Annotated in this window: 55 protein-coding genes (1 of these 55 only partly in view); 30 read left to right on the top strand and 25 right to left on the bottom strand. The window is 51.1% G+C overall.

Annotated features, from left to right (window positions below; translation table 11 throughout):
• Window positions 1-216 precede the first annotated feature (216 nt).
• The 3 genes from Q4E40_RS17705 to Q4E40_RS17695 are packed head-to-tail and all read left to right on the top strand — an operon-like array spanning window position 217 to window position 2,806.
• A complete protein-coding gene (locus tag Q4E40_RS17705) occupies window positions 217-690 on the top strand; it encodes a hypothetical protein (RefSeq protein WP_303414028.1) in 474 nt (157 codons plus the stop codon).
• Window positions 691-747: 57 nt separating this feature from the next.
• Window positions 748-1,419, top strand: a complete 672-nt coding sequence (locus tag Q4E40_RS17700) for an HD domain-containing protein (protein ID WP_303414027.1) — start codon at window positions 748-750, stop codon at window positions 1,417-1,419.
• A gap of 55 nt (window positions 1,420-1,474) precedes the next feature.
• Window positions 1,475-2,806 carry a DNA recombination protein RmuC gene (locus Q4E40_RS17695; RefSeq protein ID WP_303414025.1) on the top strand — a complete coding sequence of 444 codons (1,332 nt, stop codon included), beginning with the start codon at window positions 1,475-1,477 and terminating at the stop codon, window positions 2,804-2,806.
• 65 nt (window positions 2,807-2,871) lie between these two features.
• Here the strand turns inward: Q4E40_RS17695 and Q4E40_RS17690 are convergent, their stop codons facing one another.
• Both Q4E40_RS17690 and Q4E40_RS17685 read right to left on the bottom strand, forming a co-directional pair.
• Complete coding sequence (locus Q4E40_RS17690; RefSeq protein ID WP_303414023.1) at window positions 2,872-3,591, bottom strand: pirin family protein; 720 nt, start codon at window positions 3,589-3,591, stop codon at window positions 2,872-2,874.
• 130 nt (window positions 3,592-3,721) lie between these two features.
• Window positions 3,722-4,498, bottom strand: a complete 777-nt coding sequence (locus Q4E40_RS17685) for an XRE family transcriptional regulator (protein WP_303414021.1) — start codon at window positions 4,496-4,498, stop codon at window positions 3,722-3,724.
• Window positions 4,499-5,025: 527 nt separating this feature from the next.
• Here Q4E40_RS17685 and Q4E40_RS17680 point away from each other — a divergent pair.
• Window positions 5,026-6,522, top strand: coding sequence for a S8 family serine peptidase (locus tag Q4E40_RS17680; protein ID WP_303414019.1), 1,497 nt, complete (start codon window positions 5,026-5,028; stop codon window positions 6,520-6,522).
• Between the two features lie 78 nt (window positions 6,523-6,600).
• On the opposite strand, the gene recQ is transcribed toward Q4E40_RS17680, so the two are convergent.
• Window positions 6,601-8,736 carry a DNA helicase RecQ gene (recQ, locus tag Q4E40_RS17675; RefSeq protein ID WP_303414017.1) on the bottom strand — a complete coding sequence of 712 codons (2,136 nt, stop codon included), beginning with the start codon at window positions 8,734-8,736 and terminating at the stop codon, window positions 6,601-6,603.
• A 168-nt stretch (window positions 8,737-8,904) separates the two neighbouring features.
• Between recQ and Q4E40_RS17670 the strand changes: the two genes are divergently transcribed.
• Entirely contained in the window at window positions 8,905-9,237 is a 333-nt protein-coding gene (locus Q4E40_RS17670; protein WP_303414016.1) for a four-helix bundle copper-binding protein, read from the top strand.
• Window positions 9,238-9,309: 72 nt separating this feature from the next.
• Here Q4E40_RS17670 and Q4E40_RS17665 read toward each other — a convergent pair whose 3' ends face one another.
• The 11 genes from Q4E40_RS17665 to Q4E40_RS17615 all read right to left on the bottom strand — a co-directional run bounded on the left by Q4E40_RS17665 (window position 9,310) and on the right by Q4E40_RS17615 (window position 22,837).
• Entirely contained in the window at window positions 9,310-9,642 is a 333-nt protein-coding gene (locus tag Q4E40_RS17665; protein ID WP_303414015.1) for a phage holin family protein, read from the bottom strand.
• Window positions 9,643-9,713: 71 nt separating this feature from the next.
• Window positions 9,714-10,805, bottom strand: a complete 1,092-nt coding sequence (locus tag Q4E40_RS17660) for an agmatinase family protein (RefSeq protein WP_303414014.1) — start codon at window positions 10,803-10,805, stop codon at window positions 9,714-9,716.
• Entirely contained in the window at window positions 10,774-12,105 is a 1,332-nt protein-coding gene (speE, locus tag Q4E40_RS17655) for a polyamine aminopropyltransferase (RefSeq protein ID WP_303414013.1), read from the bottom strand. The genes Q4E40_RS17660 and speE overlap by 32 nt, the downstream gene beginning before the upstream one ends.
• A 220-nt stretch (window positions 12,106-12,325) precedes the next feature.
• Window positions 12,326-12,943 (bottom strand): chemotaxis protein CheC, encoded by a 618-nt coding sequence (locus tag Q4E40_RS17650; RefSeq protein ID WP_303414011.1) that lies wholly within the window; start codon window positions 12,941-12,943, stop codon window positions 12,326-12,328.
• 42 nt (window positions 12,944-12,985) lie between these two features.
• Entirely contained in the window at window positions 12,986-14,620 is a 1,635-nt protein-coding gene (locus Q4E40_RS17645; RefSeq protein WP_303414010.1) for a chemotaxis protein CheA, read from the bottom strand.
• Window positions 14,617-15,738 (bottom strand): chemotaxis protein CheB, encoded by a 1,122-nt coding sequence (locus Q4E40_RS17640; protein ID WP_303414009.1) that lies wholly within the window; start codon window positions 15,736-15,738, stop codon window positions 14,617-14,619. Before Q4E40_RS17640 ends, Q4E40_RS17645 begins: the two co-directional genes overlap by 4 nt.
• Window positions 15,739-15,792: 54 nt before the next feature.
• Entirely contained in the window at window positions 15,793-16,155 is a 363-nt protein-coding gene (locus tag Q4E40_RS17635) for a response regulator (protein WP_220624493.1), read from the bottom strand.
• Between the two features lie 35 nt (window positions 16,156-16,190).
• Window positions 16,191-16,790, bottom strand: a complete 600-nt coding sequence (locus Q4E40_RS17630; RefSeq protein WP_303414007.1) for a chemotaxis protein CheW — start codon at window positions 16,788-16,790, stop codon at window positions 16,191-16,193.
• A gap of 14 nt (window positions 16,791-16,804) precedes the next feature.
• Window positions 16,805-21,370 (bottom strand): HAMP domain-containing protein, encoded by a 4,566-nt coding sequence (locus tag Q4E40_RS17625; RefSeq protein WP_303414006.1) that lies wholly within the window; start codon window positions 21,368-21,370, stop codon window positions 16,805-16,807.
• Window positions 21,371-21,503: 133 nt separating this feature from the next.
• On the bottom strand, window positions 21,504-22,250 hold the full coding sequence (locus Q4E40_RS17620) for a ParA family protein (protein WP_303414004.1): 747 nt from the start codon (window positions 22,248-22,250) through the stop codon (window positions 21,504-21,506).
• A 98-nt stretch (window positions 22,251-22,348) separates the two neighbouring features.
• Window positions 22,349-22,837 (bottom strand): SixA phosphatase family protein, encoded by a 489-nt coding sequence (locus Q4E40_RS17615; RefSeq protein WP_303414003.1) that lies wholly within the window; start codon window positions 22,835-22,837, stop codon window positions 22,349-22,351.
• Window positions 22,838-23,005: 168 nt separating this feature from the next.
• Here Q4E40_RS17615 and topA point away from each other — a divergent pair, with 168 nt between their 5' ends.
• From topA to Q4E40_RS17600, 3 genes are all read left to right on the top strand, one after another.
• A complete protein-coding gene (gene topA / locus Q4E40_RS17610) occupies window positions 23,006-25,450 on the top strand; it encodes a type I DNA topoisomerase (protein ID WP_303414002.1) in 2,445 nt (814 codons plus the stop codon).
• 213 nt (window positions 25,451-25,663) lie between these two features.
• Window positions 25,664-26,362, top strand: a complete 699-nt coding sequence (locus tag Q4E40_RS17605) for an SIR2 family NAD-dependent protein deacylase (protein WP_303414000.1) — start codon at window positions 25,664-25,666, stop codon at window positions 26,360-26,362.
• Between the two features lie 311 nt (window positions 26,363-26,673).
• Window positions 26,674-29,466 (top strand): outer membrane beta-barrel protein, encoded by a 2,793-nt coding sequence (locus tag Q4E40_RS17600; RefSeq protein WP_303413998.1) that lies wholly within the window; start codon window positions 26,674-26,676, stop codon window positions 29,464-29,466.
• Window positions 29,467-29,564: 98 nt separating this feature from the next.
• Here the strand turns inward: Q4E40_RS17600 and Q4E40_RS17595 are convergent, their stop codons facing one another.
• On the bottom strand, window positions 29,565-30,644 hold the full coding sequence (locus Q4E40_RS17595; RefSeq protein ID WP_303413997.1) for an o-succinylbenzoate synthase: 1,080 nt from the start codon (window positions 30,642-30,644) through the stop codon (window positions 29,565-29,567).
• Between the two features lie 140 nt (window positions 30,645-30,784).
• Between Q4E40_RS17595 and egtB the strand changes: the two genes are divergently transcribed.
• The 4 genes from egtB to Q4E40_RS17575 all read left to right on the top strand — a co-directional run bounded on the left by egtB (window position 30,785) and on the right by Q4E40_RS17575 (window position 35,280).
• The gene (gene egtB / locus Q4E40_RS17590; RefSeq protein ID WP_303413996.1) at window positions 30,785-32,050 is read left to right on the top strand and encodes an ergothioneine biosynthesis protein EgtB; all 1,266 of its coding nucleotides are present in this window, start codon (window positions 30,785-30,787) and stop codon (window positions 32,048-32,050) included.
• Between the two features lie 4 nt (window positions 32,051-32,054).
• On the top strand, window positions 32,055-33,062 hold the full coding sequence (gene egtD, locus Q4E40_RS17585; protein ID WP_303413995.1) for an L-histidine N(alpha)-methyltransferase: 1,008 nt from the start codon (window positions 32,055-32,057) through the stop codon (window positions 33,060-33,062).
• A gap of 217 nt (window positions 33,063-33,279) precedes the next feature.
• A complete protein-coding gene (locus Q4E40_RS17580) occupies window positions 33,280-34,620 on the top strand; it encodes an MATE family efflux transporter (RefSeq protein ID WP_303413994.1) in 1,341 nt (446 codons plus the stop codon).
• Window positions 34,621-34,737: 117 nt separating this feature from the next.
• Window positions 34,738-35,280, top strand: coding sequence for a DUF922 domain-containing protein (locus Q4E40_RS17575; protein WP_303413992.1), 543 nt, complete (start codon window positions 34,738-34,740; stop codon window positions 35,278-35,280).
• A gap of 67 nt (window positions 35,281-35,347) precedes the next feature.
• On the opposite strand, the gene Q4E40_RS17570 is transcribed toward Q4E40_RS17575, so the two are convergent.
• Window positions 35,348-36,892, bottom strand: a complete 1,545-nt coding sequence (locus Q4E40_RS17570) for an FAD-dependent oxidoreductase (RefSeq protein WP_303413991.1) — start codon at window positions 36,890-36,892, stop codon at window positions 35,348-35,350.
• Between the two features lie 182 nt (window positions 36,893-37,074).
• Here Q4E40_RS17570 and Q4E40_RS17565 point away from each other — a divergent pair, with 182 nt between their 5' ends.
• A complete protein-coding gene (locus Q4E40_RS17565; RefSeq protein ID WP_303413990.1) occupies window positions 37,075-37,431 on the top strand; it encodes a tRNA-binding protein in 357 nt (118 codons plus the stop codon).
• A gap of 1 nt (window position 37,432) precedes the next feature.
• On the opposite strand, the gene Q4E40_RS17560 is transcribed toward Q4E40_RS17565, so the two are convergent.
• Window positions 37,433-37,843 carry a DUF4296 domain-containing protein gene (locus Q4E40_RS17560; protein WP_303413988.1) on the bottom strand — a complete coding sequence of 137 codons (411 nt, stop codon included), beginning with the start codon at window positions 37,841-37,843 and terminating at the stop codon, window positions 37,433-37,435.
• Between the two features lie 59 nt (window positions 37,844-37,902).
• Between Q4E40_RS17560 and Q4E40_RS17555 the strand changes: the two genes are divergently transcribed.
• The 7 genes from Q4E40_RS17555 to Q4E40_RS17525 all read left to right on the top strand — a co-directional run bounded on the left by Q4E40_RS17555 (window position 37,903) and on the right by Q4E40_RS17525 (window position 43,513).
• Window positions 37,903-38,784: a DUF58 domain-containing protein gene (locus Q4E40_RS17555; RefSeq protein ID WP_303413986.1), complete on the top strand. Its 882-nt coding sequence runs from the start codon at window positions 37,903-37,905 to the stop codon at window positions 38,782-38,784.
• A complete protein-coding gene (locus Q4E40_RS17550; RefSeq protein WP_303413985.1) occupies window positions 38,777-39,688 on the top strand; it encodes a hypothetical protein in 912 nt (303 codons plus the stop codon). Before Q4E40_RS17555 ends, Q4E40_RS17550 begins: the two co-directional genes overlap by 8 nt.
• The gene (locus Q4E40_RS17545; RefSeq protein ID WP_303413983.1) at window positions 39,669-40,721 is read left to right on the top strand and encodes a vWA domain-containing protein; all 1,053 of its coding nucleotides are present in this window, start codon (window positions 39,669-39,671) and stop codon (window positions 40,719-40,721) included. Before Q4E40_RS17550 ends, Q4E40_RS17545 begins: the two co-directional genes overlap by 20 nt.
• A gap of 145 nt (window positions 40,722-40,866) precedes the next feature.
• Window positions 40,867-41,553, top strand: a complete 687-nt coding sequence (locus Q4E40_RS17540; RefSeq protein ID WP_303413982.1) for a YggS family pyridoxal phosphate-dependent enzyme — start codon at window positions 40,867-40,869, stop codon at window positions 41,551-41,553.
• Window positions 41,554-41,595: 42 nt separating this feature from the next.
• Window positions 41,596-42,051 (top strand): DUF2750 domain-containing protein, encoded by a 456-nt coding sequence (locus Q4E40_RS17535; protein WP_303413981.1) that lies wholly within the window; start codon window positions 41,596-41,598, stop codon window positions 42,049-42,051.
• A gap of 110 nt (window positions 42,052-42,161) precedes the next feature.
• Window positions 42,162-43,079, top strand: a complete 918-nt coding sequence (locus tag Q4E40_RS17530) for a glycerophosphodiester phosphodiesterase (protein WP_303413980.1) — start codon at window positions 42,162-42,164, stop codon at window positions 43,077-43,079.
• A 110-nt stretch (window positions 43,080-43,189) separates the two neighbouring features.
• A complete protein-coding gene (locus tag Q4E40_RS17525) occupies window positions 43,190-43,513 on the top strand; it encodes a DUF423 domain-containing protein (RefSeq protein ID WP_303414042.1) in 324 nt (107 codons plus the stop codon).
• Window positions 43,514-43,591: 78 nt separating this feature from the next.
• On the opposite strand, the gene Q4E40_RS17520 is transcribed toward Q4E40_RS17525, so the two are convergent.
• The 3 genes from Q4E40_RS17520 to Q4E40_RS17510 all read right to left on the bottom strand — a co-directional run bounded on the left by Q4E40_RS17520 (window position 43,592) and on the right by Q4E40_RS17510 (window position 46,148).
• Window positions 43,592-44,038: a DUF1573 domain-containing protein gene (locus Q4E40_RS17520; protein ID WP_303413978.1), complete on the bottom strand. Its 447-nt coding sequence runs from the start codon at window positions 44,036-44,038 to the stop codon at window positions 43,592-43,594.
• 79 nt (window positions 44,039-44,117) lie between these two features.
• Window positions 44,118-45,524 carry an ATP-dependent DNA helicase gene (locus Q4E40_RS17515; protein WP_303413977.1) on the bottom strand — a complete coding sequence of 469 codons (1,407 nt, stop codon included), beginning with the start codon at window positions 45,522-45,524 and terminating at the stop codon, window positions 44,118-44,120.
• A 174-nt stretch (window positions 45,525-45,698) separates the two neighbouring features.
• Complete coding sequence (locus tag Q4E40_RS17510; RefSeq protein WP_303413976.1) at window positions 45,699-46,148, bottom strand: PaaI family thioesterase; 450 nt, start codon at window positions 46,146-46,148, stop codon at window positions 45,699-45,701.
• Between the two features lie 37 nt (window positions 46,149-46,185).
• Between Q4E40_RS17510 and Q4E40_RS17505 the strand changes: the two genes are divergently transcribed.
• From Q4E40_RS17505 to coaD, 3 genes are all read left to right on the top strand, one after another.
• Complete coding sequence (locus Q4E40_RS17505) at window positions 46,186-46,674, top strand: NUDIX domain-containing protein (protein WP_303413975.1); 489 nt, start codon at window positions 46,186-46,188, stop codon at window positions 46,672-46,674.
• Between the two features lie 65 nt (window positions 46,675-46,739).
• Window positions 46,740-47,627, top strand: a complete 888-nt coding sequence (locus tag Q4E40_RS17500) for a DUF3822 family protein (protein ID WP_303413974.1) — start codon at window positions 46,740-46,742, stop codon at window positions 47,625-47,627.
• A gap of 213 nt (window positions 47,628-47,840) precedes the next feature.
• Window positions 47,841-48,320: a pantetheine-phosphate adenylyltransferase gene (gene coaD, locus Q4E40_RS17495; protein WP_303413972.1), complete on the top strand. Its 480-nt coding sequence runs from the start codon at window positions 47,841-47,843 to the stop codon at window positions 48,318-48,320.
• On the opposite strand, the gene Q4E40_RS17490 is transcribed toward coaD, so the two are convergent.
• Window positions 48,274-48,954 (bottom strand): NUDIX hydrolase, encoded by a 681-nt coding sequence (locus Q4E40_RS17490; protein ID WP_303413971.1) that lies wholly within the window; start codon window positions 48,952-48,954, stop codon window positions 48,274-48,276. The genes coaD and Q4E40_RS17490 overlap by 47 nt on opposite strands.
• Window positions 48,955-49,063: 109 nt before the next feature.
• On the opposite strand from Q4E40_RS17490, the gene pyrE reads away from it, so the two are divergent.
• Window positions 49,064-49,702 (top strand): orotate phosphoribosyltransferase, encoded by a 639-nt coding sequence (gene pyrE / locus Q4E40_RS17485; protein WP_303413970.1) that lies wholly within the window; start codon window positions 49,064-49,066, stop codon window positions 49,700-49,702.
• Window positions 49,703-49,763: 61 nt separating this feature from the next.
• Window positions 49,764-50,261, top strand: coding sequence for a metallophosphoesterase family protein (locus tag Q4E40_RS17480; RefSeq protein ID WP_303413968.1), 498 nt, complete (start codon window positions 49,764-49,766; stop codon window positions 50,259-50,261).
• 108 nt (window positions 50,262-50,369) lie between these two features.
• On the opposite strand, the gene Q4E40_RS17475 is transcribed toward Q4E40_RS17480, so the two are convergent.
• Entirely contained in the window at window positions 50,370-50,552 is a 183-nt protein-coding gene (locus Q4E40_RS17475; protein ID WP_040574265.1) for a hypothetical protein, read from the bottom strand.
• 79 nt (window positions 50,553-50,631) lie between these two features.
• Between Q4E40_RS17475 and Q4E40_RS17470 the strand changes: the two genes are divergently transcribed.
• The 3 genes from Q4E40_RS17470 (at window position 50,632) to Q4E40_RS17460 (ending at window position 52,945) form a co-directional block, all read left to right on the top strand.
• Entirely contained in the window at window positions 50,632-51,672 is a 1,041-nt protein-coding gene (locus Q4E40_RS17470; protein WP_303413967.1) for a threonine aldolase family protein, read from the top strand.
• A gap of 47 nt (window positions 51,673-51,719) precedes the next feature.
• Window positions 51,720-52,355: a DNA-3-methyladenine glycosylase family protein gene (locus Q4E40_RS17465; protein WP_303413965.1), complete on the top strand. Its 636-nt coding sequence runs from the start codon at window positions 51,720-51,722 to the stop codon at window positions 52,353-52,355.
• A gap of 206 nt (window positions 52,356-52,561) precedes the next feature.
• Complete coding sequence (locus tag Q4E40_RS17460) at window positions 52,562-52,945, top strand: rhodanese-like domain-containing protein (protein WP_303413964.1); 384 nt, start codon at window positions 52,562-52,564, stop codon at window positions 52,943-52,945.
• Between the two features lie 122 nt (window positions 52,946-53,067).
• Here the strand turns inward: Q4E40_RS17460 and Q4E40_RS17455 are convergent, their stop codons facing one another.
• Complete coding sequence (locus tag Q4E40_RS17455) at window positions 53,068-53,979, bottom strand: DUF58 domain-containing protein (protein ID WP_303413962.1); 912 nt, start codon at window positions 53,977-53,979, stop codon at window positions 53,068-53,070.
• A gap of 13 nt (window positions 53,980-53,992) precedes the next feature.
• On the bottom strand, window positions 53,993-54,403 hold the full coding sequence (locus Q4E40_RS17450) for a septal ring lytic transglycosylase RlpA family protein (protein WP_303413960.1): 411 nt from the start codon (window positions 54,401-54,403) through the stop codon (window positions 53,993-53,995).
• A gap of 148 nt (window positions 54,404-54,551) precedes the next feature.
• Between Q4E40_RS17450 and Q4E40_RS17445 the strand changes: the two genes are divergently transcribed.
• Together Q4E40_RS17445 and ychF are read left to right on the top strand one after the other, a co-directional pair.
• The gene (locus Q4E40_RS17445) at window positions 54,552-54,908 is read left to right on the top strand and encodes a DUF3276 family protein (protein WP_303413958.1); all 357 of its coding nucleotides are present in this window, start codon (window positions 54,552-54,554) and stop codon (window positions 54,906-54,908) included.
• Window positions 54,909-55,040: 132 nt separating this feature from the next.
• Entirely contained in the window at window positions 55,041-56,138 is a 1,098-nt protein-coding gene (gene ychF / locus Q4E40_RS17440; RefSeq protein WP_303413957.1) for a redox-regulated ATPase YchF, read from the top strand.
• Window positions 56,139-56,337: 199 nt separating this feature from the next.
• On the opposite strand, the gene Q4E40_RS17435 is transcribed toward ychF, so the two are convergent.
• Window positions 56,338-56,748 carry the end of a type IX secretion system plug protein gene (locus tag Q4E40_RS17435; protein WP_303413956.1) on the bottom strand. The gene runs 912 nt beyond the window's last position, so the window shows 411 of its 1,323 coding nt (coding positions 913-1,323); the start codon falls outside the window, past its right edge; its stop codon occupies window positions 56,338-56,340.

Genomic DNA, 56,748 nt, shown 5'->3' with positions numbered 1-56,748 from the left:
GAACTGCACAGATGACAGAGATCAAAAGCAAAAAAATGAAGACAGGTATAGTACGCATGATCTGGAGTTTAGCTTGGAACAGGTATAGGACAAAGGTATAAAGCCCGGGGGAGCTATGAAAATCAGGCTGATCTTCATAACATTTAGCCCGCTTGCCGTTTTATAGTTAGGGAGATCTATACCTCGCTTTAACATTCACCTAAAAGGATCAGGCTTATGGCAAGGACTTCAGCACAGCTGGTGGCGGCAATTCGCCAGACAGCAGACAGACTGGCAAAGGGCGCCAATTACCAGTGGGGACACATGGGCAGCTGCAACTGCGGCCACCTGGCCCAAACCATTACCCAACTCGACAAAGGTCACATCCACGGGGCGGCGATGTGGCGGCACGGCGACTGGAGTGAACAATTGCGAGATTACTGTCCTCAAAGCGGATTGCCTTTGGACGAGATCATCGATCAGATGATCTCCTGGGGATTGACTACAGATGACCTGGCTCATCTGGAACGACTCTCGGATGCAAAAGTGATCGAAGCGTTGCCACCCGGCAGGCGCTTCCTGCAACACAACCTGCGCGATGATGTGGTGCTATACCTGAGCACCTGGGCCGACCTGCTCGAACTGGAATTAGTGCAGCTCCCATCACTGCAAGGTATAGGTGTAGCGGAAATGATAGGTATAAAGGTATAGCACTCACTTTGCGGCTTTGCGGGATATTTTGCAGTTTTGAGGCTTATACCTGACCTCATGCAGCAACAAGCCATCATTGACAAAACCGCAGCTTACGTAAAGTCACAACTGGAGGGCGAAGGCTCCGGCCACGACTGGTGGCATATTTTCCGGGTATGGAAAAGCGCCCTCTACATTGCCTCACAAGAAAGGGGTGCCGACATATTTATTGTGGAACTGGCAGCCCTTCTGCACGACATCGGTGATCACAAATTCCACAATGGGGATGAAACCGTGGGCCCGCGCCTGGTACGGGAATGGCTGGAAAAACAACTATTAGAGGAAGAACTGATCGCTGCTGTGTGTGCCATTGTAAGCGGTTTATCCTACAAAGGAGCCAGCACTTCTTCTGCCATGCCCACCCTGGAAGGTCGAATTGTGCAAGACGCAGACCGCCTCGATGCCATTGGCGCCATCGGCATTGCCCGTACCTTTGCTTACGGTGGTCATAAAGGAAGAGAGCTTTATAATCCAGCTATAGAGCCTGTGCTGCACGACAATTTCGAATCTTACAAATCGAATACGGCGCCTACTATCAACCATTTTTACGAGAAACTGCTGCTCCTGAAAGACCGCATGCATACCCCAACTGCCCGCGCTTTGGCCGAAAAACGCCACCAATACATGGAGAATTTTCTTAGCCAGTTCTACGCCGAGTGGAATGCAACCGATCATTCAGGAAATTCCTAAAAACTAAAAAGGTTAGCATCTGGTTTGAAATGCTAAAAAAACATACCTTTACTGTATGGAGATAATGGTAGGTATAGCGGCATTTCTGGCGGGCCTTGTGGTAGCCTATCTGGCTATGAAAGGGAAAATAATCGCACTGCAGGATAAATTCAATCAGGCAGTGGTCGCACAGGGCGTTGTGGAGGGCCAGGCACGGCACCAGGCGCAGGAAGCCGAAGCGTTGAAAAACCAACTGCGCGATGCCCAGACAGAAACCATAGAGCTAACCAATGCCCTGACCAAGACCGAATCCGACTACGAACACCTACGCGAGCGGATGCACGAACAAGCCAAAGAACTGGAGCAGCTGCGCGAAAAATTCCTGCAGCAGTTTCAGCACATCTCCAACCAGGTGCTGATGACGAATGCTGAGCACTTCAACAAAGCATCTTCTGAAAATCTGGAGCGTATCCTGTCACCGCTCAAAGAGCGCATCCGGGAGTTTGAGGCCAAAGTTGACCAGACCTACGAGAAAACACTCAAAGACAGCATTTCACTAAAAGAGCAAATCACACAACTGTCGGCCCTGAACCAGCAAATGAGTCAGGACGCGCTTAACCTGACAAAAGCCCTGAAAGGGGAAAGCAAAACACAGGGTAACTGGGGGGAATACCTGCTGGAGAGCCTGCTCGAAAAATCAGGTTTACGAAAAGGAGTGCATTACGAGCGCGAAGAGGTAAGACAGAACGACGAGCAAAAGGTATACCGCCCCGATGTGATCGTACGCCTGCCTGACACCAAGCACCTGGTCATCGACTCTAAACTTTCGCTCGTCGCCTACGAAGCCTATTGCAGTTGCGAAGACGAGTCGCAGTCGGAGACCTACCTGCGCAGCCACATTACTTCTATCCGAACACACTATACCGATCTGGGTCGAAAGAATTACCACCGTCTGAGCGGTATCAATTCCCCTGATTTTGTACTGATGTACATTCCCATTGAGCCGGCCTTCAACCTGGCACTACAGCATGACCAGAACATCTTTACCGATGCCTTTGATAAGAACATTGTACTCGTCACCACCTCTACCCTACTGGCTACTTTGCGCACCGTTGCTGGTGTGTGGCGCCAGGAAGACCAGAAAAGAAACGTATTAAAGATAGCAGAGGAAAGCGGGAAACTATACGATAAGTTCGTAGGCTTTGTGGAGGACCTCAAAACGGTTGGCCGCCACCTGGAGCAGAGCCAGACGGCATACAACGGCGCCATGAACAAACTGACGGACGGGAAGGGCAATCTGATACGCAAAGTGGAGATACTGCGTGAACTAGGTGCTAAAACAACCAAGCAGTTAGATGAGCACCTCCTGCAGGAAGCCATTGTTGCGCCAGGGGATGACGTTGACTAATAAAAGAAAGCGGTGTGCAGTTTGATAAAGGGACTGCACACCGCTTTGAAGGTATAAATGACCACTTAGTAGTTAGCCTCCACTGCCGGAACATCTACCAGGATAAAAGTAGCATCAGCAGTCGCTTTTATAGCAATGACCTCCTGCTCATCCAGCCTGATCTGGTCGTGTCTATCGGCTTCCACATTGTTGACCAGCACACTACCTGTCAGCACGTAGATCAAGGTTCTACGGAGCTTAAAGGTTCGGAAAATCACCTCTTCGCCTTGCGTGGCGCTTCCATAGTATACCGTGGAGTTTGAATTTATATAAGCAACATCTTCCAGCACCTTCTGACCGGTCACTAAAGGTATAAGCTCATTCTTTGCTTTCAGAAATCCAACATCCATCACTTCATAAGAAGGTGCCAGTCCGCGCTTGTTAGGCAAAAACCAAAGCTGCAGTAGGTGGATCTCCTCGTCCGTATCGTTTGTCTCAGAGTGCGTGATTCCCGTGCCTGCTGTCATGCGCTGCACCTGGCCCGGCGTTGCCGTTGTCTCATTCCCGATGTTGTCCTTGTGGGATAGCTCACCAGACAGTACAATGGTCACAATCTCTAATTCGGAGTGCGGGTGCGTAGGAAAACCGGAACGTGGACTGATATAGTCATCATTGAAGACACGCAATGGCCCGAATTCCATGTTTTCCGGATCGTAATAATCTGCAAATGAGAAAAGGTAATGGGAACGGAGCCCTCCCCCCACCTGGGCCTCATATCGTTGGGAATCGGTAATTAATCGTATCATATCGCGCTTTTGTTTTATGCTATGCCTTTACGGATAATGCCGTTTGTAGTTAGCAGACAGCGCTAAAACAGCGCATCCTGCCCTATCAGGAGCAGGATGCGTTGCAATTTATATACCTTATGGTCAGAAGCTATTCCGCTTTCTTCAGCTTAAGCATCTCTTTCTGGAGATCTAACACAATAGAAGAAAGCTTGTCGAGGGAGATGTCCGCAATCGGGAAAGTAGAGCTGATGTAAGACTTCGCCTCCCAGATCTCCACCACATCATCCACTGAAAGTTCGTAAGGAACGTAAAGCGGATTGTCGGAATGAAGGCGCAGCGTGGCAGCCTCTTTAACTTTATTGAAAACACGTTTGAAGACTACGCCCTCCTTGCCACTCACAATGATGCAGGGGGTTCCGTCTTTTAGCGCACTCCAGTCCTCCACATACCTCCCGACAATGACAGTGCCGGAGGCTAATGGTAGCATCGAATCCCCACTGATCTCAAACGCCCGGTAAGTACCACCGCTTCCCAAGGTAGGCAGGCGGAAGCGCGGGAGCTCTTCAATGAACTCCGGATCAGCATACCCGTTGAGGTAGCCGGCACTCGCTTTGTGCGGTACCAACTCTATATTTTCGCGATCATCCTGGTCAACCGTAATGGCCAGTACTCGCAGTTTTCCCCCACCCGTCTGGCCAGCGTCTGGTTTGTAAGTCGGATCAGAGAGGTCTGCCGTAATAAGCTCATCCAATGATACTTCGAAGAGACGGGCAACATTCACCAAGGTGCTTAGTTTTGGCTCTGCCCTTCCTTCTTCATACGCCCCCACCAACGAACGCTTTATTTCCAACTTTTCAGCAAGCTGTGCCTGGGTATACCCGGCATGCTTGCGAAGGTGCCTTATATTCGATGTTACCTTTTCCACTATTATTCTTTCTTCGAGTCCTGAAAATTAACAGAGCACGCTAGGTGCCGGCATGTAAACTTACTAAATCTATACGTATTATACTAATTTTATTAGCAAATAATTGTTGAAATTTTTAGTTATATTTATAAAAACCTATACATAGCAATATAGTGCAATTTAACTAACACATAATGATCTTAGTTGATTATATAAGACACTTAAATAGTACAATTAAAATTTAGTTGCATAAAAATTTGCATTCTTACTTTTTATCCAATTATCTTTCGTGAAAAGTTACTCATAACGTGTATTATATGATAAAAATCTACTAAAACCTCATCTCCTGCCTCTCTCTATTACGAGAACTATATCTTCGAGAATCCACATTTTATAATGTAGACAGAAATCCCTTATCCTTTAATTTCTGTCACCCGCATAAAATTTTTACAATTTTGTTGTTGCTGTAAACTTTTTAAAATCCCGTGTTGTTACGAGGCATTGTGAAAAATTCATACAATTAATTTACCCATTCCAACCAAACTTATATGATGAACAATTCTACATTATTCAAAGCGTTGTCGGGCTTAGCGCTCGCTTCCGTTTTCACCCTATCAAGCTGTCAGAAAGAGGACTTTTTGGAGGAGCAGTTCCAATCCGATACAGTTCAAATCAATGCACAGCATGGACAGGCTATACCTGACCAGTACATCGTAGTATTCAAAAACGGATCGAGCAATTTAAGCGCCACCGGTGTAAACGCTATGACTATGTCCGGACGTGCCGCCACAGTGGCGCTGCGCGAGCGAATGCTGCTTGCCTCAGGTATAGAGCGTGAAGCTATCAAACAAACTTTTGAAGGAAATGTAAACGGTTTTGCAGCCCGACTTACTAAAAACCAGTTGGAGCAGCTGCGCAATAATCCGGAAGTTGCCTATGTTGAGCAAGACCGTATTATAATGCTCGCAAAGCCTGGCACCGACAATACTACTGCAAAGGGAAACAGTGGCAAAACCAAAGACGGCAGCACTGATACCACTACAAAAGGCAAAGGTAAGAAGAATACAACCGAGCCTGCCCCGTCTGAGCCAACTCCTACCGAGCCAACGCCAACTGAACCCGCACCTACGGAACCAACGCCGACGGAGCCCGCTCCTACGGAACCAGCACCTAGCGAGCCTACTCCTACGGAGCCAGCACCAACGGAGCCTACACCGACAGAGCCAAGCCCGGAGCCTGAACAGCCTACCAGCAGCCCCTATGCTAAAATAACACCGCTTGCGGGCGAAACACTGCCTTGGCATATAGCGATGAATGGCTTTGGTGATGGCACCGGCAAAACTGTATGGATAATTGACTCAGGTATCGACACAGATCATCCGGACCTGAACGTGGACTTTCAACGCAGTACGTCCCTTATTTATGGTGATGCTTCCATTGAAGACGGATTCGGTCACGGCACGAATGTGGCCGGTATCATCGCAGCCAAAAACAATGGCAGCGGCATGGTAGGTGTAGCGGCCAATGCAAGCATCGTGGCCCTTCGCGTATTTGATAACACAGGCTATGGAACAGTATCGCGCGCCATCAGCGCTGTTAACTATGTGATCAACATGGCAAAACCTGGTGATGTGGTAAACATGAGTCTGGGAGCAAGCATCTCCAGTACACTGGACAATGCCGTGACAACTGCAGCTAACAGAGGCATTCTGTTTGCAATCGCAGCAGGCAACAGCGCTACGGACTGCTCTGTAAACTCTCCTGCCCGTGTGAATGCAACAGGTGTGTACACCGTTTCCGCCATGGACCGCTATCAGAATTTCTGGTCAAGCTCTAGCTACGGTGCACCGGTTGACTACGCCGCACCAGGCGTGAGTGTAACTTCTACACGTATAGGCGGTGGTATCGGCAGCGCCGGAAGCGGCACTTCGCTCGCATCACCTCACGTAGCAGGTATTTTGCTTCTTCGTGGTGAGGTGTTCTCACAAGGCATTGTGAACGGAGACAAAGACAGCTGGCCAGATCCAATTGCTTCCGTGGAGTAATTCGTATACCTCTCACTAAAAAATAAGGCCGCTCTGTGTAGAGCGGCCTTATTTTTTTAACTGGCACTAGCCATTAAATTACGAGGCGTACTGCATTTTATACATTGACACTGACAGTCTGATCTTAAAGTACTCGTAGCGTTCTTCCAGGTGCTCAAACAGATCCTTGAGTTTTGCATCCTTGCCGAGGCTTTCTATTGCTTCTGTTATGGCCTCGTACTCACGCTTCGATACAAAATTGTGCACCGGCACATCGTAGCCCTGCTCCAGCAGAGTAGCAAGGTGCGAATAGATCGTAACGGGGTTCAGATTGCGGCGCCTTGCTATTTCCTCGGGACTGAGGCCCTGCTGGTACGCCTCCCAGGTAACAAGATGCGTGGCTCCTTTGATTGCGCTGCCTTTCGCCTGCTCTTCAGTCAGAAAAGCGATGATCTCATTTATAAAATCATGCCCGTAACGCTCGAACTTTTGAGCGCCCACCCCGCTGATGGCCAGCATGGCAATCCGGTTGGCCGGCTTCTCTGCTGCCATCTCCTGCAGGGTGCTATCGGTGAACACGACATAAGGCGGAACGTTCTGGGCATCGGCCAGGCGCTTGCGTAACGCCCGGAGACGTTCGAACAGGGCATCTTTGATAATTTCGCGTTTTGGTTTTTCTCTTTGCAGTGTTTCAGTTTGCTGCTTGGCATCCTCAAACTTCACGAGCTCGATCTGACGGCCTTCGAAGAGTACCTGCTTGCTTTGCTCGGTCAGCTTTAAGGTATAATTCTGGTCATAGGCCAGTTCAACCAGCCCAGCGTTCAGCATCTGGTGCAGATACCGGTGCCAGTCCAGAGTGCCGATATCGCGGCCGGCGCCGTAGGTTTTGATGCGATCGTATCCGCCTGCCATTACCTGGCTGTTGCGGGATCCTCGCAGTACATCCACCAAGAGGCTCATGTTTAGTTTTTCCTGTGAGCGGGCTATGGCTGACAGGGCTTTCTGGGCAATGAGGGTGCCGTCAAAACGGCTGGGAGGGTTTCGGCAAATGTCGCAGTTACCACAGTCTTTGCTCATACGCTCCCCGAAGTACTGCAGCAGAATGCGTCTTCTGCAGAAGGTGGCCTCGGCGAACTGCTGCATACGCTCCAGTTTCACCAATTGCAATTCATTCTGCGCCTTGTCATTATCCGAGAGCATCGAGCGCAAATTCATGACGTCGGCAAAGCTGTAGAACAGGAGCGCATCCGATTTGGCGCCGTCGCGGCCAGCCCGGCCGATCTCCTGGTAGTAGCCTTCTACATTTTTTGGCAGATTGTAGTGGATCACCCAACGCACATTCGACTTGTCGATGCCCATACCGAAGGCAATGGTCGCGCAGACAATCTGCACATCGTCACGAAGAAAGGCCTCCTGTGCTTTTGAGCGCTGCTGCGCATTCATGCCGGCATGATAGAAGGTGGCATTATACCCGTTCTCGCGCAGTTTACCTGAAAGGCTTTCAGTGGCTTTGCGGCTCAGGCAGTAGATAATGCCAGGCTGTCCATGATGGCGTGACAGGAAATCGGTGATCTTGTTAAAACGGTTCTGCCCGGGAAGCACCGTGAGGTTAATGTTCGGCCGGTCAAAAGAAGCCACAAACACTTCGGGTTGTCGCAGTTGCAGTTGCTCCTGGATATCCTTTTTTGTAAGCTTGTCGGCAGTGGCAGTAAGGGCAACCACAGGTATAGCCGGGAATTGCTGCTTGAGGGCGCGCAGTTGGGTGTACTCCGGGCGGAAATCGTGACCCCACGAGGAGATACAGTGCGCCTCGTCTACTGCAAAAAGGGAGACCTGCAATCTTTTCAGGAAAGAGAAAAAACCAGCGGAAAGCAGTTTTTCAGGAGAAACGTACAGCAATTTGATCTGCCCTGCCAGGCTTTTCTCCTCTATCTTGTACTGCTCATCTGCTGTCTGCGAGCTGTTCAGGAAGGCAGCAGGTATACCATTTGCCAGAAGGGCTTCGACCTGGTCCTTCATCAGGGCTATCAATGGCGACACGACCACGCACAGCCCGGGCATGACCACGGCAGGCACCTGGAAGCAGACAGATTTACCGCCGCCTGTCGGCATGAGCACCACCACATCTTTCTGCTGCAGAATATTCGTGATGATCTCCTCCTGCATTGGCCTGAATTGCTCGTAGCCAAAATACAGTTTTAATGCCTCACGTGCTTCTCTTATACCTAAACTCATGTGCTGTAGAAAGTGTAACGGTGCGAAATAGATTTGCTGTCCTGAACCCAAAGTTAACCATTATCAGCGTGAAATAGGTTCCTGTTTTAGGTATAGGTTTTAGATATACCAACTATGGACCCAAGCAACCGTACCTTAAGGAAGTATGAACCTTAAAACCTAGAAGCTATGAAATCTGAAAGAACCAATGAACTAGAGCATGTGCTGATCAAATGTATCACTGCCTGCGAGGCCTGCGCCACTGCCTGTCTGCAGGAAGACGATGTCAAGATGATGGTACGCTGCATTATGCTCGACAGGGATTGCGCGGATATTTGCGCCCTTACCGCACGCTTTGTTGCCCGCGACTCGGCCCACGCCAAACATGTGATGAAGGAGTGTATCGAAATTTGTCGCCTGTGCGCGGAAGAGTGTGGCAAACATGACCATGAACACTGCCAGAAATGCGCCGAAGCCTGCCGCGAGTGTGCAGACGCCTGCGAAGCCTGGATGGCCCGTTAATTGGCAGGTATAGCAAAACAAAAAAGCCCCCGGTCTGAACCGAGGGCTTTTTTGTTTTGCGGTGTTCGTATTCTAAAAGATCATATCCAGTACCGCCTCTATGAGCGACAGCACTAAACTGAAAATCAGCGCCCAAAGAAAACCATCTACATGGAAACCGCCTATCAGGTAGTCGGCCAGCAGGATGATCAGCGCATTGATCACGAGCAGGAACAATCCGAGTGTCAGCACCGTAACCGGTATTGTCAGGATGACCAGTATGGGGCGAACAACGGCATTGAGCAAGGCCAGTACTACGGCCAGAATCAAAGCTGCTCCAAACCCATCGATCTGCACGCCGGGCAATATATAAGCTGCCAAAAGTGCGGCCACACCGGCCAGTAAAATCTTAATGATAATTCCCATTTCGTTTCGATATATAGTGATAGTATATTATTCCTACCACGCTATACGGCAAACCGGGAATAAAGGTAAGATTACTGCACCTCCAGGCGCTTTTGCGAAACAGCCATCCAGTTGCACAACCTATAGAGCAGACGGGCACCTACGTTGCCATTCCACTCACTTTCGCCTGGTGCTACCTCACACAAATCGAAGCCAATGATCTCACGTCCTGACTTGACAAGCGCCTTGATCAGGTATACGGCCTCCTCAAACTCCAGTCCGCCAGGCACCGGCGTGCCGGTTGCAGGACAAAGTTTCGGGTCCAGACCGTCGATGTCGAAGCTGATGTATACCTTCTGGGGAAGCTGGGCGATGATCTTCTTACACTCTTTTTTCCAGCTGTCTCCTGCATACATGTTCTCCTTGAGCACACTGTCATAGAAAATAGCCACCCGTCCGTTCGACTGATTGGCCAGTTCGGCTTCCGCCTGACAGATGTCGCGTATACCTACCTGCACCAGTTTTTTTACCTGTGGCAGCTGCAGCGCATTGAACATGATGGAGGCATGGGAATACTTAAAGCCTTCGTAGGCATCGCGTAAATCGGCGTGCGCATCCACCTGCAGGATACCGTATTCCTCGTGACGCTCTGCCAGGGCATGCATCAATCCAAGCGGGGTGCTGTGGTCGCCGCCCACCACGCCAACCAGTTTTCCCTGTTCCAGGTAGTGGTGTGCCTTTGCCTTCAGCCACTGCAGCAGCTCCTCTCCTTTTTCAGTCACTTCGGCTGGCAGGTTCTCAAATTCGGCTCTATCCGCTTCCGGACTTCCATCCTCGAGCCAATTGATGTAATTCTCGGCCCGCTGGCGCAGGTTATCACTGACTACGGCCCATTCTTCCGAGATCTCCTCCATCCCGATACCCAGTTTCCAGGCGTCCTTGATGGCGGGCTCAAACAGGTCCAGTTGGGGCGATGCGTCTTTGATGGCCTGTGGTCCTGCCGCTGTGCCGGCACTGTACGAAACGGTTACTTCCCAGGGCACAGGTATAAGCACCACTTCTGATTCTTCTAATGTAAAAGGAAGACCGAAAAGTCCGCCATTCACGTCGCCCACCCCGTTCGGGTCGAACGAAGCGATCTTTTGTTGTTTGCTATTTGCTGGTTGGTTCTGCTGAGTACTCATCAGTTACATGTTCAGGTTTTGTGTTTAAAAGCTCCTTCACAAAATTGGGGAGCGCGAAGGCAGCCGTATGCACTGCTTCATTGTAATATTTGAGGCCCTCTTTTTTGGAGAACGCCGCAGCCGCTTCCGCATCAAATTGCAAAGGCTTGGCGTCGCCTTTTGCTGAATACGAGAAACTCCAGGTGCCGGTCGGGTAAGTGGGTATAGCCGCCAGATAACAGTATACCTTATCTTGTCCGAATATCTTCTTGTAAGTGTCGTAAATTTCAACAAAAACAGCCGAGTTGAAGCGAGGCGACTCACTTTGCGTGATCATCACGCCATCCTTGGTCAGGCAGCGGTATACTTCCTGGTAGAACGCTGCCGTAAACAGGCCTTCGCCCGGGCCAACCGGATCAGCAGAGTCTACAATGATCAGGTCGTAATGTTCATTGGCGCACTCTTTAATATACTTGATGCCATCCTCGATCAGCAGGTTCAGACGCGGGTTGTCAAATGCCACGGCCGTCTCAGGCAGGTGCAGCTTGCAGGCCTCAATTACCAGCTCGTCGATCTCCACCAGTGTGACTTCCTCCAGTTGCTCGTGGCGCAGCAGTTCACGCACGGTGCCACCGTCGCCACCACCAATCACCAGCGCGCGCTTCGCAGAGCGGTTGCTGAGCATCGGTACATGGGTGATCATTTCGTGGTATACGTACTCATCTTTCTGGGTGCACATGACCATGCCATCCAGCGTTAGCATGTTGCCGTATGCCAGTGTTTCGTATACCTCTACCCGCTGATAGTCGGAATCTTTCTTATATAGCTGGTTGCCAGTATGTTTCAGGGACAAAGCAATGTTTTCGTCACGCTCGGTGAACCACACATCCCGCGTGATGGATCCGTCCGATTCGATAGTTTTAGCAGAAGCGTCACGCAGGGACTCCAGGTTGAAGTCATTGCGCTTCAGGAGACTTAACTGCCCGCGGCGCAATTCCATAGAAGAACCGTGGCCGGATTGGAAGGCCTCTTTCAGGTAAGAATAAGAAACCCAAGGGTCAACTGAGTCGCCGCAGGTAAACAGGTCTACGGCTGCGTAACCATACTCGGGCCAGGTATGGATGGCCAGATGGCTTTCCTGAATCACCACCACGCCGGATACACCGTAAGGCGAAAAATGATGGAAGGTACTGTTGATGACAGTGGCACCGGCTGTTTCGGCGGCAGCCACCATGCTGTTCTCGATGTGGATCACATCGTTCATCAGTTCAGGGGAGCAATCGTAAAATTCAACTAAAATGTGTCTTCCTAAAGCGTTCATTAATTGACTTTGTGGTTTCTTGTAAATAAAAATGCAAAAAAACGAAAACTGACGCTATAATCAAACTACACCTTTTTGTAAGACCAATGTGGGGCGATTCATTTACGATCCTAAAACGCCGTAAAAGCGGACGAGCTATACCTGTGGGGATAAACCAGACAGGTATAGCTCGTCAGTTATTTTATGAGAATAAGTTATAAGCAGGAAGTTAATCAGCTGTTTATACCTTAAAAGTTCGGATGATCTCAAGCATTTTGATAAGGGTGCTCGTGTCGAAGAACAGCAGCAAGGGGAGTTCTATGTCTTTGGAATTATGCTGGAACTTTGTGATAACTGTGAACACGAGTGGCTGGAAAAGCGGATGTTGCACCAGAATATCCTTCAGTGAGTTCGCAATGTGGCTTTTAGGCGCTTTAGGGGGCGAGCCGTAAATGTTGCTCTTCAGGATGTTGGCCAGCTGGGTGACGAGAGCGCCCGTTATGATATTGCTGATCTCGAGTAGCAGGGACTCCTGCATCACATTCAGTTCTCCCTTCTGCACGTTCAGCATGCTGAGGCACACGTTGGAGAGCAGGGTGATGTGCTCATCCGAAAAGAGCATGAGCGTAGCGCCGTTAAAGTCACCTTTTATGTCGGACTGTATAATAAAGTGTGAACTTTCGTATTTGGCGATAAGCGAAATAAGGTCTTTCACTTCAATCAGCTGCACATCAGGCACCTTAAGCATCACTTTATCTTTGGCGATCGTAGCAAAAGAATCGGCGGCGCGTGCCAGTCCTATATTCAGGATCTCTTTGATAATATCCTTTTCCAACTCGGTTACATGCGTATCCATCATGTTCGTCGTGTTATAAGTTCCGTAATCCATCGCCTCAGTTCCTCATCTTTTGTTCACAAAGTATTTGGTAATAGCGGGCACGTCCAACACCAGGCACACCTTGCCTGTGCCAAGCAACGTAACACCGCCATATAAATCAATGCTATCCAGCGGCTTGCTAAGTGGCTTTACCACGATGTCCTGCTGCCGGTAAAGCTTGTCCACAATCAGGCCGAGCTTGCGGTTGTTGTACGTCACAATGATAATGTTCTGTACCTGTCCCTTTAACCGGGTTTTATCTCCCAGGCGCATCTGGCTTTCCTCCATGTTCAGGAGCTCGTCCAGGTATACGACCGTCACGGTTTCTCCTTTAATGTCGGCGACGAGCACCTCTCCTACTTCGTGGAGCTCGTCTTTATCCAGCGCCACCACCGAATCGGTGTGGATTAGTGGGATGGCATAAAAAATACTGTCTATTTCAAATAAAAGGGCTCCTTTAACAGCAATGGAGGTTGGTAACTGCAGAATAAAAGAGGTGCCTTTTCCCTTCTCAGACTCTATACGTATGCGGCCACCAATTGAGTCGATCGCATTTTTCACGACATCCAAACCGACGCCCCGGCCAGAGAACTCTGTTACCTCCTTGGCCAGCGAAAAACCAGGCTCAAAGAGGAAAGAATACGCATCTGAATCCGGCAGGTCTTCTGCCACATCCGCAGGCACCAGTTGCCGTGCGACAGCAGCTTTCTTAACTTTACCGACGTCTATACCTCTGCCATCGTCTGTGAGGGTGATGATCACACTTTCCCGGTCGCTGCGGGCTGAGAGCTGCAGCGAACCGACTTTTGGTTTGCCCACCTTCGAACGCTGTTCAGGTTTCTCAATGCCGTGCGTGATCGCATTGCGCACCAGGTGCAGCAACGAGTCTGTTATGATCTGCAGAATATTACGGTCTATCTGTATATCCTGCCCACTTAAATCCAGATTGATATCCTTTTTCTCGGCAGTGGAGATATCGCGTACTACTCTCGGAAACTTGTTGAATAAGGTTCCGATACTTACCAGACGCGCATCCATCACACTGTACTGCAGGTCCTCTGTAATGCGGTACAAGTGCGAGCTCACCATCTTTAGCTCGTCATTGTCTAACTCACGGCTGAGCGAGAGAATACGGTCCCGGTCAATGATCAGCTCCCCTACCAGGTTCATAAGGTGGTCCAGCTTCTTTACCTGAATGTAAATCAGATCGGAGAGCGTCAGGTTACGGGAGGTGCTGAATTTCTGCACCTTGGCCAGTTCTACCGTGCTATCCGAAAGACTGTCGACTATGATATCCAGATTGCGGATGAGGACCGGATCTATTTCGATCTGCCGTTCGCTGTCGATGTTCTTGATCAGTTCACCGAGCAGGTCGATTCCGTCAAAAAGAACGCCTACCACTTCATCACTAAAACTCAGCTCTTTGTTGCGGATCAGGCCAAATGCTGTTTCGAGTTTATGCGATACATCTGAGATCTGCAGATAACCGATCGCTTTCGCGTTCGCCTTCAGGTTGTGGAGCATACGGAATATCTCCGCCAGCACCTGATCGTCCTGCGGCTTTTTTTCCAGTTCGCTGATGAGCCTGTTGAGGGCGTCGTAATACTCCAGCGCTTCTGCTATAAATATCTCTTTATACTCCTGCTCTCTCGATTTCATGAATTAACGTCAGCTGTACTGACTTGCTGCTGTTCTGCTGCCACATACCAGTTCAGGTATTGGCCTATTTCTGACAAAGGCAGCACTTTGTCGGTATTGCCGCTTTCTATGGCTGATTTGGCCATCCCAAAAATGGCCGACGAAGCTTCGTCCTGTGCTATCACGTGTCCCCCTTCCCGCTGTGCTATGGCCATGACCCCGGCTGTGCCGTCTTTGCCCATACCCGTCAGAATCACACCAATCACGCGGCGTGCGCCACTTTGCGCTACCGCTATCATCAGCTGATCGACTGAGGGCAAATCATGCTCGGCGGCGTCCTCACTAAAGCCGACCTTCAGGTTGGAGGCATTTCCCATCACAGTATGTACAATCATATTTCTACCTCCGGGGGCTATAATCACGTGACCGGGTTTAGGTATCAAACCTGTGCGACCCTCCGTCACTACCAGGTCCGTCATCCCCTTGAGTCTGCGTGCGTAACTGTGCGTGAACTTTGGCGGCAGATGTATGGCAACTAAAACGGAAGCCTTTAGTTCAGGGTCTAATTGCCGGATAATCTGCTCCACTGCCTGGGTTCCGCCTGTTGACGCGCCGATCACGATGATGGTGTCTGCTGTGACATTCCGGTGCTTCTTTTGCTCCGGCTGGGGCAGAATCTGTGCTTCTTCACCCAGCATGCTCAGGCGCTTCTTAGGATCCCAGTACTCGGAATCCCGCACTGCGGCTACTTTTCTGCAGATCTCCTCCGCTCTTGTCCTGTAGGCTGGTCTTGCCGTTGGGCCTGGCTTCAGGATCACTCCATAAACACCCAGATCAATTACCTCTTTGAGAAGCTCCAGACTCAGTTGCTCCTTCTCCACCAGCATCACGATCGGCGTAGGGCATTCGCTGAAGATCTGCTTGAAGACCAACAATTGCTCATTTTTCCGAAGTTCTACCGATGCAAGAATTACGTCCGCTTTACAATGACGCAACGCCTCCAACACCTGTGCTCCATTAGCAGCAAGGCCTATCACTTCCAGATCGGGCGAGCTGCTGAGAATGCTTTCGAGCACCAGTCGGGCATGACTAGATCCGTCAGCAACCAGGACCTTAAGCCTGCTATCCTGTCCTTTCAAAGTACGACTCCTTTTCTTCTGCCAACAATAAGTACTCCTACAGTCAGAAAATTGCTATTCTTCCAGCGCTTTCTTAACAACCTCCAGCACCCGCTCTTCTGAGAAAGGCTTTACTATATAAGACAGGGCGCCGTATTCAAGCGCTTCGTTCACGATTACTTCTTGCCCTACGGCGCTCACAATCACGACTTTCATGTCAGGCTGATCGGCTTTGATGCCCTTGAGCACATCAAGTCCGGTATTGTCTGGCAGGATCACATCGAGCGTTATCAGATCAGGATTGGTTTCTTTGGCCAGTTCCAGCGCTGTTTGCCCGTTTGGAGCCTCCCCAACTATCTCATAACCTGCATCTGTGAGCATGTTTTTGAGCATTGTGCGCATGTAGAAGGAGTCATCTACAATCAGAATTCTTTTCATACCTTAAAGTATAGCTTCAATTTGAATGAATTGCTTTAATTATTTCTCAACTCCCTTATCTCGTCCTGAGTCAGGATCTTGTACATATCCAGTACAATGATCAGGCGGTTATTCACCTTGGCAATACCCTCAATGTAGTTTTCGTGGATATTGATATCCTGTAAAAACGAAGGGGTCTTGTCAATCTTGGTCATCGAAAGATTCAGGGACTGTGGCACTTCGCGCACGATCACACCTATGCTGTATTCCCTTGCTTCTATTACCAGGGTATAAGTAATGTGTGGATTCACGTCATCGGCCAGTGGAACAGAGCGTATACCAAAACGCTCCTCCAGGTTCATAATGGCGATAATGTCACCCCGGATATTGGCCACACCTTTGATAAAGTCAGGCGTTCGCGGCATACGCGTCACATTCGGAGTAACCGTCACCTCTTTTACCTGGTCTATCTTAATTCCGTATTCTTCCGCGCCAAGCTTAAAGACGATCAGGTGAATCATCTCCTCCTTCACTGCTTCGGGCTTGGCCGGACTTTCTTTAGCGGGAGCTACCGCAGTCTCAGCTGCGCCACCCTGTCCGGATGCCGTGGCCCCGGCTGCTGATTGCTCCTCTCTCTTGTTCGTCTTTTCTTTCATCAGTCCGGAACGGTTTATTTGTTGTCCTCGCTGGTTTTATTTCTGGAGCTAACCGAGCTTAGGCGTGAGTTACCAGCCAATTGCTTTTGCTTCGGCTTGGCAGGCATGGAAGCCAGTCGGCGATTGTTCGGGCTGTGGTTAAACACCAGGTTACCATCCACCAGTTTGAAGGCGGAGATACTGATCTGCAGGTCAGCGGCAATATCGTTCAGGTTCTGAGAAGACGAAGTAAGTTCCTGCATCGAAGCCGACAGCTGCTTGGCTGTACTCGCCACCTGCTGTGTACCGGAGGCCGTTTGCTCTGCGATCGCTACCACTTCTTCCACATACTTCACTACGTCCCCGATCGAAGATTTCTGTACTTCAGTCGCTGTCAGGATGTCCTGTGCCGAACGAAGCGTTTCACCAGAGGAAGCGGCAATGTTCTTGAAGGCGCCGGAGGCTTCGAATGTCGCATTCTTTCCTTTCAATACACGGCCTTCCATGGTCGAGATCGCCATCGCGGCAGAGGCGGTATCTTTTTTCACGTCTTCTACCAGCGTATTGATCTCGTTCGCAGATTTGCGTGACCCCTCGGCCAGTTTGCGAATCTCTTCGGCTACTACCGCGAAACCGCGTCCTGCCTCACCGGCACGGGCTGCCTCAATGGCTGCGTTCAGGGCAAGCAGGTTCGTCTGAGCGGCAATGTCGGTGATCACACCAAGTGATTTGGAAATCTCCTGCGAACGGGCGCTTAGTACTTCAATCGTTTTAGAGGTAAGCGATGCTGAACTGGAGATCTCTTCCATGTTCTTCACCACTTCTGCCACTGTTTTCAGACCCAACTGAGAAGTTTCCTCACCCAGCGTCGCTGATTTGTTCACAACTTCCGCACGAGCTGCCGTGTCCTTCGTGGTTTTCATGATCTCTTCGATCAGTTTGAAGGCCTGGTCCGTCTTGAGTGCCTGATTCTGGGCACCTTCCGCCATTTGCTGCATGGCAAGTGCCACATCGAGCGTTACGCGGTTCATTTCGAGGCCTTTGTCAGCCATTTCTTCGGAAGAGCTTCCTACTACCAGCGATGAGTCGTTGATCTCGCCTAACAGGGCGTTCAGGTTATCTACCGCCAGATTCAGGGCATTGGCCATATCCAGGATGTCACCGGCAGTGTGGGCCTCTACTTTCTGGGTCAGATCACCTTCAGAGATAGCACGCACTACGCGGGATACTTCGAGTACCGGCGTCACGATCGATTCCAGCAGGTCGTTGAGCGTATCCACCAGTTCTTTCCAGCTGCCGCCTACACCTTGCAGCGTGGCGCGCTCGGTCAGTTTTCCTTCCACACCCGCTACTCTCGCCACGCGGCTAACCTCACCCGCCAGGCGGTTCAGGTCAACCACCATGGTGTTGATTGTGTCGGCCAGCTCAGCCACCTCTCCTCTTGCTTCAAGGGTCAGTTTCTGGGTCAGGTCACCTTTTGATACGGCCGTTACTACGCGTACTATACCTCGTACCTGCGTTGTCAGGTTAGAGGCCATGGTATTTACATTATCAGTCAGGTCTTTCCAGGTACCACCTACGTTCGGCACATTGGCCTGTCCGCCCAGTTTACCCTCGGTACCCACTTCAAGCGCCACACGGGTTACCTCACCGGCGAAAACGTTGAGCGAGTCCACCATGCGGTTCATGTTTTCCTTCAGCTCATTCAGCTCACCTTTAACATCCACAGATACTTTCTGCGTCAGGTCACCTTTCGCCACAGCAGTCGCCACTTTGGCAATGTCGCGCACCTGCAAGGTCAGGTTGGAGGCCATGGTGTTCACGTTGTCGGTGAGTTCCTTCCAGGTACCTCGTACTTTCGGCACGTTGGCCTGGCCGCCGAGGCGTCCTTCTGTACCTACCTCGCGGGCCACTCTCGTCACTTCGTCCGCGAAGATGTTGAGCGAGTCCACCATCTGGTTCAGGTTTTCCTTCAGGTCCAGAATCTCACCGCGGGCTTCTACTGTAATTTTTTGGCTAAGGTCACCTTTCGCTACTGCAGTTGCTACCTTGGCAATATCACGTACCTGAGAAGTCAGGTTAGAGGCCATGTAGTTCACATTATCCGTCAGGTCTTTCCAGGTTCCGGCTACATTTGGCACATTGGCCTGTCCGCCTAGTTTACCCTCGGTACCCACTTCACGGGCAACCCTTGTTACCTCGTCACCAAATACGTTCAGAGAATCCACCATCTGGTTCAGGTTCTCCTTCAGATCAAGCAGTTCGCCGCGAGCTTCTACCGTAATCTTCTGGCTCAGGTCACCCTTCGCCACGGCAGTTGCTACTTTGGCTATACCTCGTACCTGAGTGGTCAGGTTGGAGGCCATCGTATTTACATTATCGGTCAGGTCTTTCCACACACCGCCCACATTTGGAACGGTAGCCTGGCCACCCAGTTTACCTTCCGTACCTACTTCCAGTGCCACACGCGTTACTTCACCGGCGAAGATATTCAGGGAGTCCACCATGCGGTTGATGTTTTCCTTCAACTCACCCAGCTCACCTTTCACATCCACAGATACTTTCTGCGCCAGATCACCTTTCGCTACCGCAGTCGCTACATTCGCAATGTCGCGTACCTGCAGAGTCAAGTTGGAGGCCATGGTGTTCACGTTGTCGGTCAGGTCCTTCCAAACACCGCCAACATTCGGCACGGATGCCTGGCCACCCAGGCGTCCTTCTGTACCTACCTCGCGGGCCACTCTCGTCACTTCGTCCGCGAAGATGTTGAGTGAGTCCACCATTTGGTTGAGGTTCTCCTTGAGATCGGCAAGTTCGCCTTTCACATTCACCGTAATCTTCTGGCTTAGGTCACCTTTCGCCACCGCGGTCGCCACATTGGCAATGTCACGCACTTGCAGCGTCAGGTTGGAGGCCATGTAGTTCACGTTATCGGTGAGTTCTTTCCAAATACCCGCCACGTTCGGCACGTCGGCCTGACCGCCCAGTATACCTTCGGTACCTACCTCACGTGCCACACGCGTTACTTCCGCGCCAAACACATTCAGTCGGTCCACCATTTCATTCAGGATGTCTTTCAGATCACCTAACTCTCCTTTCACGTCGACAGATACTTTCTGGGTCAGGTCACCTTTCGCCACGGCAGTGGCCACTTCAGCAATGTCACGTACCTGTAGAGTCAGGTTACCGGCCATCAGGTTTACGTTGTCAGTCAGTTCTTTCCAGGTACCTTCTACATTTGGTACAGCAGCCTGTCCGCCCAATTTACCTTCTGTTCCCACTTCACGGGCAACCCTTGTTACCTCACCGGCAAAGATGTTGAGTGAGTCCACCATCTGGTTGATGATATCTTTCAGCTCGGCCATCTCACCGCGCACATTCACTGTGATCTTCTGGGTCAGGTCGCCCTTCGCTACCGCCGTCGATACGTTGGCAATGTCACGCATCTGAGAGGTCAGGTTAGAGGCCATGGTGTTCACGTTGTCGGTCAGGTCTTTCCATACCCCACCCACGTTTGGCACTTTGGCCTGGCCGCCGAGGCGTCCTTCCGTACCTACTTCACGTGCCACACGGGTTACTTCGTCAGCAAAGATGTTGAGCGAGTCCACCATCTGGTTCATGTTGTCCTTCAGCTGGGCAAACTCACCGCGTACATCCACTGATATTTTCTGGGCCAGGTTACCTTTCGCCACCGCAGTCGCCACATTCGAGATGTCACGCATTTGCGAGGTCAGGTTGCTGGCCATCGTATTTACATTATCGGTCAGGTCTTTCCAAACACCGGCCACGTTCGGCACGGATGCCTGGCCACCCAGTTTACCCTCAGTACCCACCTCAAGCGCCACACGCGTTACCTCACCTGCAAACAGGTTCAGGTTATCGATCGTGCGGTTGATGGTTTCGGCCATGACCTTGAAGTCACCCGACACCGGGATCTGGAACGTTTCGTCCAGGTTACCACGCGAGATGTTCTTGAGTACTTTACCTACTTCCAATACCGGAACCGCGATGGAGTCCACCAGGCCGTTGATGTTGTTGATCATGTCCTTCCAGAAACCGGAAGCGTTCTCAGCCGAGGCACGGGCTTTGAGGTTACCCTCCACTCCGGCTACTTTCGAGATACGCGACACCTCTCCACCTACACCACCGATCATTTCCACCATCGAGTTGTAAGCTTCGGCGATCTCAGCGAAAATGTCGTCGTTCTGTTTTGTCAAACGAACAGAGATATCCCCTTTCTTAAAGGCATCCAGGGCATAAAGCACCTTGTTCAACTGTTCGCCAATGTATTCCGGGCTGGATGGGAGCACCTGTTTGCGGCTTTGCTTGCCGTTGGGAGCGCTCTTCACAGCGAGCTGACTGGTGCCTGTTTCTTTTCTGGCAGCAGTATCCGGGGCATCCTGCCTGGCCGCCGTAGCAGTGGCATTTGCGCTTTCCTGTTTCAATGAAGGCGTCTCCTGTCTCTCCTCCACTGTGGTAGTGGCAGCAGGCATTTGCTGTTTCGCTTTTGCGCGCGAAGGAGACGCTTTCTCTGGTTGGCTGGTTTCTACGTCACTGATGAGCTTGTCTTTGCTCAGCTTCAAATTTTTACCTAAGGCCATATGTTTAGGGTTGTATAGGGTTTGTTAACTGTCCGACCCTTCGTCAGCATCAGTTATAGCTGACCGGCTGAACAGTACAAAGGGAATGTTAATGCAATTTACTTAAAAAATTGCGATTTTTTGCAAACACGTGTTATACCTGACTGAATTCGGCAGCAAGTGCAGCATAATCTTTCGCTCCGTTTGAAGAGCTGTCATAATCAAGCACGCTTTTCCCGAATGAAGGCGCTTCGGCCAGCTTCACGTTCAGCCTGATTTGACTCTCAAAAATCTTTTCTTTCACGTTCTCCTGCAGGTAGGCGAGCACCTCCTGACTCAGCTTGCGACGCACATCAAACATGACCACTACGATTCCCTTTATTTTAAGTTTCGGGTTAAAGGCCTTTTTTACTTTCGCAATGGTTTGCATGATCTGATCCAATCCCTGCAGGGTGAGCACCTCCATCTGCAATGGTATAAGTACTTCATGCGCTGCTGTGAGCGCATTAAGAGTAAGTACCGAAAGCGAGGGCGGGCAGTCAATCAGCACATAATCAAAGCCTTTGATCTGCTGGAGCATGGTTTTCAGGAACTGCTCCCGCTCTGGCTGTGACACGAGTGATATCTCCACATCGACTAGCTCATTTGAGCCCGGAGCCACCCACAAACCGTCTTTTTCGATCAGAATATCTTTTATGGACTGCGTCCCTAAAAAGGCCTCAGCCAGTGACAGGTCAGGCGAGGAAACAGCGAGGCTGTATGATAGATTACTTTGCGGGTCGAGGTCAACCAGCAGGACCTTATGCCCTTGTTTGCTCAGCGCGCTGCCCAGGTTGATGGTGGTAGTCGTTTTGCCTGTGCCGCCTTTTTGGTTAATAACGGCTACTATTTTGGTTTTCATCCAGCTTTATGATGATCAGGTATAGATGCAAAAAGATAAGATTGTTTAAAGCTATCAAAAAAAATTGACAGTTAAAGCCACCAGGGCCATTTCTGCCTTTACGGTTGTGTAAACTCTGCCTCCAGCTTGCCGGTTTGAACGTGCAGGTCCTGCCAGGTATCCAGGTCCAGATTAATAGCATAAACTCCTGCAGGCTCCAGGTAACCGACATGCTCCCCTGTAAGGGTGCGTGACAGACTCGTTATACCTGGGTTGTGCCCCACCAGCAGCACCCGCACGACTTTGTCCGGGAGTTTGGACAGCACATTGATGAGCACACTTTCCTTCGCATTGTAAAGGTCGGGAACGTATTGGATCTGCTCCTCATCGAAATAAAGTTTTTCTGCTACCAGCCGGGCGGTCAGGCCGGCTCTGGGGGCCGGACTGCTGAGGATGGCGTCAACCTTCTGGAACGAATCACGGAGCCATTTCCCGGTGATTCGAGCCTGATGCTGCCCGTTTTTTGTAAGTTCCCGTTCAAAGTCAGGCTGGAGCGGGAAAGGATCATTTGGCTCAGCGTGCCGGCAAATGACTAACAGTCGTTGCATATAAATATAAAAGTGGTCCGTATAGATAATTTAAGCTACTAAAAACAGCCTTTTCACAAAGACAATATTGGCATGTTAAACCTATGTTATCAATTTCAGGTTGTATATGTTTGAAAAAAAATTTGAACTTTGGGCAAAATTCAAACGAATTGCCCCTAAATATAAAGGATGATCAAAAATCTAGTCATAGTCGAGTCACCGGCCAAGGCCAAAACGATTGAAGGATACCTGGGAAAAGATTTTGTGGTGAAATCTAGCTTCGGCCATGTGCGGGACCTGCCTAAAGACAATAACGCCATCGATATCAAAAATAAGTTTAAACCGACTTATGTGATCTCGAGCGACAAAAAGGAAGTAGTATCGCAGTTAAAGAAGCTGGCAAAGGAAGCTGAGACCGTATGGCTCGCATCGGACGATGACCGCGAAGGAGAAGCCATTTCGTGGCACCTGACCGAAGCCCTCGACCTGAACGTAGCCAAAACACGCCGCATCGTTTTCCGGGAAATCACTAAAAACGCTATTCTGAACGCCATCAGCTCACCCCGAGGCATCGACATGGACCTGGTGAACGCCCAGCAAGCCCGCCGTGTGCTCGATCGCCTGGTGGGTTTTGAGCTTTCGCCAGTGCTCTGGAAAAAAATTAAGACGGGCCTGTCTGCCGGACGGGTGCAGTCAGTGGCAGTGCGTCTGGTGGTGGAGCGCGAGCGCGAGATTGAGAAATTCAACGCAGAACCCACTTTCAGGATCACAGCCCAGTTTGACGTGCAAGGAAAGACCTTGGAGGCAGAACTGCCCACAAAATTCAAAACGGAAGAAGAAGCGCAGGCTTTTCTGCAGCGTTGCATCGGAGCGAGCTATACCATCGGTAACCTTGAAACCAAGCCGCTTAAGCGCAGCCCGGCACCTCCCTTTACGACCTCTACCCTGCAGCAGGAGGCCAGCCGCAAGCTGTACTTCTCTGTAGCCCAGACCATGACGGTGGCGCAGCGCCTGTACGAAGCCGGTAAGATCTCCTACATGCGTACGGACTCCCTGAACCTTTCCGACGAAGCGATACAAGGAGCCTCCAGCGCAATCCGTAATTCTTTTGGGGAGAAGTTTGTGAAGACCCGCCGCTTCAAAACCAAGTCATCGGGAGCCCAGGAAGCGCACGAGGCCATTCGACCAACTGACTTCTCGCAACTGACTGCCAGCAGCGACCGCAACGAACAGCGTCTGTACGAGCTGATCTGGAAGCGCGCTATCGCCTCCCAGATGGCGGACGCCGAAATCGAGAAAACTATTGCGACCATTAACATCTCCACGCAGCCAGACAAACTGGTAGCCACCGGCGAAGTGATCAAGTTCGAAGGTTTCCTGAAGGTATACATCGAGTCGAAGGACGATGAAGAGGGCGGAGATGAAGATGTGAAAGGTATGTTACCGCCGTTGAGCATCGGCCAGACGCTTGGCTTGCGCCAGATGCAGGCGACCCAGCGCTACTCCCGCCCTGCGCCAAGGTATACAGAGGCTAGCCTGGTGAAAAAGCTGGAGGAAATGGGCATCGGCAGACCGTCTACCTACGCTCCTACCATCTCCACGATTCAGAAACGTGGTTATGTGGAGAAAGACAGCCGCGAAGGCAAAGAGCGCAAGTTCAACGTGCTCACCCTGAAAAGCGACCAGATCACAGCCCAGACCAAAACCGAGATAACGGGTGCAGAGAAAAACAAACTCTTCCCGACGGATACGGCCATGGTGGTGAACGACTTCCTGGTAGAACACTTCCCCAATGTGATAGACTACTCTTTCACGGCCCGTGTAGAGGCCGAGTTCGACGAGATCGCGCAAGGGCTGCAGGAATGGGAACAAATGATGGAGAATTTCTATGGGAAGTTCCATGAGCGCATCGAAAGCAGTGAGAATATCAACCGTGCTGACGTTTCCGGAGCCCGGGAGGTAGGTATAGACCCTGTCTCTGGTCAGAAAATCATCGCGAAGCTGGGTCGTTTTGGTCCTTATGTGCAGTTGGGTGAGGAAAATACGGAAACTGGAGAGAAGCCAGTCTACGCCAGTTTGCGCAAAGGCCAGTTCCTCGAAAGCCTGACGCTGGAAGATGCACTCGATCTGTTTAAATTGCCACGCATTGTGGGTGTGTATGAAGACAAGGAAATGAAGGCTGCCATCGGTCGCTTCGGTCCTTACATCAGCCATGCCAGCAAGTTTTACTCCCTGCCTAAAACAATGGACCCGATGACGGTAACGGCGGAAGAAGCGGTTACCCTGATCGAAGCCAAACGCAAGGCAGATGCTGAGAAACTGATCAAATCATTCCCAGAGAATCCGGAAGTGCAGGTGCTCAACGGCAGGTATGGCCCCTACATCGTGGTGGGCAAGAAAAACGTGAAGATACCAAAAGGCAAAGAGCCTGCTGAACTGACCTTGCAGGAATGCCTGGACCTGGCTGAGCAGACACCGGAAAAGAAAGGCCGGGGCGGCTTCAAGAAAAAGACGGAAACAGCTACAGCCGAGAAGAAACCGGCCACTAAAAAGGCCGCTGCCAAGAAACCAGCTGCGAAGAAAACAGCAGCCAAAAAACCGGCGGCCAAGAAAGCGGCTCCTAAAAAGCCTTAACCACAACGGATCAGAAAAGCCGCTTATAACTTGAGCGGCTTTTCTGTTTCTAGCGGTAGAGCCTCCACCGTAGGTATAGGTATAGGTATAGGTATAGGTATAGGTATAGGTTCAGGACAGATATTGAATCGTTTGCAGGTATAGGTATTGGTCCAACCCTTTGCCTTTGGCTTAAGTAAAAAAAGGTGAAGCAAATCAACTGAAACGCACGGTATGGCGAAGAAAAAGCTCGTGGTGCTCTCCGGGGCAGGTATAAGTGCAGAAAGCGGCATTGCCACCTTTCGCGACGCGAAAGGCCTTTGGGAAGGGCATGATGTGATGGAAGTGGCCTCCCCGCAGGGCTGGCGCAAAAACCCGGAACTCGTGCTGGACTTTTATAACCAACGCCGTAAAAATGCGCACAGCGTGCAGCCCAATACCGGGCACAAGATTCTGGCTGAGCTGGAGCAGGATTTCGATGTCAGGATCATCACCCAAAATGTGGACGACCTGCACGAGCGGGCTGGCTCTAGCAACGTCATCCATCTGCACGGGAAACTATTTGAAAGCCGCAGTACGCTTGATCCTAAATTGATCTATCCGATAGAAGGCTGGCAGCTGAACCTGGGCGACAAATGTGAACGCGGTTCTCAGCTACGTCCCAACATTGTCTGGTTCGGCGAAGCAGTGCCCATGATGGAACAAGCCATGGCAGAAACGATGTGCGCCGACATCTTTCTGGTAGTGGGTACTTCACTTGTCGTATACCCAGCAGCCGGACTGGTTGACCTGGTACCGGACGATACCCCGATCCTGGTTGTGGACCCAAACCTCCCCTATTTGCGCCCACGTCCCCACTTGCACCTGTTCGAGGAAAAGGCAAGTACAGGTATGTACAAGGTCAAAGCACTGCTTCAGCAAAAGTATCTGTAAGGCTATACCTATACCTGCTTCTTTCGGCCACAGGCGTAAAGTCCCTCTACGCCCTCCTCTCATTTCCTTGGATTCCGAACAGCCCACGTTCAAACTTTTAGGAGTGCACCGCCCTGCCCAGTCCCCAATCTGCATACATCTGAGTATTCCCAGAAAATATTTTTGAGGGGTGGTTAAACCTTCTCGGCCAGCACTTGCTCTAAGTGTTTCAGAAAAGGTAAAGGATCTCCTTTGCTGAAGGCTCCATGCCTACCTATTACCCCGAATTAAGCTATACATTAAAGTCCCAAACTACTACACTACAATTAAGAATGAGAAAATTATTCTCTCTGCTGATCATGCTGATCGGCTTTTCACAGGTATACGCACAGACTGTAACCGGTACAGTGCAGAGCGCTACAGACAAAAGCGGTCTGCCAGGAGCCAGCGTGGTGATGAAACGTGCCGCCAGCGATGCAATTCTGACTACCTCGACCGATGGGCAGGGCGTTTTTCGTTTTGAGCGCGTGCCTTCCGGAAATTATACCCTGGAGGTTCGCTACCTGGGTTACGACCTGCTGTCCAAGCCCGTGCAGGTGGCACAGGCCCCAATCAATCTGGGCGTATTGGGCATGCAGGAGCAAAACACCCGTTTGGGCGAAGTACAGATTATCGGGCGCGCACCGCTCGGCGAGCAGAAAGGTGACACGTCACAGTTTAATGCCAAGGCTTTTAAAACAGCGCCAGATGCCAGTGCGGAAGATCTGGTAACAAAAATGCCTGGCGTACAGGTACAGGACGGCCGCATTCAGGCGCAGGGCGAGGAAGTGCGCCAGGTGATGATTGACGGCAAGCGCTATACCGGCGAAGATGTGACCTCTGCCATGCGCAATATCTCCTCCGACATGATCGAGAACGTGCAGATCTTTGACGCCCAGAGCGACCAGGCTGCTTTCAGCGGCTTCGAAGACGGCAACCGACTGAAGACCATCAACTTCATAACCCGCAAAGACCGTCGCCAGGGCTATACCGGCAAGATCTCGGCAGGCTACGGCACCGATGAGCGTTACATGGCAGGTGCGGCCATCAACTACTTTAACAACGACCGCCGCATTACGGTAACAGGCCTGACCAACAACATCAACATGTTCGACTTCTCAGTGGGCGAAACACCAGGTGGTGGCATGCGTGGCCGCAGAGGCGGTTGGGGCGGTGGCTCTCCGACAGGCATCATAAACACCAACAACTTCGGTGTGAACTACCAGGACAAGTGGGGAAAGAAGATGGAAGTGAGCGCCAACTACAACTACACCAACCGCGACATCGTCAACGACCAGTACCGCTTCCGCGACTTCGTGTCTGACGAAGCGGGACTGCAGTACACGGAAGATTCGAACAACAGGGACCGCGAGGATGGGCACCGCCTGAACATGCGCCTGCAGTATAACATCAACGCCAACAACCGCCTGCTTGTAACGCCAAGCCTGCGTCTGCAGAACGACGAAAGCTTCACCGAAAGAAACGCCAGTACTTTTGACCTGAACGGCACGCTGTCAGAATCTTTGAACCGCGCCAGTTCAGACAACACCACATTCAACTTCAACAACAACATCCTTTACTCGAAGCGCTTTGGTGACTCTGGCCGCATCCTGACAACCAACTTTAACACCAGCATCAACAACGTGGACGGAGATGGTTTCCAGTATGAGCAGACCGAGAATTTTGAGAACGCTGATAACAATGTACTGCGCGACCAGTTCATCCGTCTGGACCGTAAGAACTTCAGCTGGTCAGGAAGCACCAACTACTCGCAGCGCCTGGGTGAGAAATCACGCCTGCAGGTAGAGTACAGCATCGGCAACCAAATGCGTGACTCAGACCGCAGAACCTACGACCATGTGGAGACAGCCGGTGAGTACGCTAACTTCAACATGCCGCTGAGCAGCTCTTTCAAGAGCGATTACCTCTCGCAGAGCGTGGGTCCAAGCTACCAGTACCGTAACGACAAGGCCAGATTACAGTTGAATGCCCGTTACGAGTTCGCCACCCTCGACACCGACAGTGAGTTTCCAGTTGACCTGAATCCGATGAAACGCAAATTCAGCAACTTCCTGCCATCTGCAGAGTATGAGTTCAAGTTTTCTCAGTCCCAGAACCTGACGCTTAACCTGAGAACCAATACCAACGCGCCATCTGTGGAGCAGCTGCAGGAAGTGCTGGATATCTCTAACCCACTACAAGCGCGCATCGGTAATGCCGGTTTGGAGCAGGATTATCAGACCCGTTTCAACGCGCGCTACCGTAACTTCAATGCCGAAACCAACCGCGTGTTCTTTATCGGTATGTTCGGTACCATGACCAACAACTACGTGGCCAACAGCGTGTACACGACCAGTGCCCCGGAGGGTATGGCCGAGGGGTATGAGTTCCGTCCGGGTGCCCGCCTGAGCCGCCCTGAGAACATGGATGGTTACTACAATGTGCGCTCCTTCTTCAACTACGGACAGCCGCTTAACTTCATCAGCTCGAACTTCAACGTGAACGGTTCGGTGGGTTACTCCAGAATTCCAGGCAAGATCGATGGGCAGGTGAACTACTCCAACAACACCAACCTGGGTGCCGGCTTCAACATCAGCAGCAACATCAGCGAGAAAATTGACTTTACGGTGTCTACTTTCTCAAGCTACAACATCGTGTCGAACACGCTGCGCACAACGCAGAATAACAACTTCTTCAACCAGAACACCAGCCTCCGTTACAACTGGATCCTTTGGAAAGACCTGGTATACCGCACAGAGCTGAACCACCAGTACAACTCTGGTCTGTCAGCCGGCGTGGACAACAGCTTCCTGCTCTGGAACATGAGCTTGGGTAAGAAGATATTCAAGGACAAGCAAGGTGAAATCAGTTTGAGTGTAAATGACCTGATGAACCAGAACGTGAGCATCCGCCGCAACATCACGGAATCTTATGTGGAGGATGTGCAGTCAACGGTGCTGCAGCGCTTCTTCATGCTGACCTTCTCGTACAACATCCGCAGCTTCAAAGGAGGGGCACCAGCTCCTGAAGAGAACATGCAGCGTGGACCAGGCATGAACCGAGGCGGTCGCCCAGGTATGCACTAAGCCAAATAGCACCCCTTGCCAAAAGAGGCCTGCAAGTTTTGCAGGCCTCTTTTGTTTTTAGGGAGCACGAAGGTATAGATATAGGTATAGGTATAGGCTTAGGCCTGCTCAGGCAATTCTCTCCAGGTGTCGCCGCTATACCATAGCCAACCTTTTTTTATTTGCAGCGGAGAGTCGATGTTGTTATGGTATAGCTGTCCGGTGCCGAGCCCCTGCGGGATGCTGATGGTATAATTGGCCGTAAACTGGCTGATGGCGTTCAGCCCGATGTTCGACTCCAGTGCCGAGGTCATCCACCAGTCGATGCTGCGTTCCTCTGCCAGCTTGATCCAATCCGCACTTGCCTGCATGCCCCCTACCAAGGTTGGCTTCAGGATGATGTATTGCGGTTTTATAAAATCCAGCAGTTCCACCTGTTTCTCCGTTTCCTGCACCCCGATCAGTTCCTCGTCGAGGGCAATCGGTATGGGGGTATAGGCGCAGAGCTGTTGCATCTGCTCGGGTTGTCCCTGCCGGATGGGTTGTTCAATGGAGTGCAGGCTATACCTGGCCAGGCGCTCCAGTTTGCGAAAAGCCTCGTCGGGTGCAAAAGCACCGTTGGCATCCACCCGTATGGTCAGGTCTTCCGGGCCAGCTACCTCCCGTATCTGATGCAGTATGTCGAGTTCCGTGGCAAAGTCCAGACTGCCGATTTTCAGCTTCAGACAGGTATAGCCCTCCGAGAGTTTCTTTCGGATCTGCTCCTGCATAAAGTTCTTTTCCCCCATCCAGATCAAGCCATTGATGGGTATACCTGCTCTGCCCTCACTGAAGTCGTTTGCATAAAGTCTTTTATTTCCTCCCTGCTGCATATCCAACAGCGCCGTTTCAAGCGCAAACCGGATGGCAGGCCATTCGCGCAAATCAGCGAACTTGAGCATCTGCTGCAAATCGTTAGCCGTTAACTGCCGCGCTGCTACATTCGCTGCCAGCTGCCCGAGCTTCGCTTCCAGGTCTGGTCGTGCATCGATGCTCAGGCCGGGAAGTGGCGCGCACTCTCCTACGCCAATCACCTCAGGCTCGTCAGAATCACTGAGGTGCAGGTAGTATACCTGGTGGGTGCGCATTGCGCCGCGTGAGGTGCGTGCATCGAATTTAAACTGAAGCTGATGGGGCGTAACGGTCAATCGTAAGGACATAGTGGCGTGAAATTAGGCTTTCCAAAATCGGCTTATCGAAAACAAAGTACGTAGAAAAAGAGTTAACACGACAGTTGCAGGCACTTTAATGCTTTAAGTAACCCCTTTTCCTATACCGCTTCGCTAACCTCCTCATCCCCATGACTACGATAACTGCCCCCATCAGCCAGACCATACATGAGCGATTTCAGCAGATCAGGGCGCAGACTGAAAAGATCTGTTCGCCGCTGGAGCCCGAAGACACCGTGGTGCAGCCGATGGTAGACGTGAGCCCGCCGAAATGGCATATGGCGCATACCACCTGGTTTTTTGAGCAGTTTGTGCTCGGGCCCTACCTGAAAAACTATCAGGTATTTCATCCTAACTATGCCTTTCTGTTCAACTCCTATTACAACTCCGTGGGCAACCGCGTGCAGCGGGCAGAGCGAAGTACGCTTACGAGGCCTCCTCTGCGGGATGTCTACGCCTACCGCCGCCATGTAAACGAACACATGGAAGAGCTGCTGCAAAAGGTGCCGGACGACCGGCTTGAAGAGTTGCTGCCCGTACTAGAGCTGGGCCTGCAGCATGAACAGCAACACCAGGAACTACTCATCACCGATATCAAGTACATACTCAGCACCAACCCGCTTTTACCGGCCTACGCTAAAAAGGTCGCTGACACACCATCTGAAGATCCGGGAAAACCGGAGTACCTGGAGGTGCCCGGCGGTATTTACCGGATCGGTTTTCAGGGAGAGGGCTTTTGTTTTGACAACGAGCTGGGCGCGCACGAAGTACTTCTCTCCGACTTCAGCATCATGAACCGCCTGGTGACGAATGCCGAGTACCTGGAGTTTATGCGGAATGGTGGGTATAGCGATTTCCGTTTCTGGCTGGATGAAGGCCTGGCCATGGTGCGCACTGCCAATCTGAAAGCCCCACTCTACTGGCTCGAGCAGGACGGAGACTGGTACCAGTATACCATGCATGGTCTGGAGAAACTGGACCTGTACAAGCCCGTGAGCCATATCAGTTTTTACGAAGCACAGGCCTATGCCGCCTGGTCCGGAAAGCGCCTGCTAACCGAGTTTGAATGGGAAGCCGCTACACAGGTATACCCTCCCACTAAAGGCAACTTCCAGGAGTCCGGGCTGTTTGAACCCTGTGCGGCGAAGCCAAGCAAAGGTATGCAGCAGCTTTTTGGCGATGCCTGGGAATGGACCTACAGTGCTTACCACCCCTATCCTGGTTTTACAACCGCCGCCGGTGCGCTAGGTGAGTACAACGGGAAGTTCATGATCAACCAGATGGTGTTGCGCGGTGGTTCCTGCGCTACACCCGAGCGCCACATCAGAACCACTTACCGTAACTTCTTTCACCCTGACAAACGCTGGCAGTTCACCGGAATACGACTGGCACAATAAAAATATGCTCTTACAGACAACCCCCAATACATTGATAGACCTCTCGCGCAAGACCGATGGCAGTCAGGACCGTGCTGAATTTGCGAGGCACGTGGCGGAGGGCTTAAGCCAAAGCCCTAAAATACTGTCATCACGTTACTTTTATGATGCTAAGGGAAGCAGGCTCTTCCAGCAGATCATGGCTTTGCCGGAATATTATCTGACGCGTGCTGAGTATAGTCTGCTGCAGCGACACCGATCGGCGATGGTCAGCGCTTTTGCCGCCAATGGGTTCTTCCACCTGGTTGATCTGGGTGCCGGGGACGCCATGAAAACAAAGCTGCTGCTATCTGAATTGGTAGAGCAGGAAAAGCCTTTCGATTACGTCCCGATGGATATTTCGGGCTCGGTGATGCAGGAATTAAGCAAAGACCTGCAGCAGTCGCAGCCGGATTTGCATGTGCAAGCGGTGGTAGCGGAGTATATTTTGGGGCTGGAATGGCTTGAGCAGCACTTGACAGAGCGAAAAGTGGTACTGTTCCTGGGTTCAAACATTGGCAACTTTGAGCGTGAAGAGGGTCTGGAGTTTATCTCCCAGATCAGGCGGCACCTGCAGCCGGGTGACCTGTTCCTGCTGGGGGTGGATTTAGCCAAAGATCCGGCTACCATTCTGGCCGCCTACAACGATGCAAGCGGTGTAACAGCTGCCTTTAACCTGAATTTACTGGAGCGCATCAACCGGGAATTGGGCGGTAATTTCGATCTGGAGGCATTCAAGCACTTTGCACTGTACGACCCGCAACAGGGCGTGATGAAGAGCTTTTTGGTGAGCCAGCGCGAGCAGGAGGTATACCTGGAAGCTACCCAGGAGCGTTATACCTTTGCTGCCTGGGAGGCGATCCATACGGAAAGCTCGCATAAATATACCCTGCCGCAAGCCACCGAAATGGGCCGCTCAGCTGGCTTTGAATTCGTCACGTCCTACCTCGACGAAAAGGGTAACTTTGCTGACATGCTCTTCAAAGCTGTTTAACTTGCTTGAATTAACATGATCATCTTTATGAATACAAAAAAGATTATTTTAACCGCTGCCCTGGTGCTGCTCCCGATCCCGGCGAAAGCAATTCTGGCAAAGCTCCGCAGTGAAAAAAAAGCGGCTTGAGCTGGTCGGAATAGCGCACTAATGCAACTGCACTTGTGCTGGGGAAAGGAAAAAAGACTAATTTTGCAGTCCTTTTTCCTTTCCCTTTATGCTATCATTAGAATACCGAGACCACTTCCGAAAGAACTTCCTGCTGGCTTACCCTGTCGTGCTGAGTCAGCTGGGTCACATTATGGTGAGTGTCATCGACAGTCTGATGGTGGGTCAAACGGGAACTATACCACTGGCGGCGGCCTCGCTGGGCAACAGCATTTTCACGATCACGCTGGTATTCGGCCTGGGGGTTTCTTACAGCATCACGCCTCTGATCGCTGCAGCCGATGGCCGCCGCAACTATACCCGCATCTCGCTGCTTTTGCTCAACGGTTTGTTTTCCAACCTGCTGCTTGGAATCATTCTGTTCGTAGCCGGCTACTTTCTCTCCCCTTATATCACCTGGCTCGACCAACCAGAAGAGGTTGTCAGACAGGCTATACCGTACGTCAATATCCTTTTCCTGTCGATGGTGCCGCTGATGCTGTTTCAGGGTTTCAGGCAGTTCGCCGAAGGACTTTCGCTCACCAAACAGGCCATGTACATTTCACTCATTGCCAATGGACTCAATGTGGTGCTCAACTACATCCTCATCTATGGCAAACTCGGCTTTGAGCCCATGGGGCTGGTCGGCGCTGGCTGGGCTACGCTCATCTCGCGGGTCGTGATGGCCCTGGTGATGGGAGGCTATGTGCTTTACGGCAAGCGCTTTGCCGCATTCCATCGCTTCCTCTCGTTCCGGCACCTTTCTTTTGTGCACATGTACCATATCTTCCGCCTGGGACTGCCGATCTCCGGGCAAATGGTGTTTGAAATGGGCGCCTTCAGCTTTTCGGCCATTATGATCGGGTGGCTGGGCGCACGCGAACTGGCCGCTCACCAGATCGCCATCAACGTTGCCTCGGTTACTTATATGATGGCCAGTGGCATTGCCGCGGCGGCCACCATCCGTGTGGGCAACCAAAAAGGTCTTCGCAATTTCAGAGCCATGCAGGTGGCCGGCAACAGCAGCTTTATGATGGGGGTGCTTTTCATGATTCTGAGCGGTCTGCTTATGATAGCTGGGAAAAATTTTATACCTTCCCTATACCTGGACGATCCGATGGTGATCGAGCTAGCCGCCACCTTGCTCATTATTGCTGCCCTTTTCCAGATTTCGGACGGTGTGCAGGTGGTGGGACTGGGTGTGCTCCGAGGCCTTGAAGATGTGCGTGTTCCCGGGCTTATCTCGCTGATCGCCTATTGGGTGATCGGTCTGCCGGTAGGGTATATCCTCTGTTTCAAGCTGGGCTTCGGCGTGCATGGCGTCTGGACTGGTCTGTTGGTCGGATTGTCTGTAGCTGCCATATTACTATTCTGGCGCTTTAAAATGCTAAGCGGCAGGCTTAGCAAATAAAATAATGCAATAGTGGCACCTATTTACAGGTGACAGTGTTGCGCCGATAGAGACTTTTTAAACTTTTAGCCGATGTTTATCATTACTCTACTCCTTAGCCTATTGGTAGGTATACTTATGCCGTATCCTACCCCAGCCGGTTCGCCGTCTACTAGTATTATTATTCCGAACAAAGCCAGTCACAGCGTTTCTAATACAGAACAGCTGGCCTGGTCTGCCACCCGGAAGTTGAACTGGGAAGATTTCAGGGGAACACCCGAGTCTACCAATCCCCACCACGCCCTCACGGCCGCCAACCTGGCCGTGGACGCCCGTTGCAAAGACAATACGTTTTACTACGAGGTGAAATGTGTGTTCCTGCCGGGAGAGTCCTGGTCGAAGAACAAAAAGTCGGAGAAGCTGCTGGCACATGAGCAGCTGCACTTTGACCTCACCGAAGTGCATGCCCGCATGCTGCGCCGTGAGTTGAAGGAACTTGGGATGTCGTGTGGCAACCTGAAGACAAACCTCAATAGCACGGTCGGTGACGCATTCAAGGCCTGGAAAGCGGAGCAGGATCAGTTCGATAAAGCATCCCGCCACGGAATAGACATCCAGGTACAGCAGGATTGGAACGACCGCATAGCACAGCGCCTGCAGGAGTTGGACGCCTGGAAATAAGCCATCAATCAGAAAGCCCTGCTTTACGGAACCGCAAAGCAGGGCTTTCTGATAAACTCTGTCTAGGTTATTCTTCTACCGGACCCAGGTCTTTGGACGCCGGACCGGTCATCACCCTGCCAAAGGGATCAAAACGGGAGCCGTGGCAAGGACAGTCCCAGGAGCTTTCTACTTCGTTCCAGTGCACCACACAACCCATGTGTGTGCACACCGCCGAACACTGGTGCCGCACGCCATCCTGGTCGCAGTAAACGGCCACCTTGCTCATACCTTTGCGCATGATTTTTCCCGTCCCAGGCATTACTTCCATTGGATCTTTCACCTCTCCGGGAGTCACGAAGTCCTTGAACTGGGCGGCGACGTTGATGTTCTCCTTCAAAAACTCACCCACCGATTGGGTATTCTTACGGCTTGGGTCGTAGAGCTTTTCCCATGGGTTCGGCCTTCCCTGTAACAGGTCGGTGAGCAGCATACCGGCAATCGTGCTGTTTGTCATGCCGTGGCCCGAGTCACCAGTGGCAATATAAATATTTTCAGAATCCCCCGGATTGCGACCTATGAAACCCAATCCATCGACAGGCTCCATCACCTGGCCCGACCAGCGATATACCACTTCTTTTGCCATTGGGAAATGCTTGCGGGTCCAGCGCTCAAGCGATTCGAATCGCTCACTCAGGTGATCGCCCTGCCCTGTTTTATGGTCCTCGCCCCCTACGATCAGCAGGTCCAGGTCCTCTGCGTCCTCACCGCCTGTTTTGCCTTTCAGCAACCGTACATAGTGATAAGGATCTTCCATGTCCCAATACAGCGCATCTGGCACCTCGCCCTGCCGCACGGCAAGCCCGATGGCGTAAGTTCGGTAAGGGGCTTGTTTTGTGTGCATCGTCACCATGTCGTTGATCGGCGTGTTTGTCGTCACGACCAGGTGGTTGGCCGCTACGGCATGCCCTTCTTTTGAGACAGCCGATACAACCGGGCCTGTTTCAAAACGCTCCACCTTGGTTTTGGTAAAGATGCGGCCACCCTCCCTGATAAAGGCATTTGCCAAAGCAGACAGGTATTTCAGGACGTGAAAGTGCGCCTGGTTGGGGTATTGCAGGCATGGAAAGTCTGTCAGGGTCCCCAGCGGACTGTGCTTGCGCAGCACCACATCCAGCCAGCCTATTTTCTGCAGCGCCTCCAACTCCTTCATCAGGTCATCCTGCTGCTTGTTGTCCGTGGCAAAGAGGTAACCGTCCACCCGTGCAAAATCACAGTCTATTTTTTCATCCTTTATGATTTCTTCGATCTTGTCGATTGCCTTTCCGTGGCTTTGGGCAGCCAGTCGGGCACCGTCCACTCCGTGCAGGCGGATCAATTCATCGAACCGCTCATCCAGCGCATTGGACAGGTGAGCCGTTGTGCGGCTTGTTTCGCCCCCGCCTATTTCTTTGGCCTCCAGCAACACAACATCGCGCCCCTCTTTGGCCAATAGATAGGCCGTGGTAACACCTGCTATACCTGCACCGACAATGCACACATCACATCGGATGTTGTCGACGAGGGGATTCGTAACAGGCATCGTTATATTCTCCACCCACACGGGTAAACTTGCTCCAGATTCTCTTTTCATAGTTTTTAAGGTTTTGCAATAGCTTCGCCGGCTTATACTTTAAGCTTTTTTAACAGTAAGAAAGCCAGTTGCATAGGATACGCGGCTATAATCCTAATGTTACCGAAGGAGCCGGCAGCAAGTCACTGTACAGGTTATTTTAAAACAGAATCCTTAACTTGGGGAGAAAAACAGACAAACCCATGCATACCTCCGCACAGGCCATGCCGACCATATCGTGGCAACATTTTGAAGAGACAGATATAAGAGTGGGCACTATTGTGGAAGCCACCGAATTTCCGGAAGCGCGTAAGCCCGCCTACAAACTCCTGGTCGATCTGGGTCCGTTGGGCTTAAAAAGATCGAGCGCTCAGATCACGAAGCACTATACCCTGGATGAACTACCCGGAAAGCAGGTGCTGTGCGTGACCAACCTGGGGAACAAGCAGATCGGGAAATATATGTCGGAGGTGCTAGTGACAGGCTTTGCCGACGAGAACGGAGATATCGTGCTGGCGCAGCCGGCTGGTCCCGTGCCAAACGGTAGTAAGCTCATATAGCCTAATAAGCTTGCTTCATACCTTCCAGTATAGGCACCGGAGGTTGGCCTGGCGCAACACTGGTTGAGTCGGTGGCGCGCAGTTTGGCTTCGCGCACGCTCAGGGTGTCCAGGATAATCTCGTAGAGTTTGTCCATCTGCGCGAGGTGGGTCAGGTAGTAACGGTAGGTCTTGCGAAAGTCTTCCTGTGTAACGCCATGCTCCGCCAGAATATGCTGTTGCTCTTTGTTGAAGACCATCAGCGCGGTATCCGGGTACATAACGTGCGTTTCGATGCGGGATTCGGCGATATGCACATCGGCCAGTATCTGCACCATCTTCTGTTCGGGCAGTAGGTCAGCAGGTCGCTTTTCAGGACTTTGGCCGCAGCCAGCCAGCACGACAAAGGAAAGTAGGTATAAAATTCGTTTCACGAATGTAATATTACGGGAATATGTCCTAATTTTAAAATCTGAGGCAAAGCCCCTACCCTATGAAGGAACTTGTTCAAAAGCTGCGCAAGTACGAAATACGCATTCGCAAAGCCATCAACACCCAGATGCAGGGCGACTTCCACTCTGTTTTTAAAGGAACGGGGCTGGAGTTTGATGACGTGCGCGCCTATCAGTACGGCGACGATGTGCGCTCGATCGACTGGCACGTATCGGCCAAAGGGCAGGGAACCTTCGTTAAAACTTACCGGGAGGAAAAAGAACAGTCCGTTTTTCTGATGCTGGATGTAAGCGCCTCACAAACCGTGGGCACAGGTCGCCAGCACAAACTGGATGTCGGAAAAGAGATATGCGGCGTACTTGCGCTCGCTGCCGCCCGCCAGCAAAGCCAGATCGGGATCATCTGCTTCAGTGATCAGAAAGAGAAGTACATCAAGCCCGCCAAAGGCATCGAGCAGGCTTATACCTTGATCAAGGCGCTGCACGAGCTGAAGCCGAAATCGGTGAAAACCAACCTCGCTGCCGGCATCAAACTAACCCTGGACATTGTCAAGCGCCGCAGCATTATCCTGCTGATCTCCGATTTCATTGATGTGAACTATGAGAGAGAGCTGGCCATGCTCGCGAAGAAACACGACCTGATCGTGATTCAGCTGCTCGACCTGCGTGAGCGCAACATGCCAAGTCTGGGCATTGTGCCGGTGGTTGATAAAGAAACGGGGAAAACGATCTGGCTCAACACCTCAGGCGCCGAATTTAAAGAGCATTATTTTGCCCAGTACAAACAGAACCAGGACAGAGTGATCAGGATCTGTCAGAAATACCAGGCCAATTACCTGGCCATACAGGCCAACGAAGACTATGTCATGCAACTGGTCAATCTGTTCCGCCTCCGTAACCGAACGTCCAAAAAAAGTGCGTAATACTCTGCTTATATTCTTTTGCTTGATTTCCGTTGGCACGCAGGCGCAGCAGTTGCTTCCGCCAGATGGAGGCTTCAGTAAAGACTCCGTGTATATCGGGGAGCTCGTACGCTATACCCTGGTGCACCGGCACCCGGCTGCCCAGGAAGTCATACTGCCAGACTCCAGCTATAACTTTGCTCCCTTTGAACTGGTGCGACAGGAATACTACCCGACCGCCACGCGCGCAGGTATCAGCACAGACAGCACCGTGTATACCTTGCGCACCTTTGATACTGCGCCCGTGCAGTCGCTTGAACTGCCGGCCATTGTGTTGCAGGGCAAGGATACGCTGCAGGTCGTGTCGCCAAAGCAGTCGGTGGTGTTGCGCCAGTTGGTGCAGGAAGTTTCCACGCCGCTTCAGCTCCGCACAGAAACTACGCTGGCGCAGGTAGAGGAACGTTTCGACTGGCCTATTCTGGTGCTTTGGATCGTAACCATTGCTGCTTTTATTGCGCTGGTTTGGCTGGTGTTCGGACAAACGATCAAGATCAAGTACCAGCTATACCGCCTTCGCAAAGACCACCTGTACTTCAACTCCAGGTATAACTCCCACGTCGACCGCTTCGTGAAAACGGGGGTACCGACCAGCATGGAAAAGGCTGTGTCGCTTTGGAAGAACTACCTGACCAAACTGGAGCGAAGCGCTATTAATTCTTTCACCACCAAGGAGATTGTGGAATACTACAACGATGACGAACAGGTGAACCTGGCGCTGCGCCTGTGCGACAAAGCCATTTACGGCAACGTCACGGCCGAACCCGATCAGGAAACAAACCAGGCCTTGAGCATGCTGCGCCGTTTTGCCCGCAGTCGCTACAAAACACACCGCGAAATAACCGGAAATGCTAGGAATAAGCAATGACATGCTAGACTGGCTGAGCCTGGAATGGTTTAGCCTGAGTACGATGCGCTCCTTTGACTGGGTATACCCGCTGGTGCTGTATGCCCTGCCGGTGGTGCCCCTCCTTTTCCTGCTCAAAGGTTTGTTCCGACTCAAGTCGCGCAGTAAGCTGGACATGGCCATGTTCGAGGGCACCGTGCGTTGGCAATGGTCAAGTCTGCTCCGTTTTGTTCCGGAAATTATCTACATGATGTTTGTGATGCTCGTGCTGCTGGCGCTGGCCCGACCGCAGCGTATAAACGAACAGGTAGAGCAAACGGCCGAAGGTATAGACATTGTACTGGTCATGGACGTGTCGGGCTCCATGGAGCTGCAGGACATCAAGCCGAGCCGCCTGGAAGCAGCCAAAGAGGTGGCCATCAACTTCATTAACGGCCGCGTGGCCGACCGCATCGGTGTGGTGGTCTTTGCCGGCGATGCCTATTCCCTGGCTCCGCTCACCACTGACTATGAACTGCTACGCGAGAGCATCCGCTCCATCGAAAACGGGATGATATCTGATGATGGCACGGCCATTGGCAGCGCCCTTGCCGTAGCCATCAACCGCATGCGCGACTCCAATGCAAAGAGTAAAGTAGCCATACTGATCAGCGATGGAGAGAACACGGCAGGCAGTCTGGATCCGCATATGGCGGCCCGCCTGGCATACGCGCACCAGATCAAGGTATACACAATCGGTATAGGAAAAGACGGCCTGGTGCCCTATGATGTGGATGCCAATGGCAAAACCTTGTTAGTAGAAACGCAGTTAGACGAAAAAAGCCTGCGTGATATTTCGGAAACAGGCGAAGGCCAGTTCTTCAGAGCCGACTCGCGCGACGGGTTGCAGGAAATTTTCCAGAACATCGACCGGTATGAGAAAACGGAGGTACGTGAGAAGCGCTTCCGCGACACCTACGACTACTATCAGGTATACCTGAAGTGGGCCCTGTTGCTGCTGGTCGTGTGGATGCTGCTGAAAAACACCTTTATGACCAACGTGCTGGAAGACTAGGAAGATTGAAAAGTTAGAAAGGTTGGAAATTATAAAGTTAGAAAGTTGGGAAAAGGTATAGCTGGTGCTTTAAACCTTTGCCTGCAGTAACCTATACCTGCTTTGTATAAGTGCGATATTTACTAAGATTACACTACATAAAACTATGTCTGAAATTGCTGATAATATTCGTTTTTTTGATGAGACGCTTCGCAGTACACCCTGTCGTCTGGTAGCTGTTTCCAAAACACATTCTCCTGAAAAGATCATGGAGGCCTACGATGCCGGGCATCGCATTTTCGGGGAGAACAAAGTGCAGGAATTGCTGGAAAAGCGTGATCTTTTGCCGCACGACATCGCCTGGCACCTGATCGGGCACCTGCAGACAAACAAGGTAAAACAGATCGCACAGTTCATCGACACCATCCAGTCGGTAGACAGCCTGAAATTGCTGGTTGAGATCAACAAAAGAGCGGAGCAGTTTAACCGGACTTTGCCCGTTAACTGCATGCTGCAATTCGACATTGCCGACGAGGAAACCAAGTTTGGCATGAGCTATGATGAGGCCGTTGCGCTGCTGCAAAGTGACGAGTACCGCAACATGCACTTTATCCGTATTACTGGTGTGATGGGCATTGCCACCAACACCGACAACCAGGAAAAACTCCGAAGTGAATTCCAAACCCTGAGAGGATACTTTGAAAAGCTTAAAGAAACATTCTTCGCCGCCAGCGAAGACTTCAAGGAAATCTCGATGGGCATGACGTCCGATTGGGAACTCGCTGTAGCTGAAGGAAGTACGCTTATACGCGTGGGCAGCGGCATATTTGGCGCTCGCAATTACAACAAATAATCATACCTTACACCATCCTTTCACATTAAACCAACCATCACCATGCAAGAGAACACCAACGAGAACATGGAGGCCAATTACAGAAAATTCATTCAGCGCATCGTCGAATCAGAGAGCGTTTGGGGCCTGACACACGACGAAACCTGGGCAACTTCCAGTTCTGCCGAGTTTGAAGACGCAGAGGTGATCCTGTTCTGGTCCGACGCAGCAGGTGCCAAAACTTGTGCCGAAGATGACTGGAAGGATTACACGCCGGAATCCATCACCTTGGTTGAGTTTTTGGAGAACTGGTGCGTGGGCATGTACGGTGACCAACTGCTGCTCGGTTCGGATTGGGATGCAAGTCTGATCGGTCGCGAAATGGAGCCGCTGGTGGTGGCACTGGATGTGCTGCACGAACTGAAGCAAAAAGGCAAGACCCTGGAATTCACGCAGTACGACAGCCAGGATGAATTCGAAGAGCAGGTGATCGAAGCGCTGGAAGGCGAAGACGAATAAGCCGCAGTAGAAACAAGGTAACAGGCAGGTAGAAGACTTAACGATTTCTTAACGGGTAAAAGGTATAGCCTTGCCTGTGGATTCGCCTACTTTACTGCTAAAATATTCGCATGCACAAAAACCTGCTTGTTGCCCCTTTCCTATACCTGCTAAGCTCCTGTACCATGCCTGCACAACAAGGCGCTATACCTGACAGCACAGTCCGCCACCTGCCCGCTTTCGATCTGGAAGGCCACCGGGGTGCCCGCGGACTGATGCCCGAAAACACCATTCCGGCCATGATCCGGGCCCTGGAGTTGGGAGTGACCACACTGGAGATGGACACGCACATCACCAAAGACGGGCAGGTGGTTTTGTCGCATGACCCGTACATCAACCATGAGCATGACCTTTTGCCCGATGGCAGCGAAATCCCCCCCGCTGACAAGCACAAGTATGTCCTTTATCAGCTGGACTATGCCACTATCAGGACCTTTGATGCAGGCTCGAAATTTTACGCAAAGTTTCCGCATCAGGAGAAGCTTCCTACCTACAAACCCCTCCTCTCCGATCTGATCGACTCGGTGCAGGTATACCTGCAGCAGAACAACCTGCCGCAGGTATACTACAACATCGAAACCAAGTCAAAGCCGAGTGGCGACGGCAAACTGCACCCCGCGCCAGAGGAGTTTGTGGACTTGCTGATGGAGGTGATCGAAGCAAAAGGTATAGCCGAATGGGTGATCATCCAGTCGTTTGACGTTCGCACGCTGCAGGTGCTGCGCCAGCGCTACCCGCACATTAAAACGTCGCTGCTGGTGGAGAACGCGACGGGCCTGAACAAGAACCTGGAAACGCTGGGTTTTATACCTGACATCTACAGCCCCTACTACCGGCTCGTCACGCCAAAGCTGATCAAAGATTGCCACGCAAAAGGGATGAAGGTTGTTCCCTGGACCATCAATGAGTTGCAGGAGATGCAGCGGTTAAAAGAGATGGGCGTGGACGGACTGATCTCGGATTACCCGAACTTGTACCGGGAATTATGAAATGGTGGAATTATGTCGGAAATTAGTGTCTGATTCAACCAAAATATACCTACCCCGTGACTCAAAAAGCCATACTCCTAATAGCCAGTGCCTTCGGAGCACTTAGTGTGATGATCGGTGCCTTCGGAGCGCATGCGCTGGCGCCCATGCTGCGTGCCACCAACCGTGTCGAGACGTTTGAAACGGCTGTGAAATACCAGATGTACCATACCCTGGCACTGCTGGCCGTGGGTCTGCTGCTTTTCAAAGTAGAGCATCCTGCGCTGCAGATTGCCGCCTGGGCTTTCCTGATCGGTATCTTCATCTTCTCGGGCTCTCTCTATACCCTCGTTCTAACAGGCATGACCTGGCTGGGTGCCATCACCCCGATCGGTGGAACCGCCCTGATCATAGGTTGGGCCGCCTTGTTCTATGCTATACTGAAAGCCCTTTAAGGTATAGGGATATTCATAAGACAAAAAGGCTCCCGGTTATATGCCGGGAGCCTTTCTGTCTTATGATGCTATAACAACTTACTGCGTTTTAGCGGCAGAGGCTGGTTTTTCTTTGATATTGGCTACGATGTAAACGTAGGTCGGCTCACCTGTGTTAGAATGGATCGTGATGGCTTTCTTCTGCTGTCCCATACGACCTGTGCTGTTATACTTTGCCTTAACGAAACCTGTCTTGCCGGGCATTACGGCTTCTTTGGTCCAGGCAGGCGAGGTACAGCCACAAGTTACATCCACGCGGTCGATGATAACCGGTTGTGTACCAGTGTTGGTAAAGGTAAAGGTATGCTCCACCACATCGCCCTGAGTGATCTCACCGAAATTGTGCTCGGTTGACTCAAAAGAGATGGCAGGACCTGATTTGGCCTGTGCCTGCGGAGCGGCAGTTTGCTTAGCAGGACCTTGCTGCGCCACGGCACCACCGGCTACCAGTGCTGCCATTGCAAAAGACAGAATTAACTTTTTCATACGTATAAAGGGTTTAGCTATTGCTGTTACGATTCGTCTGTTGTTAAGTTCTAACGTTTTGGCAGACCATCCAAATATATCAGTCAACCAATAGTTGCTTGCTAAAGTTCAGCAAATATAGTTCTTCTGACGAGCGGGTGAGCGCCGTATAAAGCCAACGCGCAAACTCCTCGTTCACCATATCATCCTTCAAAAAGCCCTGGTCCACAAACACCGCCTTCCACTGACCGCCCTGCGCTTTGTGGCAGGTCAGGGCGTAGGCAAACTTAACCTGCAGGGCATTCAGGTAAGGGTTCTGCTTCATCTCTTTGGAGCGCTCCCGTTTGTTTTTAATGTCCGCGTAATCCTGCAGCACCGCATCGTAGAGCTTCTTGTTCTGGTCGGCTGGCAGTGCCGGTGCATCGGTATAAAGTGTGTCAAGCATGATCTTCACTTCGAGCTCTTCTTCCTCCGGATAGTCGACAAAGCGTACGCGCACATCGGCAAAGCGGAGGTCGTACATGTCTTCATACCGAATGATTTTGGTGATCTCCACAAAGTCACCGTTGGCCATAAAGCCTATGTTAGACTCTTTAGGCAACCAGAAATAGTTGTTGCGTACGATCATCAGGTAATCCCCCACTCCTATTTCGTCCTCCGAGAAAAAGATCTGGCGCCGGATGTGCTGGTTATAGAGGTTGGCTGATTTGTTGGAGCGGCAGATCACGATGGAGTTTTCGACCCCAAACTTATCATACGCATAGCGCAGGCCGTCTTCAAGCTTTTCGCCCGTCATGCGGTAAATGTCGCGCCAGCCCTTGGTGTGCAGTTTTATTTCAGGCTTGTCGCTTAGCAGCTGATCGCGCAGTTGCGTGGCGTTCATCAGTATACCTGAGGCCTCAGCCTGTCGCATCACCTGGCGCAGCTCCAACTCGTGCACCTGGCAGCGGAAGTTCTGCTTCAGATAATCGGCGTTAAGTGCCGGACTCAACGCCTGGTTAACCGGCGGCAACTGGGCCGTATCACCGATCAGTAGCAGTTTGTTGCTCTTGTTCTCAAACACGTAGCCCATCAAATCCCGTAGCAAACCATTCTGCCCGAAGCCGCTGTCGTCTGAGATCATGGAGGACTCGTCTACGATGTAAAACGTCTTGTCTGCCTTGTTGGGCATGCGGGTGAAGGCCAGTCCCTCGGAATATGGGTTGGCAGTTTGCCGGTAGATTTTTTTGTGGATGGTAAAGGCTTTGCGTCCGCTGTATGAGGCCATCACCTTGGCAGCACGGCCTGTCGGGGCCAGTAGTACATACTTATACCCGAAAGTGCGGAGAATCTTTACCAGCGAAGTCACCACAGTGGTCTTGCCCGTACCGGCGTAACCCTTGAGCAAAAACACCGATTTCTCGGCTTCGGTGTCCATTATAAATTCGTCGAGCCTGGCAAAAAGCCGTGCCTGGTCCTGGGTAGGCTCAAACGGAAAACTTGTTCTAAGTGCCTCTACTGGACGCATAATTTAAATTAGAAAGTTAGAAAATCAAAAAGGTAGAAAGTTGGGGAAGTATGAAAGTTTAGGAATTTGAGAGAACGTCTGTAGGTAACCACTAAGTAACAATACACGCTGTAATGACATTCAGGCCGGAAAGCTATATTCAGCAACTTTCTACCTTTCTAAATTCCGAACTTTTTACCTTTTAAGCTCCTCGGGTGCGATGTTGGCCATGGAGGCGCTGGCTTTGGCGATCAGGAGAGGCTCTTCGGCTCCTTTTACCACGTATACTTCGGCCTCGCAGAAATTAAGTTTGCGCCCCTGCTTCAGCACATAGCCTTTGGCAAGCAGTTTGTCGCCCACTCCCGGATGGAAGTAGGACACCTTTATCTCGGCTGTGACTACATGGTGGCCTTTCGGCACCAGGCTCACGGCGGCAAAGCCCGCCACAATATCGGCCAGGGTCGCAATAACGCCGCCGTGCGCAAAGCCTTTGTGCTGCTTGTGCTTCTGCTCCAGCAGCATTTCGCCCTCTACCCTGCCCACTTCAATTTTAGTAACTTCAAAGCCCATGAGCTTCATAAACTCCTGCCGCTCCAGCTTTTCTTTTATATCTGCCCGAAAATCGGGGTTGTAGGTCTGAATCATTTTGTAAATTTACCACCTATACCCCGCTATCGCAAACATGAACACACTAAACCCCAATGCCGCCGCCTATGCCGGTAAAGTAAGGCTGCGCGTGTGCGGCATTTGCCTGAAGGACAACAAGCTTTTGCTTGTAAGACATCAGCCGACGCTCAACAATGCTGCATTCTGGGCGCCTCCTGGCGGCGGACTGCAGTACGGCGAGTCCGTTGAAGCCTGTCTGGTACGGGAAGTGCTGGAAGAGACGGGCCTTCAGACAAAAGTAAAGCGCTTCCTGTTTGTCAATGAGTTTCTGGAAGAGCCACTTCAGGCCGTGGAGCTATTCTTTGAACTGGAATTGACAGGCGGCGAACTGATAACAGGTATAGATCCGGAAGCGAGTGCCGACCAGCAGCTGATCGAAGAGGTTGCTTTTCTGAGTCTGGAAGAGCTCTGGCAAATCCCATTGGCAGACAAGCACCGCATCCTCCATTACCTGTTTTCGCTGGACGATCTGTTCGGATTGCCGCATCGCTTCGTGCAGGCATGATCATTTTACTATATTTTTAGTATACTTGCATAGCACAATATAGCATTACCTGGAGCTCCTATACCTTGAATACCATCAACACGCACTTTCGGCTTTCCTATCAGTTACAGGACGAGGCTTTTCAGCTTTCGCAGGCAGGCAATAGTAACCTGTATATTGCGGTCAGTTCCAAAGCCATGCGCCTGGCCGTAGCCGATGTGGAGCGCAACAAGTTTGTGGCGCTGGAAGACTATGAGCTGATCACGGTTTTCACGCCGCTCCAAATAGCAGAACAGCTGCGCCTGATCGCCGACCAAAGCCCTATCCTGCAGGAACAGCGCTGGCTGGATATTCGCGTCAGCATCAGCAATCAGTTCTTTACCCTTGTGCCGGAGACTCTCTTTGATCCGGCGCACCAGGAAGACTACCTGCGCCTGCACAGCACCCTCGACCCGCAGCACCACGTCATCCTTCACAACCGCACCTTCGGCCTGGAAGCGGTGAATATTTTTGCGATCGACAGTGCACTCTACCGCACGCTCCAGAGCCTTTTCCCGGAACGCAACGTTCAATTTACCCACCAGACCAGTGCTTTGATCAAAAGCCTGCTGCACCAGACGGACCGAAAAGCTGGGCGGACCATGCACCTTTATGTGGAGCGGAATTATGTAACCGTGCTCGTTATAGATGAAAACGGGCTTCAGTTTTGCAACGTGTTCCATTACCTGAGTCCGGAAGACTTCATTTACTTCGTTGTTTTTGTGATGCAGGAGCAGAAAATGAACCCTGAGCAGGAAACCATCACCGCCTGGGGCGATATCACGCCTGACTCCAGCCTCTTCAACATGCTCAAAAAATACATTCGCCAGGTACGCTTCGGTAAACGGCCCGCCGATGTAGGCTACAGCTACAAGTTCGACGACTTGTTCGATCACCGCTACTTCGAACTCTTCAGTTTACACTTCTGCGAATAAAATGAATTGTTAAATTGTTGATGGTTAAATGGTTGGTGGTTGAATTGCTAAATTGTTAGAACTCTTCCATACTAATCAGAATATCAGCTGCTTTCTTCACTGACTAAAGCCCTCAACACCTAATTCAAGTCGCTTCAAGATATACCCATTAACCACTAACAATCAACAATTTTACTCACTCATTCACTAAGTCACTCATTCACTCAATCAACAATGAAAAGAACCGCTATTTTCCCCGGATCGTTTGACCCTTTTACCAATGGCCACCTGGATGTAGTATTGCGTGGTTCTAAAATGTTTGATGAGATCATCATTGCCATCGGCAACAACAGCAGCAAGCAGCGCTACATTCCGGTGGAGAAGATGGTGGAGGTGATCAATGGGGTGTTCAAGGACCGGCCTAACATCAAGGCCGAGGCATATAAGGGCCTAACGGCGGAGTTTGCCCGAGAAGTAGGAGCTACTTTTTTGCTGCGCGGACTGCGCAACACGACGGACTTCGAGTACGAGAACACGATCGCACAGGCCAACCGCCACATTAATCCGGAGTTGGAGACGGTCTTCCTGATCACTTCACCGGCTTTGGCGGCCATCAGTTCCACCATCATCCGCGAAATTCACCGCTTCGGGGGCAACGTGGATGATTTTATACCTTTCCGGATTTCAGAGATTGGAGATATTCCCGCACAATAAAGGCAATGGAGGTATAGGCTTTGGGTAGCGCTTCCATCGCCTCTTCCGGCGTCATCCAGCGCACTTCTTCGATAAACTCCTCGGCCTGAGGCTTCATCAGGCTGTCATCGGTGCATTGCATCAAATACCAGCTCGTTTTCTTAAGGATCTTCTTGCCCTTAAAAGCATAGGAATGCCAGGTTTTGGGGAGTTTGCTCAGTACCTCTACCGTAATGTTGCACTCCTCCTCTACTTCACGCACAGCACCATCCAGCACTTTTTCACCTTTGTTCAGTTTGCCTTTTGGCAGGTCCCAAACACCGAGGCGATAGATCATCAGGATCTTATCATCTTTCAGAACCAGTCCGCCACCAGCCTTTACGATCTTAAACTGATCCTTGAGGTGCTCGATCATCTGCTTCTTTTTATTAGCAACCAGCGTAAGCGAATTGAGTTTTTTTAGCTTCTTCACCTCCATCAGCCGCACAATACGGTCGATCAACAGCGGATCGGCCCGTTTGATGAGCACATCCCCTACCAGATCCTTGGACGTGAAGTGGTTATCGGCATCGAGCACCAGGTCGTAGTGATGACGGTATACCTTCTCGTTTGACTTTTTGATGATAAGCGGAATATCGTTAATAAAAACGTTCATAGGGAAAGGTGCTCGTGTATCAGGCTTGAAATTTACACAAATCAATCAATATTTCGGTGTAAAGAAAACACAGGTCGCCAAAAAGGGGAAATATTTCTTAAATTCGGGCATGGATAATCAGACGACAGCACACCAGGTAGCCTCTTTCCTGCTGGAAACAGAGGCCGTGAAATTGAGACCGGAACAGCCCTTTAAGTGGAGTTCCGGCTGGAATTCGCCCATTTACTGCGACAACCGCGTAACCTTATCCTTTCCGTACATCCGGAGCTACATCAAGCAGCAGTTGGCCGAGATGATCAGGCAAAACTTTCCGGAGGCCGAGGCCATTGCAGGCGTGGCCACGGCAGGTATAGCGCAGGGTGCACTGGTGGCCGATCTGCTCGAAATGCCCTTTCTCTATGTACGTCCGCAACCAAAAAGTCACGGCATGGCCAACCAGATCGAAGGAAAACTGATTTCAGGTCAGAAAGTGGTGATGGTGGAGGATTTGATCTCGACTGGCGGCAGTTCGCTCAAGGCGGCTGAGGCCGTACGCTCAGCGGGAGGTAACGTAGTGGGCATGGCTGCCATATTCACCTACGGTTTTTCGTTAGCTGAAGAAAACTTCAAGCAAGCAGGTATAGCACTGCACTGCCTGAGCAACTACGAGGCACTGACCGAAGCCGCCATGCAAAATGGCTACATCCCGGAGTCGGCTATGCCAACTTTGGCTGAATGGCGCGAGTCACCCGAAACCTGGAGGGTATAGCAGGTAGAGCAATAACTCTCAAGACAATAGAAACTTAGACAAAGGATTTTTAAGGTATAGCATGAAGATAGGCCTCCTCTCTGACACGCACGACTATGTTGATGATCAGATCCTGCGCCTGCTGGGCGACCGGGACGAGATCTGGCATGCCGGCGATTTCGGCACTTCCCGGGTAGCGGAACGTCTCATTGAGGTGGCCCCCCTTCGGGGCGTCTACGGCAACATCGACGGACAGGACATCCGGGTGCTATACCCGAAAGTGCTGCGCTTTGAGGCCAACGGGCTGGACGTGCTGATGACGCACATCGGGGGCTATCCGGGCAAGTACCATCCGGATATCAGGGACCAGATCAAGGCAAATCCTCCGGGCCTCTTCATCACCGGACACTCCCATATCCTCAAGATCATGCCTGACAAAACCTTGAACAACCTGCTGCACATCAATCCGGGTGCAGCTGGCATGCATGGCTTTCACAAGGTGCGTACTATGGTGCGCTTCACTGTAGAGGCAGGAAAGGTGCGCGACTTGCAGGTGATTGAGCTGGGCAAGAGGGCATAAAAAAAGCGTGCCTGCTGTTGCAAGCACACTTTGAAGTCTTCGGAAAACCCGCCACCCGCAGCTTTCACAGCGTTGGCAGGCAGATGGTTTTACTTTGCCGTAAAAAGACTACTCAGCAGAAGCTTCTTCTTCCTTCTTGTTCTTTGGCGCTTCACCGAACTGAGCACGCAGCTCGTCCATGTCCACGTTCTTGATAACTGGCGTCAAAAGCAATTGCTTAATTCTGGCAACCTTGTTGTTTGCTCTTGCCTTATTCTTACGGTCTTTTCTTTTAAGTCTAGTAACTCCCATCGTTGCAAAATTTAAATTTGAAGGGCAAAAGTAAGTTATTAATTTTACAAAGTAAAGTAAATCTAGCATCAAATTCGATATGAACATAACAGACCTCCGTTCCGATACCGTTACCAAGCCAACTCCTGCCATGTTGCAGGCAATGTTTGCCGCGCAGGTTGGCGACGACGTGTACGAAGAGGACCCGACCATCAACGCGCTGGAGCATAAAGCAGCCGCCCTGTTCGGGATGGAAGCCGGCCTTTTCTGCCCTTCCGGCACCATGACCAACCAGATCGCCATCAAAGCCCACACGGAGCCCATGACAGAGGTAATCTGCGACATCACTGCGCACATCTACCAGTATGAAGGGGGCGGTATCATGTTCAACTCCGGCGCTTCAGTAGCCCTGGTGCATGGCGAGCGTGGCAAGATGACGCCTGCTCAGGTAGAGGCGCACATCCGTCCGGACAACATCCACTACCCGCCTACCCGCCTGGTTGCACTGGAAAACACCTGCAACAAGGGTGGCGGCTCCTACTATACCTTGCCTGAGATTGCGGCCATTGCGGAGGTATGCAAGCGCCACGGTATTGCGTTGCACCTGGACGGTGCCCGTGTTTTCAATGCACTGGTCGCTTCTGGTGAGAACCCGCAGGAGTATGGCAAGTACTTCGATAGCATTTCAATCTGCCTTTCCAAGGGGCTTGGTGCTCCGGTTGGCTCCCTTCTGCTTGGCAAAAAAGACTTCATTAAAAAATCACGGCGCATCCGTAAAGTGCTGGGTGGCGGCATCCGGCAGGGCGGTTACCTGGCAGCGGCTGGCATCTATGCCTTGGAAAACCACGTGGAGCGCCTGGCCGATGACCATGCAAAAGCAAAGCAGTTAGAAACTGTTCTGAAGGAGGCGGATTATGTTGACTTTGTGCTTCCCGTACAAACCAACATCGTCATCTTCAAGCTCAACGACAGGTATAGGGATGCAGATTTTGTAGCGGCACTGGCTGAAAACAACATCCGGGCATCTAGTTTCGGATCGCAAATGGTGCGCTTCGTAACGCACCTGGATGTAAGCGACGAGATGCTGCAGCATGTGCTTCAGGTCTTGCACACGCTCAACAAGAAACAAGTAGAGGTATAGCCAGTGGCTATAACTTTTTTATACCTATACCCTGCTAAAGCCCTCTTATGACAGCTGATTCTTTCCCTGACTTTCCGGCATCCGATGTGATTGCTGTGTTCTCAAAAGATCCGATACTGGCAGGTATAGTCGGTAGCGGAAAGCCATTAGAACCTTCAAAATCAAAGGACATTTACTTTAAGATGTTGAGTGCCATCGTCTCCCAGCAGCTCAGTACCAAAGCGGCAGCGACCATCTTTGCGCGCTTCCAGGATCTCTTCCCTGACCGCTACCCACACCCACACATAGTGCATGAAACGCCGGATGAAACCCTGCGAGGCGCCGGGCTTTCCTTTCAGAAGATCGGGTATGTGCGAAACGTAGCGGCTTTTGCGCAGGGCGGTAATTTAGCGCACGCCGTGATAGATGCGATGGAAGACGAAGCCCTGATCCAACACCTCACCCATATAAAGGGAGTCGGCCGCTGGACAGTGGAAATGCTGCTGATGTTTGCCCTGGAGCGCCCCGATGTGATGCCGGTAAATGATCTGGGAATACAGAATGCGATGAAGCGGCATTATGGTCTGGCAGAAAGCGGCAAGGCTCTCAAAGCCCGGATGCTGGAGATCGCAGAGAACTGGCGGCCTTATCGCACCATTGCCTGTAAATATCTGTGGCAGTCGTTAAACAACATGCCGAAGTAGTAACTGCAGAGTCATGGTTGCTCCAGGTATGGGCAGGTATACACGTTGCCAAGTTTAAACTCCAAATTACGGAGCAGGGCTAGCCTTAGGCCTTCAAAAACATTAAGGCAATTTAATTTACACTTAACCTTTGAATCACAACATTTTACAGCCAGTTGCGATATACAACTAAGCTTTACTTAAGATTTAGTTTTATATCGAAAAAGATGGCACACAAATCTGCTGCTGATATGGTGCAAGAGGCCAAACAGCAAATCGAAAATCTTTCTCCAGACCAAGTGGAAGAAGAAATCTCAAAAGGAAACGCCACGGTGATTGACATCCGCGAGAGTGAGGAGTTGCATCAGAATGGAAAAATTACATGCTCTGTCCATGCTCCGCGCGGTATGCTGGAGTTTTATGCTGACGCTTCTCTGCCCTATCACCGCCCGGAGTTTGACAAAAATAAGCGGCTCATCCTGCACTGCGCTTCCGGCGGACGTTCGGCCCTGGCTACTGCCACCCTAAAACAGATGGGTTATGAAAATGTCGCACATATGGATGGGGGCTTCAAGGCCTGGAAGGAAGCAGGAAAACCAGTCGCTGAATAAGGCAGCTAAAAACATGCTTTTAAGGTACGGATGAAACTATTACTGTAGTCTGAAAGCAAGACCTGCCGCCAGGTATAGCTTACCTATTTGCAGGTCTTGCTATTTTTATGAAGCTGGTATACCTACCGCACCTTGGCCCGCTTCACCAGGTAACTGTACAGCACCTTGTCAAAAGGCTCGCTGATATCCACCGGCACAAAGTCGATCTTGTACTGTCCGCACTTCAGCTCCAGTTCACGCTTGTAGTTGGCCACTGCGTTGCGGTAGTGCTCCTTCACCTGCGAAGGTTGCAGCTTCAGCTCCTGCCCTGTCTCCACATCCACAAACACGTAAGGCCGCTCGGCAAAGTCGAATTCCTCTTCGGTACGGCGGTCCATCACATGAAAGATCAGCACTTCGTGTTTCTGATGCTTGAGGTGCTGCAAAGCGGCAAAGATAGCATCGCTATTTTCGTGCTGCCCCAGCATATCACTTAGAATAACCACCAGTGAGCGCTTCGGTATCTGCTGGGCTATATGGTGAATGACGGAAGCCACATCGGTTTGGGCACGGGTCGGGGCCTCGTCCAGCTGTTTTTGGAGAAGCAGTAACAAGGTATGCAGGTGGGAAGCTGTCGACCGGACAGGCGTTTGCTGGCGGATAGTGTCGGCAAAGGTCAACAACCCCACGGCATCGCGCTGTTTACGCAGCAAGGTGGCGAGGGCAGCCGCACAAAGAATACTGAAGGTCAGTTTCCCATTGTTCTCCACCGGATAATACATGGAAGGGGAAACATCGAGCAGGATGTGGCAACGTAGATTGGTCTCCTCCTCAAAGCGCTTTACAAACAGCTTGTCGGTGCGGGCGTATACCTTCCAGTCGATGTGGCGGGTGCTTTCCCCGCTGTTGTAGAGGCGGTGTTCCGAGAACTCCACCGAAAAGCCATGGTAGGGCGATTGGTGCAGCCCCGTGATAAAGCCCTCTACCAGCTGTTTGGCCAAAAATTCCATGTTTTCGAATTTCTGGACATCGGCTAGGGTGAGTGGCTTTTTCATACAGGTATAGGGTTTATTTTTTTCCGGTCGGCTTTATCTCAGAAACGACAGTCCTCATTTCGGGTTGCCCATCGTCCGGAACTTCCTGCAGTTGCACCGTTGCCACGCCCTCCCGGATAAGCTCTATTTGCTGCGCAGCAGCCCTGGACAGGTCAATGATGCGATGCCGGCTAGGGGCCATACGGTCGTTGATGCGCACCACCACGGTTTTGCCGTTGCGGACATTGGTTACCTGTATATAAGTGTTGAATGGCAGGGTGGCGTGGGCGGCTGTCAGTTGCGTTTTATCGTAGCGCTCGCCGTTGGCTGTCCGGTGCCCCTGCATGCGGTCGGCGTAGTAAGAGGCTTTGCCGCCAGCTGAATAGAGCGCCGTGTTAGCGTTGAAAGAAAAGAGTAATACTAGTATAAGTGAAAGAAAATTCATACTATACTATATATGGTCCGATGGCAAATATAGAATTAATTATCTGCAGGGCTGCAAAAAGCCCAAATTTTAAATTCAAAAATTTTTATATATCAGAACAATATGTTAGCTTTAGGTTCAGAAAGTTGAATTTAACGTCTATAACACGGTGGAAGAGAACAACGACAAAGCAGAAATTTATTCCCAAAGAGTAAGAGCAGGGAAGAGAACGTATTTCTTTGATGTGAAATCAACTCGCTCAAATGACTTCTATGTGACCATCACAGAGAGCAAGCGCAAGTTTAAGGATGATGAGTTCTCGTACGAGAAACACAAGATCTTCCTTTACAAAGAGGACTTCGTGAAGTTCATGGAAGCTTTACAGGGCACAATCGATCACGTTAAATCCGAACTTTTGACAGAAGAGGCTCTTGCCGCCCTCGAAAACCCAACCCAAGCGGAGGCGACTCCAATGCCGGTGGCCGCTGCCGAGGTGACTTTTGATGAAGAACTGAAGTGGGAGTAGTTGCCCCGTTTTTAGTTTAGCGACCGAGAGCCCGTGTTTCCAACACGGGCTTTTTTTATACCTCCACCCCCTACTCTATACTTGCCGAAATTTCGTACCTTTGCACCCTGATATAAAACAAGATAAAGATAAATGGGACTAAGATGCGGAATCGTGGGACTGCCGAACGTGGGCAAGTCCACTTTGTTCAACGCTATTTCGAATGCCAAGGCAGAGTCTGCCAACTACCCTTTCTGTACCATCGAACCAAACGTGGGCGTGATCACGGTGCCTGACGAGCGTCTTCAGATCCTGGAGGAGCTGGTGAACCCGCAGCGCGTGTTGCCTACGGTGATCGAGTTTGTGGATATTGCCGGCCTTGTAAAAGGAGCCAGCAAAGGTGAAGGTCTGGGTAACAAGTTCCTGGCCAACATCCGGGAGGTAGATGCCATCATTCACGTGGTGCGCTGCTTCGAAGACCCGAACATCGTGCACGTAGCCGGCAAAGTTGATCCGATTTCTGACAAAGAGATCATCGATACGGAGCTTCAGCTGAAAGACCTGGAGTCGATCGATAAGATGATGGTTAAGGTACAGCGTTCTGCCAAGGCAGGTGATGCCAAAGCTAAAAAAGAGCTGGCTTCGCTTGAGAAATACAAGAACCATCTGGAGCAGGGCCTGAACGCCCGTAGCCTCGAGGCCACCGAAGACGATAAGGAAACAGTGAGTGAACTGAACCTGCTGACCGATAAGCCGGTGATTTATGCCGCCAATGTGGACGAAAATTCCATGAATGATGGCAACGAGTTCTCCAAAGCCTTGGCTGAGCACGTGAAAAACGAGAATGCACAGGTTGTGTTGATCTCAGCCTCCATTGAAGCGCAGATCGCGGAACTGACGGATCCGGAGGAAAAAGAAATGTTCCTGGCCGAGTATGGCCTGAAAGAGTCTGGTCTGAACAAATTGATCCGTGCATCTTATGAGCTACTTGACCTGATCACCTACTTTACCGCTGGTGTGAAAGAAGTTCGCGCCTGGACAATCGGAAAAGGCTGGAAAGCGCCAGCCGCTGCGGGCGTTATCCACTCTGACTTCGAAAAAGGCTTTATCCGTGCAGAAGTGATCAAACTAAAGGATTACCAGGAGTACAAATCCGAAGCGAAGATCAAGGAAGCCGGTAAAATGGCAGTAGAAGGCAAAGACTACGTGGTGCAGGATGGTGACATCATGCACTTCCGCTTCAACGTATAGCGTGTAAGCCAGACTATCATACAAATAAAAAGGCGGGATTACTCCCGCCTTTTTATTTGTATGATAGTCACTGAAGCTCGCCGGATAAGTTGGGCTTATAGTTGGCTAAATCAGATCGTATCAGTCTATTGTCATGTTCAAAGGTATACCGACTTTTCAGTTTCCGAAATACCTACAACTGGGTATTTATAAGCACTTTTTATCTGTTGTTGAACAAGATCTCTTCATACCCGATCAGCAGATCAGCGCGGGAGCCCGGCGGGCGGTAGTAAATTAGTATATCGTAGGTATTGCCAGTGGCGAAATGACTTCCCTCGAAGTAACTGGCATCAGCAGCCTGCCCTTTCGCCGGCCTCAGCGCATAGAAATAATTATAATAACCCTGCTTCAGGAGCAGCCTGCCCTTATAAGCCTGTTGCTCATGGTCGTAGCGCATGCGGCTCTCATCGTTCAGCAGCCACTCGGTCATGCCACCCTGGATGTATACCTCTCCCTGCTCCTCTCCTGTCTTCAATTCAAAGTCAACCCAAGTATAGTCGGCATTCACAACAGAGTTGCCGTACTCCCTGTTTCCGTAGAGCATTTTACCGTCAGCATCCGGATCCTGGCT

Source organism: Pontibacter coccineus (genome assembly GCF_030546575.1).
Taxonomy (GTDB): Bacteria; Bacteroidota; Bacteroidia; order Cytophagales; family Hymenobacteraceae; genus Pontibacter; species Pontibacter coccineus.
The sequence above is the reverse complement of the archived record's forward strand: the minus strand, read 5'-3'. Positions and strand labels throughout refer to the sequence as shown.

Excerpts from the sequence above, each read along its gene's own strand:
- Q4E40_RS17580 (WP_303413994.1), top strand. The coding sequence starts at position 33,280 with ATGCTATCATTAGAATACCGAGACCACTTCCGAAAGAACTTCCTGCTG.
- Q4E40_RS17660 (WP_303414014.1), bottom strand. The coding sequence starts at position 10,805 with ATGAGTACTCAGCAGAACCAACCAGCAAATAGCAAACAACAAAAGATC.
- egtB (WP_303413996.1), top strand. The coding sequence starts at position 30,785 with ATGACTACGATAACTGCCCCCATCAGCCAGACCATACATGAGCGATTT.
- Q4E40_RS17700 (WP_303414027.1), top strand. The coding sequence starts at position 748 with ATGCAGCAACAAGCCATCATTGACAAAACCGCAGCTTACGTAAAGTCA.
- Q4E40_RS17555 (WP_303413986.1), top strand. The coding sequence starts at position 37,903 with ATGAAGGAACTTGTTCAAAAGCTGCGCAAGTACGAAATACGCATTCGC.
- Q4E40_RS17600 (WP_303413998.1), top strand. The coding sequence starts at position 26,674 with ATGAGAAAATTATTCTCTCTGCTGATCATGCTGATCGGCTTTTCACAG.
- Q4E40_RS17570 (WP_303413991.1), bottom strand. The coding sequence starts at position 36,892 with ATGAAAAGAGAATCTGGAGCAAGTTTACCCGTGTGGGTGGAGAATATA.
- Q4E40_RS17505 (WP_303413975.1), top strand. The coding sequence starts at position 46,186 with ATGAACACACTAAACCCCAATGCCGCCGCCTATGCCGGTAAAGTAAGG.
- Q4E40_RS17595 (WP_303413997.1), bottom strand. The coding sequence starts at position 30,644 with ATGTCCTTACGATTGACCGTTACGCCCCATCAGCTTCAGTTTAAATTC.
- Q4E40_RS17615 (WP_303414003.1), bottom strand. The coding sequence starts at position 22,837 with ATGCAACGACTGTTAGTCATTTGCCGGCACGCTGAGCCAAATGATCCT.
- pyrE (WP_303413970.1), top strand. The coding sequence starts at position 49,064 with ATGGATAATCAGACGACAGCACACCAGGTAGCCTCTTTCCTGCTGGAA.
- Q4E40_RS17650 (WP_303414011.1), bottom strand. The coding sequence starts at position 12,943 with ATGATGGATACGCATGTAACCGAGTTGGAAAAGGATATTATCAAAGAG.
- Q4E40_RS17515 (WP_303413977.1), bottom strand. The coding sequence starts at position 45,524 with ATGCGTCCAGTAGAGGCACTTAGAACAAGTTTTCCGTTTGAGCCTACC.
- Q4E40_RS17630 (WP_303414007.1), bottom strand. The coding sequence starts at position 16,790 with ATGAAAGAAAAGACGAACAAGAGAGAGGAGCAATCAGCAGCCGGGGCC.
- Q4E40_RS17535 (WP_303413981.1), top strand. The coding sequence starts at position 41,596 with ATGCAAGAGAACACCAACGAGAACATGGAGGCCAATTACAGAAAATTC.
- Q4E40_RS17490 (WP_303413971.1), bottom strand. The coding sequence starts at position 48,954 with ATGAACGTTTTTATTAACGATATTCCGCTTATCATCAAAAAGTCAAAC.
- Q4E40_RS17545 (WP_303413983.1), top strand. The coding sequence starts at position 39,669 with ATGCTAGGAATAAGCAATGACATGCTAGACTGGCTGAGCCTGGAATGG.
- speE (WP_303414013.1), bottom strand. The coding sequence starts at position 12,105 with ATGAACGCTTTAGGAAGACACATTTTAGTTGAATTTTACGATTGCTCC.
- Q4E40_RS17450 (WP_303413960.1), bottom strand. The coding sequence starts at position 54,403 with ATGAATTTTCTTTCACTTATACTAGTATTACTCTTTTCTTTCAACGCT.
- Q4E40_RS17520 (WP_303413978.1), bottom strand. The coding sequence starts at position 44,038 with ATGAAAAAGTTAATTCTGTCTTTTGCAATGGCAGCACTGGTAGCCGGT.
- topA (WP_303414002.1), top strand. The coding sequence starts at position 23,006 with ATGATCAAAAATCTAGTCATAGTCGAGTCACCGGCCAAGGCCAAAACG.
- ychF (WP_303413957.1), top strand. The coding sequence starts at position 55,041 with ATGGGACTAAGATGCGGAATCGTGGGACTGCCGAACGTGGGCAAGTCC.
- Q4E40_RS17465 (WP_303413965.1), top strand. The coding sequence starts at position 51,720 with ATGACAGCTGATTCTTTCCCTGACTTTCCGGCATCCGATGTGATTGCT.
- Q4E40_RS17540 (WP_303413982.1), top strand. The coding sequence starts at position 40,867 with ATGTCTGAAATTGCTGATAATATTCGTTTTTTTGATGAGACGCTTCGC.
- Q4E40_RS17525 (WP_303414042.1), top strand. The coding sequence starts at position 43,190 with ATGATCGGTGCCTTCGGAGCGCATGCGCTGGCGCCCATGCTGCGTGCC.
- Q4E40_RS17635 (WP_220624493.1), bottom strand. The coding sequence starts at position 16,155 with ATGAAAAGAATTCTGATTGTAGATGACTCCTTCTACATGCGCACAATG.
- Q4E40_RS17510 (WP_303413976.1), bottom strand. The coding sequence starts at position 46,148 with ATGATTCAGACCTACAACCCCGATTTTCGGGCAGATATAAAAGAAAAG.
- Q4E40_RS17620 (WP_303414004.1), bottom strand. The coding sequence starts at position 22,250 with ATGAAAACCAAAATAGTAGCCGTTATTAACCAAAAAGGCGGCACAGGC.
- Q4E40_RS17605 (WP_303414000.1), top strand. The coding sequence starts at position 25,664 with ATGGCGAAGAAAAAGCTCGTGGTGCTCTCCGGGGCAGGTATAAGTGCA.
- Q4E40_RS17565 (WP_303413990.1), top strand. The coding sequence starts at position 37,075 with ATGCATACCTCCGCACAGGCCATGCCGACCATATCGTGGCAACATTTT.
- egtD (WP_303413995.1), top strand. The coding sequence starts at position 32,055 with ATGCTCTTACAGACAACCCCCAATACATTGATAGACCTCTCGCGCAAG.
- Q4E40_RS17690 (WP_303414023.1), bottom strand. The coding sequence starts at position 3,591 with ATGATACGATTAATTACCGATTCCCAACGATATGAGGCCCAGGTGGGG.
- Q4E40_RS17645 (WP_303414010.1), bottom strand. The coding sequence starts at position 14,620 with ATGAAATCGAGAGAGCAGGAGTATAAAGAGATATTTATAGCAGAAGCG.
- Q4E40_RS17530 (WP_303413980.1), top strand. The coding sequence starts at position 42,162 with ATGCACAAAAACCTGCTTGTTGCCCCTTTCCTATACCTGCTAAGCTCC.
- Q4E40_RS17695 (WP_303414025.1), top strand. The coding sequence starts at position 1,475 with ATGGAGATAATGGTAGGTATAGCGGCATTTCTGGCGGGCCTTGTGGTA.
- Q4E40_RS17575 (WP_303413992.1), top strand. The coding sequence starts at position 34,738 with ATGCCGTATCCTACCCCAGCCGGTTCGCCGTCTACTAGTATTATTATT.
- coaD (WP_303413972.1), top strand. The coding sequence starts at position 47,841 with ATGAAAAGAACCGCTATTTTCCCCGGATCGTTTGACCCTTTTACCAAT.
- Q4E40_RS17625 (WP_303414006.1), bottom strand. The coding sequence starts at position 21,370 with ATGGCCTTAGGTAAAAATTTGAAGCTGAGCAAAGACAAGCTCATCAGT.
- Q4E40_RS17470 (WP_303413967.1), top strand. The coding sequence starts at position 50,632 with ATGAACATAACAGACCTCCGTTCCGATACCGTTACCAAGCCAACTCCT.
- Q4E40_RS17475 (WP_040574265.1), bottom strand. The coding sequence starts at position 50,552 with ATGGGAGTTACTAGACTTAAAAGAAAAGACCGTAAGAATAAGGCAAGA.
- Q4E40_RS17665 (WP_303414015.1), bottom strand. The coding sequence starts at position 9,642 with ATGGGAATTATCATTAAGATTTTACTGGCCGGTGTGGCCGCACTTTTG.
- Q4E40_RS17705 (WP_303414028.1), top strand. The coding sequence starts at position 217 with ATGGCAAGGACTTCAGCACAGCTGGTGGCGGCAATTCGCCAGACAGCA.
- Q4E40_RS17480 (WP_303413968.1), top strand. The coding sequence starts at position 49,764 with ATGAAGATAGGCCTCCTCTCTGACACGCACGACTATGTTGATGATCAG.
- Q4E40_RS17455 (WP_303413962.1), bottom strand. The coding sequence starts at position 53,979 with ATGAAAAAGCCACTCACCCTAGCCGATGTCCAGAAATTCGAAAACATG.
- Q4E40_RS17680 (WP_303414019.1), top strand. The coding sequence starts at position 5,026 with ATGATGAACAATTCTACATTATTCAAAGCGTTGTCGGGCTTAGCGCTC.
- recQ (WP_303414017.1), bottom strand. The coding sequence starts at position 8,736 with ATGAGTTTAGGTATAAGAGAAGCACGTGAGGCATTAAAACTGTATTTT.
- Q4E40_RS17460 (WP_303413964.1), top strand. The coding sequence starts at position 52,562 with ATGGCACACAAATCTGCTGCTGATATGGTGCAAGAGGCCAAACAGCAA.
- Q4E40_RS17670 (WP_303414016.1), top strand. The coding sequence starts at position 8,905 with ATGAAATCTGAAAGAACCAATGAACTAGAGCATGTGCTGATCAAATGT.